This window comes from Polaromonas sp. (assembly GCF_013817205.1).
In the GTDB taxonomy this organism is placed as follows: Bacteria; Pseudomonadota; Gammaproteobacteria; order Burkholderiales; family Burkholderiaceae_C; genus Polaromonas.
In genome coordinates this window covers 1-53,670 of the sequence record NZ_JACDDD010000008.1, presented here as the reverse complement: position 1 = coordinate 53,670, position 53,670 = coordinate 1, and the positions used below count along the sequence as shown (strand labels likewise).

General features: G+C 63.8%; 55 protein-coding genes, 1 tRNA gene and 2 pseudogenes (1 of these 58 only partly in view). 27 read left to right on the top strand and 31 right to left on the bottom strand.

Annotation, left to right across the window (positions count from 1 at the left end):
* The 3 genes and pseudogenes from H0W47_RS03475 to H0W47_RS03465 form a co-directional block, all read right to left on the bottom strand.
* Positions 1 to 72 (bottom strand): annotated as a pseudogene (locus tag H0W47_RS03475) (transcriptional regulator) (its annotated part extends 81 nt beyond the left edge of the window); the annotation flags it as partial.
* A 202-nt stretch (positions 73 to 274) separates the two neighbouring features.
* Positions 275 to 658: a hypothetical protein gene (locus H0W47_RS03470; protein ID WP_296920780.1), complete on the bottom strand. Its 384-nt coding sequence runs from the start codon at positions 656 to 658 to the stop codon at positions 275 to 277.
* A 336-nt stretch (positions 659 to 994) separates the two neighbouring features.
* A complete protein-coding gene (locus H0W47_RS03465; RefSeq protein ID WP_296920778.1) occupies positions 995 to 1,828 on the bottom strand; it encodes a helix-turn-helix transcriptional regulator in 834 nt (277 codons plus the stop codon).
* A 157-nt stretch (positions 1,829 to 1,985) separates the two neighbouring features.
* Between H0W47_RS03465 and H0W47_RS03460 the strand changes: the two genes are divergently transcribed.
* The 4 genes from H0W47_RS03460 (at position 1,986) to H0W47_RS03445 (ending at position 7,782) form a co-directional block, all read left to right on the top strand.
* Positions 1,986 to 2,402 carry a hypothetical protein gene (locus tag H0W47_RS03460; RefSeq protein WP_296920775.1) on the top strand — a complete coding sequence of 139 codons (417 nt, stop codon included), beginning with the start codon at positions 1,986 to 1,988 and terminating at the stop codon, positions 2,400 to 2,402.
* A gap of 99 nt (positions 2,403 to 2,501) precedes the next feature.
* On the top strand, positions 2,502 to 3,584 hold the full coding sequence (serC, locus tag H0W47_RS03455; protein WP_296920772.1) for a 3-phosphoserine/phosphohydroxythreonine transaminase: 1,083 nt from the start codon (positions 2,502 to 2,504) through the stop codon (positions 3,582 to 3,584).
* Positions 3,577 to 4,782, top strand: coding sequence for a phosphoglycerate dehydrogenase (locus H0W47_RS03450; RefSeq protein ID WP_296920769.1), 1,206 nt, complete (start codon positions 3,577 to 3,579; stop codon positions 4,780 to 4,782). Before serC ends, H0W47_RS03450 begins: the two co-directional genes overlap by 8 nt.
* Positions 4,783 to 4,902: 120 nt before the next feature.
* Complete coding sequence (locus H0W47_RS03445) at positions 4,903 to 7,782, top strand: aconitate hydratase (protein ID WP_296920767.1); 2,880 nt, start codon at positions 4,903 to 4,905, stop codon at positions 7,780 to 7,782.
* Between the two features lie 7 nt (positions 7,783 to 7,789).
* On the opposite strand, the gene H0W47_RS03440 is transcribed toward H0W47_RS03445, so the two are convergent.
* Positions 7,790 to 8,695, bottom strand: coding sequence for a LysR family transcriptional regulator (locus tag H0W47_RS03440; protein ID WP_296920763.1), 906 nt, complete (start codon positions 8,693 to 8,695; stop codon positions 7,790 to 7,792).
* Positions 8,696 to 8,826: 131 nt separating this feature from the next.
* Here H0W47_RS03440 and H0W47_RS03435 point away from each other — a divergent pair, with 131 nt between their 5' ends.
* A complete protein-coding gene (locus tag H0W47_RS03435; RefSeq protein ID WP_296920761.1) occupies positions 8,827 to 9,744 on the top strand; it encodes a BLUF domain-containing protein in 918 nt (305 codons plus the stop codon).
* 127 nt (positions 9,745 to 9,871) lie between these two features.
* Positions 9,872 to 11,053: an FAD-dependent monooxygenase gene (locus H0W47_RS03430; RefSeq protein WP_296920758.1), complete on the top strand. Its 1,182-nt coding sequence runs from the start codon at positions 9,872 to 9,874 to the stop codon at positions 11,051 to 11,053.
* A gap of 149 nt (positions 11,054 to 11,202) precedes the next feature.
* Here H0W47_RS03430 and H0W47_RS03425 read toward each other — a convergent pair whose 3' ends face one another.
* The 3 genes from H0W47_RS03425 to H0W47_RS03415 form a co-directional block, all read right to left on the bottom strand.
* Complete coding sequence (locus H0W47_RS03425; protein ID WP_296920755.1) at positions 11,203 to 11,946, bottom strand: alpha/beta hydrolase; 744 nt, start codon at positions 11,944 to 11,946, stop codon at positions 11,203 to 11,205.
* Positions 11,943 to 13,013 carry a M14 family zinc carboxypeptidase gene (locus H0W47_RS03420; RefSeq protein WP_296920752.1) on the bottom strand — a complete coding sequence of 357 codons (1,071 nt, stop codon included), beginning with the start codon at positions 13,011 to 13,013 and terminating at the stop codon, positions 11,943 to 11,945. The genes H0W47_RS03425 and H0W47_RS03420 overlap by 4 nt, the downstream gene beginning before the upstream one ends.
* Before the next feature lie 123 nt (positions 13,014 to 13,136).
* Positions 13,137 to 13,433, bottom strand: coding sequence for a 2Fe-2S iron-sulfur cluster-binding protein (locus H0W47_RS03415; protein WP_296920749.1), 297 nt, complete (start codon positions 13,431 to 13,433; stop codon positions 13,137 to 13,139).
* 100 nt (positions 13,434 to 13,533) lie between these two features.
* On the opposite strand from H0W47_RS03415, the gene H0W47_RS03410 reads away from it, so the two are divergent.
* Positions 13,534 to 14,052: a GNAT family N-acetyltransferase gene (locus tag H0W47_RS03410; RefSeq protein ID WP_296920746.1), complete on the top strand. Its 519-nt coding sequence runs from the start codon at positions 13,534 to 13,536 to the stop codon at positions 14,050 to 14,052.
* 12 nt (positions 14,053 to 14,064) lie between these two features.
* Here H0W47_RS03410 and H0W47_RS03405 read toward each other — a convergent pair whose 3' ends face one another.
* Positions 14,065 to 14,223, bottom strand: a complete 159-nt coding sequence (locus H0W47_RS03405) for a hypothetical protein (RefSeq protein WP_296920743.1) — start codon at positions 14,221 to 14,223, stop codon at positions 14,065 to 14,067.
* A gap of 202 nt (positions 14,224 to 14,425) precedes the next feature.
* Here H0W47_RS03405 and H0W47_RS03400 point away from each other — a divergent pair, with 202 nt between their 5' ends.
* Together H0W47_RS03400 and H0W47_RS03395 are read left to right on the top strand one after the other, a co-directional pair.
* The gene (locus tag H0W47_RS03400; RefSeq protein ID WP_296920742.1) at positions 14,426 to 14,977 is read left to right on the top strand and encodes a methylated-DNA--[protein]-cysteine S-methyltransferase; all 552 of its coding nucleotides are present in this window, start codon (positions 14,426 to 14,428) and stop codon (positions 14,975 to 14,977) included.
* 142 nt (positions 14,978 to 15,119) lie between these two features.
* Positions 15,120 to 15,482: a hypothetical protein gene (locus H0W47_RS03395; RefSeq protein WP_296920738.1), complete on the top strand. Its 363-nt coding sequence runs from the start codon at positions 15,120 to 15,122 to the stop codon at positions 15,480 to 15,482.
* Here H0W47_RS03395 and H0W47_RS03390 read toward each other — a convergent pair.
* Positions 15,476 to 16,615 carry a metallophosphoesterase gene (locus tag H0W47_RS03390; protein WP_296920735.1) on the bottom strand — a complete coding sequence of 380 codons (1,140 nt, stop codon included), beginning with the start codon at positions 16,613 to 16,615 and terminating at the stop codon, positions 15,476 to 15,478. The two genes, H0W47_RS03395 and H0W47_RS03390, sit on opposite strands and share 7 nt — an antisense overlap.
* 86 nt (positions 16,616 to 16,701) lie before the next feature.
* Positions 16,702 to 17,118: a DUF2177 family protein gene (locus H0W47_RS03385; RefSeq protein ID WP_296920732.1), complete on the bottom strand. Its 417-nt coding sequence runs from the start codon at positions 17,116 to 17,118 to the stop codon at positions 16,702 to 16,704.
* Between the two features lie 85 nt (positions 17,119 to 17,203).
* Between H0W47_RS03385 and H0W47_RS03380 the strand changes: the two genes are divergently transcribed.
* Entirely contained in the window at positions 17,204 to 18,115 is a 912-nt protein-coding gene (locus tag H0W47_RS03380; protein WP_296920728.1) for a DUF808 domain-containing protein, read from the top strand.
* A 38-nt stretch (positions 18,116 to 18,153) separates the two neighbouring features.
* The gene (locus tag H0W47_RS03375) at positions 18,154 to 18,663 is read left to right on the top strand and encodes a DUF1993 family protein (protein WP_296920725.1); all 510 of its coding nucleotides are present in this window, start codon (positions 18,154 to 18,156) and stop codon (positions 18,661 to 18,663) included.
* On the opposite strand, the gene H0W47_RS03370 is transcribed toward H0W47_RS03375, so the two are convergent.
* Entirely contained in the window at positions 18,657 to 18,869 is a 213-nt protein-coding gene (locus H0W47_RS03370; protein WP_296920721.1) for a hypothetical protein, read from the bottom strand. The genes H0W47_RS03375 and H0W47_RS03370 overlap by 7 nt on opposite strands.
* A 177-nt stretch (positions 18,870 to 19,046) precedes the next feature.
* Between H0W47_RS03370 and H0W47_RS03365 the strand changes: the two genes are divergently transcribed.
* The gene (locus H0W47_RS03365; protein ID WP_296920718.1) at positions 19,047 to 20,033 is read left to right on the top strand and encodes a tRNA-dihydrouridine synthase; all 987 of its coding nucleotides are present in this window, start codon (positions 19,047 to 19,049) and stop codon (positions 20,031 to 20,033) included.
* A gap of 170 nt (positions 20,034 to 20,203) precedes the next feature.
* Here the strand turns inward: H0W47_RS03365 and H0W47_RS03360 are convergent, their stop codons facing one another.
* A complete protein-coding gene (locus tag H0W47_RS03360; RefSeq protein ID WP_296920714.1) occupies positions 20,204 to 21,082 on the bottom strand; it encodes an NUDIX hydrolase in 879 nt (292 codons plus the stop codon).
* Between the two features lie 117 nt (positions 21,083 to 21,199).
* On the opposite strand from H0W47_RS03360, the gene H0W47_RS03355 reads away from it, so the two are divergent.
* The 4 genes from H0W47_RS03355 (at position 21,200) to H0W47_RS03340 (ending at position 24,583) form a co-directional block, all read left to right on the top strand.
* Positions 21,200 to 22,126 (top strand): SDR family NAD(P)-dependent oxidoreductase, encoded by a 927-nt coding sequence (locus H0W47_RS03355; protein ID WP_296920712.1) that lies wholly within the window; start codon positions 21,200 to 21,202, stop codon positions 22,124 to 22,126.
* A gap of 485 nt (positions 22,127 to 22,611) precedes the next feature.
* A complete protein-coding gene (locus tag H0W47_RS03350; RefSeq protein ID WP_296920709.1) occupies positions 22,612 to 22,881 on the top strand; it encodes a hypothetical protein in 270 nt (89 codons plus the stop codon).
* 88 nt (positions 22,882 to 22,969) lie between these two features.
* The gene (locus H0W47_RS03345) at positions 22,970 to 23,704 is read left to right on the top strand and encodes a hypothetical protein (RefSeq protein ID WP_296920706.1); all 735 of its coding nucleotides are present in this window, start codon (positions 22,970 to 22,972) and stop codon (positions 23,702 to 23,704) included.
* Positions 23,705 to 23,890: 186 nt separating this feature from the next.
* Positions 23,891 to 24,583, top strand: a complete 693-nt coding sequence (locus H0W47_RS03340) for a hypothetical protein (RefSeq protein ID WP_296920703.1) — start codon at positions 23,891 to 23,893, stop codon at positions 24,581 to 24,583.
* Positions 24,584 to 24,600: 17 nt separating this feature from the next.
* On the opposite strand, the gene H0W47_RS03335 is transcribed toward H0W47_RS03340, so the two are convergent.
* Both H0W47_RS03335 and H0W47_RS03330 read right to left on the bottom strand, forming a co-directional pair.
* Positions 24,601 to 24,927, bottom strand: coding sequence for a hypothetical protein (locus tag H0W47_RS03335; protein ID WP_296920700.1), 327 nt, complete (start codon positions 24,925 to 24,927; stop codon positions 24,601 to 24,603).
* A gap of 174 nt (positions 24,928 to 25,101) precedes the next feature.
* The gene (locus H0W47_RS03330) at positions 25,102 to 25,569 is read right to left on the bottom strand and encodes a DUF4864 domain-containing protein (protein ID WP_296920697.1); all 468 of its coding nucleotides are present in this window, start codon (positions 25,567 to 25,569) and stop codon (positions 25,102 to 25,104) included.
* A 261-nt stretch (positions 25,570 to 25,830) separates the two neighbouring features.
* Between H0W47_RS03330 and H0W47_RS03325 the strand changes: the two genes are divergently transcribed.
* Both H0W47_RS03325 and H0W47_RS03320 read left to right on the top strand, forming a co-directional pair.
* Entirely contained in the window at positions 25,831 to 26,235 is a 405-nt protein-coding gene (locus H0W47_RS03325; protein ID WP_296920694.1) for a TspO/MBR family protein, read from the top strand.
* Positions 26,236 to 26,244: 9 nt separating this feature from the next.
* The gene (locus tag H0W47_RS03320; RefSeq protein WP_296920692.1) at positions 26,245 to 26,997 is read left to right on the top strand and encodes a GDSL-type esterase/lipase family protein; all 753 of its coding nucleotides are present in this window, start codon (positions 26,245 to 26,247) and stop codon (positions 26,995 to 26,997) included.
* Positions 26,998 to 27,011: 14 nt separating this feature from the next.
* On the opposite strand, the gene H0W47_RS03315 is transcribed toward H0W47_RS03320, so the two are convergent.
* Entirely contained in the window at positions 27,012 to 27,704 is a 693-nt protein-coding gene (locus tag H0W47_RS03315; RefSeq protein WP_296920689.1) for a hypothetical protein, read from the bottom strand.
* A 155-nt stretch (positions 27,705 to 27,859) separates the two neighbouring features.
* On the opposite strand from H0W47_RS03315, the gene H0W47_RS03310 reads away from it, so the two are divergent.
* The 3 genes from H0W47_RS03310 to ylqF all read left to right on the top strand — a co-directional run bounded on the left by H0W47_RS03310 (position 27,860) and on the right by ylqF (position 31,400).
* Positions 27,860 to 28,522: a dienelactone hydrolase family protein gene (locus tag H0W47_RS03310; protein WP_296920686.1), complete on the top strand. Its 663-nt coding sequence runs from the start codon at positions 27,860 to 27,862 to the stop codon at positions 28,520 to 28,522.
* 256 nt (positions 28,523 to 28,778) lie between these two features.
* A complete protein-coding gene (gene gshA, locus H0W47_RS03305; RefSeq protein ID WP_296920683.1) occupies positions 28,779 to 30,362 on the top strand; it encodes a glutamate--cysteine ligase in 1,584 nt (527 codons plus the stop codon).
* Positions 30,363 to 30,446: 84 nt separating this feature from the next.
* On the top strand, positions 30,447 to 31,400 hold the full coding sequence (gene ylqF / locus H0W47_RS03300; RefSeq protein ID WP_296920679.1) for a ribosome biogenesis GTPase YlqF: 954 nt from the start codon (positions 30,447 to 30,449) through the stop codon (positions 31,398 to 31,400).
* Between the two features lie 71 nt (positions 31,401 to 31,471).
* On the opposite strand, the gene H0W47_RS03295 is transcribed toward ylqF, so the two are convergent.
* Both H0W47_RS03295 and H0W47_RS03290 read right to left on the bottom strand, forming a co-directional pair.
* Positions 31,472 to 31,840 carry a response regulator transcription factor gene (locus H0W47_RS03295; RefSeq protein WP_296920676.1) on the bottom strand — a complete coding sequence of 123 codons (369 nt, stop codon included), beginning with the start codon at positions 31,838 to 31,840 and terminating at the stop codon, positions 31,472 to 31,474.
* A 255-nt stretch (positions 31,841 to 32,095) separates the two neighbouring features.
* Positions 32,096 to 32,353 (bottom strand): hypothetical protein, encoded by a 258-nt coding sequence (locus H0W47_RS03290; protein WP_296920673.1) that lies wholly within the window; start codon positions 32,351 to 32,353, stop codon positions 32,096 to 32,098.
* Positions 32,354 to 32,534: 181 nt separating this feature from the next.
* On the opposite strand from H0W47_RS03290, the gene H0W47_RS03285 reads away from it, so the two are divergent.
* Together H0W47_RS03285 and H0W47_RS03280 are read left to right on the top strand one after the other, a co-directional pair.
* Positions 32,535 to 34,874: a xanthine dehydrogenase family protein molybdopterin-binding subunit gene (locus tag H0W47_RS03285; RefSeq protein WP_296920669.1), complete on the top strand. Its 2,340-nt coding sequence runs from the start codon at positions 32,535 to 32,537 to the stop codon at positions 34,872 to 34,874.
* A 165-nt stretch (positions 34,875 to 35,039) separates the two neighbouring features.
* On the top strand, positions 35,040 to 36,110 hold the full coding sequence (locus H0W47_RS03280; RefSeq protein WP_296920665.1) for a flavodoxin family protein: 1,071 nt from the start codon (positions 35,040 to 35,042) through the stop codon (positions 36,108 to 36,110).
* Positions 36,111 to 36,112: 2 nt separating this feature from the next.
* Here the strand turns inward: H0W47_RS03280 and H0W47_RS03275 are convergent, their stop codons facing one another.
* The 5 genes from H0W47_RS03275 to H0W47_RS03255 all read right to left on the bottom strand — a co-directional run bounded on the left by H0W47_RS03275 (position 36,113) and on the right by H0W47_RS03255 (position 40,673).
* Entirely contained in the window at positions 36,113 to 36,577 is a 465-nt protein-coding gene (locus H0W47_RS03275; RefSeq protein WP_296920662.1) for a TerB family tellurite resistance protein, read from the bottom strand.
* A 64-nt stretch (positions 36,578 to 36,641) separates the two neighbouring features.
* Positions 36,642 to 37,976: a DUF1501 domain-containing protein gene (locus H0W47_RS03270; protein WP_296920659.1), complete on the bottom strand. Its 1,335-nt coding sequence runs from the start codon at positions 37,974 to 37,976 to the stop codon at positions 36,642 to 36,644.
* 18 nt (positions 37,977 to 37,994) lie between these two features.
* Complete coding sequence (locus H0W47_RS03265; RefSeq protein ID WP_296920656.1) at positions 37,995 to 39,413, bottom strand: DUF1800 domain-containing protein; 1,419 nt, start codon at positions 39,411 to 39,413, stop codon at positions 37,995 to 37,997.
* 230 nt (positions 39,414 to 39,643) lie between these two features.
* Positions 39,644 to 39,719, bottom strand: a tRNA-Ala gene (locus tag H0W47_RS03260).
* Between the two features lie 69 nt (positions 39,720 to 39,788).
* Complete coding sequence (locus H0W47_RS03255; protein ID WP_296920653.1) at positions 39,789 to 40,673, bottom strand: LysR family transcriptional regulator; 885 nt, start codon at positions 40,671 to 40,673, stop codon at positions 39,789 to 39,791.
* Between the two features lie 95 nt (positions 40,674 to 40,768).
* Here H0W47_RS03255 and H0W47_RS03250 point away from each other — a divergent pair, with 95 nt between their 5' ends.
* From H0W47_RS03250 to H0W47_RS03240, 3 genes are all read left to right on the top strand, one after another.
* Positions 40,769 to 41,098, top strand: coding sequence for an HPF/RaiA family ribosome-associated protein (locus tag H0W47_RS03250; protein ID WP_296920650.1), 330 nt, complete (start codon positions 40,769 to 40,771; stop codon positions 41,096 to 41,098).
* 40 nt (positions 41,099 to 41,138) lie between these two features.
* Positions 41,139 to 41,414 carry a zf-TFIIB domain-containing protein gene (locus H0W47_RS03245; RefSeq protein WP_296920647.1) on the top strand — a complete coding sequence of 92 codons (276 nt, stop codon included), beginning with the start codon at positions 41,139 to 41,141 and terminating at the stop codon, positions 41,412 to 41,414.
* Between the two features lie 201 nt (positions 41,415 to 41,615).
* Positions 41,616 to 42,590, top strand: a complete 975-nt coding sequence (locus tag H0W47_RS03240) for a TerC family protein (RefSeq protein ID WP_296920645.1) — start codon at positions 41,616 to 41,618, stop codon at positions 42,588 to 42,590.
* Positions 42,591 to 42,747: 157 nt separating this feature from the next.
* On the opposite strand, the gene H0W47_RS03235 is transcribed toward H0W47_RS03240, so the two are convergent.
* From H0W47_RS03235 to H0W47_RS03205, 7 genes are all read right to left on the bottom strand, one after another.
* Positions 42,748 to 44,097, bottom strand: coding sequence for a TolC family outer membrane protein (locus H0W47_RS03235; protein ID WP_296920642.1), 1,350 nt, complete (start codon positions 44,095 to 44,097; stop codon positions 42,748 to 42,750).
* Positions 44,098 to 44,140: 43 nt separating this feature from the next.
* The gene (locus H0W47_RS03230) at positions 44,141 to 44,497 is read right to left on the bottom strand and encodes a rhodanese-like domain-containing protein (protein ID WP_296920640.1); all 357 of its coding nucleotides are present in this window, start codon (positions 44,495 to 44,497) and stop codon (positions 44,141 to 44,143) included.
* 19 nt (positions 44,498 to 44,516) lie between these two features.
* Positions 44,517 to 45,200, bottom strand: a complete 684-nt coding sequence (locus H0W47_RS03225; RefSeq protein WP_296920637.1) for a protein-L-isoaspartate O-methyltransferase — start codon at positions 45,198 to 45,200, stop codon at positions 44,517 to 44,519.
* A gap of 50 nt (positions 45,201 to 45,250) precedes the next feature.
* Entirely contained in the window at positions 45,251 to 48,481 is a 3,231-nt protein-coding gene (locus H0W47_RS03220; RefSeq protein ID WP_296920634.1) for an efflux RND transporter permease subunit, read from the bottom strand.
* Positions 48,482 to 48,486: 5 nt separating this feature from the next.
* Entirely contained in the window at positions 48,487 to 49,677 is a 1,191-nt protein-coding gene (locus tag H0W47_RS03215; protein WP_296920631.1) for an efflux RND transporter periplasmic adaptor subunit, read from the bottom strand.
* On the bottom strand, positions 49,674 to 50,369 hold the full coding sequence (locus tag H0W47_RS03210) for a TetR/AcrR family transcriptional regulator (RefSeq protein WP_296920629.1): 696 nt from the start codon (positions 50,367 to 50,369) through the stop codon (positions 49,674 to 49,676). Before H0W47_RS03210 ends, H0W47_RS03215 begins: the two co-directional genes overlap by 4 nt.
* A 103-nt stretch (positions 50,370 to 50,472) precedes the next feature.
* On the bottom strand, positions 50,473 to 51,243 hold the full coding sequence (locus tag H0W47_RS03205) for a YdcF family protein (RefSeq protein WP_296920626.1): 771 nt from the start codon (positions 51,241 to 51,243) through the stop codon (positions 50,473 to 50,475).
* A gap of 171 nt (positions 51,244 to 51,414) precedes the next feature.
* Between H0W47_RS03205 and msrA the strand changes: the two genes are divergently transcribed.
* Positions 51,415 to 51,984 carry a peptide-methionine (S)-S-oxide reductase MsrA gene (gene msrA / locus H0W47_RS03200; protein ID WP_296920625.1) on the top strand — a complete coding sequence of 190 codons (570 nt, stop codon included), beginning with the start codon at positions 51,415 to 51,417 and terminating at the stop codon, positions 51,982 to 51,984.
* A 7-nt stretch (positions 51,985 to 51,991) separates the two neighbouring features.
* On the opposite strand, the gene H0W47_RS03195 is transcribed toward msrA, so the two are convergent.
* Together H0W47_RS03195 and H0W47_RS03190 are read right to left on the bottom strand one after the other, a co-directional pair.
* On the bottom strand, positions 51,992 to 52,987 hold the full coding sequence (locus tag H0W47_RS03195) for a succinylglutamate desuccinylase/aspartoacylase family protein (RefSeq protein ID WP_296920622.1): 996 nt from the start codon (positions 52,985 to 52,987) through the stop codon (positions 51,992 to 51,994).
* A 569-nt stretch (positions 52,988 to 53,556) separates the two neighbouring features.
* Positions 53,557 to 53,670: pseudogene (locus tag H0W47_RS03190) on the bottom strand (IS5/IS1182 family transposase); the annotation flags it as partial.

The window sequence follows — 53,670 nt, the reverse complement described above, 5'->3', positions numbered from 1 at the left end:
TTCCAGTGTCAAGGGACGTACCCGGTTAAGCACTTCGGCCACACGGGCGCGCGAGCCGATGTAGGGCTCCAATGGGGTACCAGGCGCTTAGCGGCTCCAGTGCATCGGGGTGCTTGATCCAGAAGTCGCGCAGGGCGCCCAAGGCAATGATTCGCATGACAGAACTCCACCATGTTCCCGTTTTGGGAGCAGCGACCGATGCCTTGGACGAGCACCTTGCTGAATCAGAAAAGCCCCGCAGCGAAAATTGCGGGGCCTTTTTTATGCCGGCGGTTTACAAACCCTCAGGCAGCGGATCAATGATGCGCAGTTCGGACCCGTCGACGAACTTGATGTACCAGAAGTCCTGGGACAGAGGCAGGTTGGGCCGGACATGACTCACGTTCCAGGGCGCGATATACACCGTGCTCGCGCCACCGTCCGGCGGGGGAGCCAGGTAGTGGCGTTTGGCGGCGAGCAGACCACCGATTTCGCTGACCACGGCGCCTATGGACTCGGTCACCGCATTGACCGTCGTGCCCTGGCCCAGCATGTGAATGGTGGTCTGGCCCAACAGGTCGGGCCGCGAGGCCTCGACATACAACACAGCGGTGGAATTGATGCGCAGGTCGTCGCGCGCCGTCGGGTCGGTCGCTTTGTTGAAGGAAATGAAAGGCATCAGGGTCTCCGGTGGGCCAAGGGCTCAGACATTGAGCTCTTTGTACTCGCTCATATGCCGGAGCTGATGTCCTTGATCAGGCGCCACTGCGCCGCCTGGCCGTGACTGGCGGTAGCGGGTTGGGTGCTGTCCGTGGGATGCTCCGGTGTTGGTCGGCACTCCTTAGTCTAGCGCCTGATGACCGTTCTGGTGATCGGAGTCGCCCCCCGCTGACTGTCAGCGGGACGGACAGCCCGGTTGGGGGGAGGGGCGCATGATCCCGAATATGAAGTCATATCGGGTGCTGGCCCACGGATGGTGAGCGCAGTCTGCTATTGATTTGATAGCAAACTGGATTCAACCCTGCGCCGCCAGCTCGCGCAGGGCCTGCGCCGTCAACTCGTCTGCCGGGAAGAAGGTTTCCAGCGCCAGCTCCTGCAGGGTCACGTCCACCGGCGTGCCGAAGATGGTGGTGGTGCTGATGAAACTCAGCACACCGCCGGGCGTGCTGAAACGGAAAGGCATGACCACGCCCAGGTGTTCTCCCTCCAGATGCAGCTTGTCAGGGCCGTCGTCGCCGGGATAGGCACGCAGCTCCTCCAGCAGGGTCATCAACACCGGATCAGCGGTGGCGGCGATTTGCTGGCGCAAGCGCTCGAACAAGTGGTTGCGCCACTGCCCGAGGTTGGCGATGCGCGGCGCCAGACCTTGCGGATGCAGGCTCAGGCGCAGCACATTGACCGGCGCCTGCAGCAACGCCGGATCGGCGCCCGCCAGCAGGTGCGGCACCATGCGGTTCATCGCAACCAGGTTCCAGTGCCGGTCCAGCGCCAGCGCCGGCCAGGGTTCATGGCTTTTGAGAATCAGCTCCACCGCCTGGCGGGCAGAGGCCAGCGCCGGGTGGTCCAGCGGCCGTTCGCGGTACATGGGCGCGTAGCCGGCGGCGACCAGCAGCGTGTTGCGCTCGCGCAGGGGAATGTCCAGGCGGTCGGACAGGCGAAGCACCATCTCGCGGCTGGGCACCGAACGACCAGTTTCCACAAAGCTCAGGTGGCGCGTCGAGATATCCGCCTCGCCGGCCAGATCGAGTTGGCTCAGGCGCCGATGCTGGCGCCAGTGGCGCAGGTGGTCGCCAAAGGCTTGCGGCGCAGGGTGGGGCTGGCGTGTTGGGGGGTGAAGGCTTGCATTCATGGCGCCATCCTAAGCCTAGACGGGCGCGGCGCCATTACCTGCGGGGTTATCGCCTTGCTGCCGCCGCACGGGAATCATTGCTCCACGGGCTGCGGCGATGGATAGCTGCCGCGGTTTACCCGCATCACTTGCTGTCCCATTTTTCCAGGAGTCTGTTATGAGTTCACTGTCTTCCCTCGCCGCTTCCCCCCTGTTTTTGCGCCGTGTGTTGTGGCTGGACGCCGCCACCGGCGTGGCCACCGGCCTGCTGCAGGTCGTTCTGGCGGCTTACCTGGCTCCCCTGCTGGGTCTGCCCGAACAGCTGCTGCTGCTGTCCGGCTGGGCACTGTTCGGCTACGTGGCATTGATCGCCTTTATCGCGACCCGGCCCTTTATTGCGCCGGGTGTGGTCTGGCTGCTGATCGTGGCCAACGGCGTCTGGGTGCTGGGCTGCCTGGCGCTGCTGTTCGGCGGGCTGGTCACACCGACCCTGCTGGGCCAGGGTTTTATTGCGATCCAGGCCGTGGCTGTGGGCCTGCTGATGGAGCTGCAGTGGTTCGGCGTGCGCAGGGCGCCGGCGCAGCCTGCCTGGTGAGCGGCCGCCCGGGCTGGGCGGGGGGACTTCTTGTATGCTGTGCGTTTGACGGTCCGCCCCCGGTGTGCCGCACGGTTTTCCCCTCAAGAAGGTTTCCCCATGACACGTGTTTTCAATTTCAGCGCCGGTCCGGCGACCCTTCCCGAACCGGTGCTGCGCCAAGCTGCGGCCGAGATGCTCGACTGGAAAGGCTCCGGCATGTCAGTGATGGAAATGAGCCACCGTGGCAAGGAGTTCATTGCCATCCACGCCGAGGCCGAGGCCGACCTGCGTGAACTGCTGACGATTCCGGCCAACTACAAGGTGCTGTTTTTGCAGGGCGGCGGACTCGGGCAGAACGCCTTTATTCCCATGAACCTGCTGCGAGGCCATGCCGGCGCCGACTTCGTCAACACCGGCGAGTGGATGAAAAAAACCATCAAGGAAGCGAAGAACTACTGCAAGGTCAATGTCGCTGCCAGCTCCGAAGCCGACGGTTTCACCAGCGTGCCGAAGTTCGAGACCTGGAAGCTGGACCCCAACGCCGCCTATGTGCACATCTGCTCGAACGAAACCATTGGTGGTGTCGAATACCACTGGACGCCCGACACCGGTGCGGTGCCGCTGGTGGCCGACATGTCGTCGAACATCCTGTCGCGCCCCATCGACGTCAGCCGCTACGGCCTGATTTATGCCGGTGCCCAGAAAAACATCGGCCCCTCGGGCCTGACCCTGGTGATCGTGCGCGAAGACCTGATTGGCCAGCCCATCCTGCACACGCCTTTTGTCTTCGACTACAAGCAGCAGGCCGACAACGACTCGATGTACAACACGCCGCCGACGTATGCGATCTACATCGCCGGTTTGGTGTTCAAGCACATCAAGGCGCTGGGTGGGCTCAAGGCCATGGAGGCACACAACCGCGCCAAGGCGGCGCTGCTGTACGACTACCTCGACGCCACCTCGTTCTACAGCAACCCGATTGCGCGCGAAGACCGTTCGCTGATGAACGTGCCTTTCAAGCTGAAAGACGAGTCGCTTGACGAGGCGTTTTTGAAGGGAGCGCAGGCGCGCGGCATGTTGCAGCTCAAGGGTCATCGTTCCGTGGGCGGCATGCGCGCCTCCATCTACAACGCCATGCCGGTCGAAGGTGTGCAGGCCCTGGTGGCCTACATGAAGGAGTTCGAGGCCAGCCATGGCTGAGCCGGGCCAGCCGGTGCGGCGCTACGAGATTCTGGTGCTCAACCAGATATCGGCCAACGGCCTGAATCGCCTGCCTGCAGAGCGCTACAGCACCGGCAAGGACATCGCCGCGCCCGACGCCGTGCTGGTGCGCTCGGCGGACATGCGTGCGCTGACCCTCCCGGACAGTGTCCAGGCAATTGCCCGCGCCGGCGCCGGCACCAACAACATACCGGTGGCGGCCATGAGCGCGCGGGGTGTGCCGGTGTTCAACGCGCCGGGCGCCAATGCCAATGCGGTCAAGGAACTGGTGCTCACCGGCATGCTGCTGGCCGCGCGCAACATCGCACCGGCGCTGCGTTTTGTTGGCGGCCTGGATCCCGCCATGGCCGACATGGACAAGGCGGTCGAAGACGGCAAGAAAAATTTTGCCGGTTTCGAGCTGGCCGGCCATACGCTGGGCATTGTGGGTCTGGGCAAGGTCGGCTGCCTGGTGGCTGATGCCGCCATCAAGCTGGGCATGCAGGTGCTGGGCTACGATCCGGACATCACGGTAGATGCCGCCTGGAGCCTGCCTGCACAGGTGAAGAAGGCCGCCAGCGTCGCGGACGTGCTAAAAAACGCCGACTTTGTGACCTTGCACGTCCCCTTGGTGGCAGCCACGCGCGACTTGGTGAATGCCGACAACCTCAAGCTGATGCGCCCGGGCGCGGTGCTGCTTAATTTTTCACGCGAGGGTGTGGTCAACGAGGCCGCTGTGCTGGCCGCGCTCGACGCCAAAAAACTCGCCTTTTATATCTGCGACTTTCCGTCTGCAGCGATCAACTGCCACTCCGGCGTGGTGGCACTGCCGCATCTGGGTGCTTCTACCCGCGAAGCCGAGGAAAACTGCGCCATCATGGTGGCAGATCAACTGCGCGACTACCTGGAACACGGGAACGTGGTTAACGCGGTCAACTTCCCGGCGGTCAGCATGGCACGCGAATCAGCCTACCGGGTGGCGATTGCCAATGCCAATGTGCCCAACATGCTGGGGCAGATTTCCACCGCCATGGCGCAGGCCGGGCTGAATATCCACAACATGGTCAACAAATCGCGCGGCGACATGGCCTACACGCTGGTGGATGTGGAAAGCCCGGTTGGCGACGCGGTGCTGGATCACTTGCGGGCGATTGAGGGCGTGCTGGCGGTGCGTTACCTGCCGGACGCTGCGCCGTAAGCGAGCTTGCGCTGCGAAGTCCCTGAGGCGCACACAGGGAGTTTGGCGCCCGCAGCGGGGGCCGTCATGGTACGGCAGTACGATGGAGCCAGTGTCAAAAACCAAGAAATGGAGTTCACCATGGCCCACGCATTCGCCAGCACCCTGAAAACCTTCAAGACCGCCTCCGGCAAGACCGGCAAGTTCCACTCGCTGCCAGCCTTGGCGAAACAGTTTCCCAAGGTCTCACGCCTGCCTGTGTCCATGCGTATCGTGCTGGAGTCTGTGCTTCGCAACTGCGACGGCAAGAAGGTCAGCGCCGAACATGTGCGCCAACTCGCCAACTGGTTCCCCAACGCCGACCGCACGGAGGAAATCCCATTTGTGGTCTCACGCGTGGTGCTTCAGGATTTCACCGGCGTGCCGCTGCTGGCCGACTTGGCGGCCATGCGCTCGGTGGCCATCAAGCTGGGCAAGAACCCGAAACGCATCGAGCCGCTGGTACCGGTGGACCTGGTGGTGGATCACTCCATCATGGTCGACTATTACGGCAAGAAGAATTCGCTGGACCTGAACATGAAGTTGGAGTTCCAGCGCAACCGCGAACGCTACGAGTTCATGAAGTGGGGCATGCAGGCGTTCGACACCTTCGGCGTGGTGCCACCGGGCTTCGGCATCGTGCACCAGGTCAACCTGGAGTATCTGGCCCGCGGCGTGCACAAGCGCAGTGACGGCGTGTATTACCCCGACACCCTGGTCGGCACCGACAGCCACACCACCATGATCAATGGCATCGGCGTGGTCGGCTGGGGCGTGGGCGGCATCGAGGCCGAGGCCGCGATGCTGGGTCAGCCGGTTTACATGTTGACACCCGATGTGGTCGGCTTCGAGCTGACCGGGCGGCTGCGCGAGGGCGTGACCGCCACCGATCTCGTGCTGCGCGTGACCGAGCAGTTGCGCAAGGAAAAAGTCGTCGGCAAGTTTGTCGAGTTTTTCGGCGAAGGCACACGTACGCTCGCTTTGCCGGACCGCGCGACCATCGCCAACATGGCACCCGAATATGGCGCGACCATGGGATTCTTCCCGGTCGATGAAAAAACCATTGACTACTTCACCGGCACCGGCCGCACCAAAGCAGAAATAGAAGCGTTCGAAGCTTACTTCCGCGCCCAGGGCTTGTTCGGTGTGCCGCTGCCCGGCGAGATCGACTTTTCGCAGGTGGTGAAGTTGGACCTCGGCGATGTAACCCCCAGCCTGGCCGGCCCCAAGCGGCCGCAGGACCGCATTGAACTGGGGAATGTCGCCAGCCAGTTTGCCTCACTGTTCAGCAAGCCCAATTCCGAGAACGGCTTCAACCAGCCCGCCGCCATGCTGGCCACGCGTCACCTGCTGCACCAGACATCACAGGAAGACAATCCCGCCGAGCCGGACACCGCGCCCGGCGCGCCGCCGACACCGGCTGGTGCCCCTCGCATGGTGGTCGAGATGGAAGGCAACCGCCCCACCTTGGCCGCAGCCAAGTCCGAAGGCGGCGCCAAGGCGGCCCAGGCGGTCAATACGGGCGGTGTCAGTATCGGCAACGGCGACGTGTTGATTGCCGCCATTACCAGCTGCACCAACACATCCAACCCCAGCGTTTTGCTGGCGGCCGGACTGCTGGCCAAAAAGGCAGTGGAAGCCGGCCTCAAGGTCCAGCCGCACATCAAGACCTCGCTGGCGCCGGGATCGCGCATCGTCACCGAATACCTGACCACCACGGGCCTGCTGCCCTACCTGGAAAAACTCGGCTTTGCGCTGGCCGGTTACGGCTGCACCACTTGCATCGGCAATGCCGGCGACCTGACGCCCGAAATCAACGAGGCCATCAACAAGAGCGACCTGGTGTGTGCGGCCGTGTTGTCGGGCAACCGCAACTTCGAGGCACGCATCCACCCCAACCTGAAAGCCAACTTTCTGGCCAGCCCGCCGCTGGTGGTGGCCTACGCGATTGCCGGCACCGTGATGCGCGACCTGATGACCGAGCCGGTCGGCAAGGGCAAGGGCGGCAAGGACGTTTACCTTGGCGATATCTGGCCGACCAGCGACGAGATCTACCAGCTCATGAAGTTTGCGATGAACGGCAAGGCCTTCCGCGCCAACTACGCCAAGGTCAAGAGCGAACCCGGCAAGCTCTGGGAAAACATCAAGGGTGTCAAGGGCAACAGCTACACCTGGCCCACCAGCACCTACATTGCCGAGCCGCCCTTCTTTGAGGGCTTTGCTATGGACCCGGCAGCGGACGGTCACAGTGATGTGGTGTCGGTCAAGGGTGCGCGCATCATGGCGCTGTTCGGCGACTCCATCACCACCGACCACATCTCGCCCGCCGGCTCCATCAAGGGCAGTTCACCGGCCGGGGAGTGGCTGCTGGCACACGGTGTGCAGAAGGCCGACTTCAACAGCTACGGCGCGCGCCGCGGCAACCACGAGGTGATGATGCGCGGCACCTTTGCCAATGTGCGGATCAAAAACCTGATGATCCCGGCCGGTCCGGACGGCTCGCGGGAAGAAGGTGGCGTTACCTTGTTCCAGCCGGGTGGGGGGAAGATGTTTATTTACGACGCGGCCATGAAATACCTGGCGCAGGGCCAACCGACAGTGATTTTTGCCGGCGAAGAGTACGGCACCGGCTCCTCCCGCGACTGGGCCGCCAAGGGCACGCAACTGCTGGGCATCAAGGCCGTGGTGGCGCGCAGCTTCGAGCGCATCCACCGCAGCAACCTGGTCGGCATGGGTGTGCTGCCGCTGCAGTTCATGCCCGGCGACTCGTGGCAAACACTGGGTTTGACAGGCAAGGAAGTGATCGACGTGTTGCCCGATCCGGACCTCAAACCGCAAAGCGAGGCCACGCTGGCGATCACCCGTGCCGATGGATCGCACCAAAAGGTGCAGGTGATTTTGCGCATCGATACACCCATCGAGGTGGACTACTACCGGCACGGCGGCATTCTGCCTTTTGTACTGCGCCAGTTGCTCGCCTGAAGCCAGGTCAGCCTGGCGCGCCGGCCAGCGCCGCCAGCCTGGCAATCGCGTATTCGGCAATGGGTGAATGGGTGCGGCCTTGCAGGGACACCACGCCCAGTTCCGCATAGGTGGGCGGCAGATCTACCAGCGGCAGCGCACACATCTTCCCGTCACGGATTTCACTGGACAAAAGATTGTCACTGCCCAGCATGATGATGTCTGTGGCTTGTGCAATGTGCTTCATCAAATGCACGTCGTCGCATTCAAGGGCAACTGGCAGCCTTGCGTCGGATGGCAAGCCCATCAACTGCAACAGGTAGGCACAAATTTCATCGGGGAGGCGCCCGCTGGCAAGGCCGAAGGGCGCCATGTCCGACACGCGAATAGCACGCTGCCTCAGCAGGGGATGGTCGCTTCGCACATAAAACCCTCCCGTTGGTCTGCCGATAAGCTGTATCGCATAAGTGCCGTCGCGTGGAACATCGCGAGTGTCACCGACAAAAAAATCATGCTCTTCCGTACGCACATGGTTCAGCAGGTGGCGTGAGTTGTTGACCAGGACGCGCGCGCTGACTGCCGGGTATTTCTGCCGCATTTCGCACAGAAGAAGTGGGACCACCGTCGCCGCGGGAAAAGGGCCGCAGCCGAAGGAGATGTTGCCGATCACCTTTTCGCGGTGCAAGGACACGTCGCGCTCAAGCTGTTGGCTTTCGCGCAGCAAGCGTCTGGCCCGCGCCACCACAAAGGCCCCCGACGGTGTGCAGCGGACCTCTGCTGGGCCCCGGTCAAACAGCTTGAGGCCAAATTCGGTCTCGGCCGCCTGAATGCTGCGGCTGAAGGCGGGCTGGCTCAAATGAACCCGCTCAGCGGCGCGATGGAAGTTGGCCTCTTCAGCCAGAGCAATGAGGTGTGAAAGGCGGCGAATATTCATGGCAATGCAATTATTGCATCGACTTTATTTAAACAATGCATTGGACGGATTTTGTTTAAATATGAACAATTCAGTAATGAATATTTAGCGACCGTCCCGCTTCCGTGGCCGGGACCACCCGAGGAAAACGAATGACCGGCCAAAAATTCCCCTGCCCGCCTGTTGACGGGCGTCTGGACAACGGAGTTCTGAGGGTCGTGTGCGCCAGCGTGTCGCAGGTGCGCGGCTCGGTCATGGAGGAACTGCTTTCCCTGCGCGGGGAGGTGGGCGCCTTTAATGCCACGCAAGGCATTCGCAGCGCGTTCTTGCATGCTTCTGGCTGGCTGTTTCAGTGGCATGAGGGCCCGGTTGCCGGCGTCGAAAAAGCCCTGCGGATTGCGCAGGCCGACCCGCGGCACGGACGCCTGAGGGAGCTGCACCGTAGCGTCGGTCCGGCAACGCTGACCGAGCCGTTGCAGATCGTCACCACGCACAGTGTCGACAAACCGACTGACGTGGCGCGTCGGTTGTATCGACTCAAACAAAGTCAGTCGCTGGAAGCATCCGCGTCGCCCGACGAACTGTGGATGCAACTGGTCGCTCCCGTGGGCCTGACTGCCTCGTTGGGCGAATCCGCCCTGGTGCGGCGCAATGTGGTGGCGGTTACCTCGGGAAATTCCGCGGCCGTGGATTTGGTGCGCTCCATTGGCCAGCAGGCCGGCGTGCCGGTGACCTACCAGCGCTTTGCCACAGGAGACCCCAAGTCTGCCGACGTCGGCGCGGTCTATGTCGATCTGCCGGGCCTGTTCAGCGTGACGCGGGTTCATGCCTTGTCGCGGCGCAGCCTGCCACACCCGGCCGTGCGCCTGATGCTGCGCGACCTTCAGTGTTTGCTGTTGCTGCTGGGTGACCGTGTGGATTCAAACAGCGCGCTTGTCGAGGACGTCAGCCTGTTGCTCCAGCACCTTGCAGTGCGTCCGTCGCTGCTGCCACCCCTGACACGAGCCGTGCGGCCCTTGCCTGCCTGCACACGCTCAGTGGCGACATTGCCGAAATCGATGTCCGGCTAGTGATGCAGACCGGCCCAGGCGGCTTTTTGGGCAACCTTCTTGGCGCCAGAGAAGGCGTGGCAAACGCGGTCGATTTGCTGCTCGCCTGAAGAGGGCACCCCCGGACGGGCTTGGGCACAATTGGGGCATGACAAAACAGGCGCTGATCGCAGGTGGGGGTATCGGTGGGTTGGCCGCTGCGCTTGCGGTAGCACGCGCCGGTTGGATTGTCCGCCTGTACGAACGTGCGCCGGTGTTCAGCGAAGTTGGCGCCGGCATCCAGCTCGGGCCGAACGTGGTCAAGGTGCTGCACGGTTGGGGGCTGGCCGATGCATTGGCGGCGGTGGCGGCCTTTCCTGACCGGCTTGAAGTGCGCAGCGCCGTGACCGGCGAAACTCTCGGCGCCCTGCGGCTCGGCGATGTGATCGCGCAGCGTTATGGTGCGCCGTATGCCACGGTGCACCGGGCCGACCTGCACGGCCTGCTGCTGGCAGCTGTGCGGGAAGCGGGCGTTGGTCTCAAACTCAATCACACACTGAGCCGGTTCACCCAGAACCCGGAGGCTGTGACCGTGCAAAGCGGTGACGACCCGCCGCTGGAAGGTGAAGTGCTGGTCGGTGCGGACGGTTTATGGAGCCCGGTTCGCCAGTGGTTGCTGGGCGACGGGCCGCCGCGCGCGACTGGCCACGTGGCCTATCGCGCCCTGGTGCCGCAGGCAGACTTGCCCGAAGCCCTGCGCTCGACCCAGGTGACGGCCTGGCTTGGTCCGAAACTGCATGTGGTGCAGTACCCGGTGTGCGGCGGCAAGTCGCTCAATGTGGTCGGCATCGTCGAAGGGCGCGACGGAGATGATCTCGACAATTGGGACCAGGGCACTGATGGCGCCGGTCTGCACGCTGCATTGGCCGGCAGCTGCACGCCGCTGCAAGACCTGGTGCGCGCCATTCCCGCCTGGCGGCTTTGGACGCTGTGCGACCGCCCACCCATGCAGGGGACCTATCAGCACGCGCTGGGCCGCGTCGCGCTGCTCGGTGATGCGGCGCACCCCATGCGCCCTTACCTGGCCCAGGGCGCGGGCATGGCCATTGAAGACGCCGCCGAGCTGGGCCGCGTTCTGACGCAGGCGCTGGACCCCGCACTGAGCGTGCCGACCATGCTGCAGCGTTACGCGCTGAACCGCTGGCAGCGCAACGCGCGGGTGCAGGCGCGCGCGATTCGCAACGGCGAAATTTTCCATGCAGATGGCGTGCTGCGGTGGGGACGGGATGTGTCGATGAAGCTGCTGGGGGAGCGGTTGCTGGATGTGCCGTGGTTGTATGCCGGTGCTTGATGGCGACCGCGTTGCAGAACGCCGGCAGATGCTTTGACGGCCGTCGCTTGCCGTCCGCATGCCCCCGCGTTGCCTTGAGCGTTTGAGAATAAAAACCGCCTAAAGCCCTTGTGTGGCAAGCACCAATAGCTATCAAAATGAGAGCAAGCTCAGTTTCCAGCGAGCCATTGCTCGATTTGTTGGCAGACCCAGCCAGCGTCATCATGCGGCAAGTCGTGGCCGGCCCAGGGATGGATGCGGTGCGCTGCCCGCCATTCGCGTGCCAGAGCCGCCGAGCAGCGCGGGTGCACCAGGCTGTCGCCTGCCGAGGACAGCAGCAACACCGGGCAAGCCGGGGCCGTGGGTGCGGCGGAAAACCGCGCCGCTGCCCACAGCTGGCACCAGGCGTTGCCGGCGCTCACAGGGGCGCTGCGGCGGATCTGCTGCCAGACCGCGAGGTCCTGGCTCAGCGTATCGGTATGGCGGCAGGTCAGGCGGTGGATGATGCTTTCCGCAGCCGCCGCATCGTCCCAGCAGGCAGCCAGCCGCAGCAGCGGCAGCCAGTTGCGGGGCCGCAGGCGGTCAGTGGCCGGGCTGAAGGGCCGCACGCTGGTATTGACCAGAACCAATGCGCTTACTTCGCCCGGGAACTGTTGGGCCCAATCGGCCGCGACCATGCCGCCCAGCGACATTGCCAGCAGGCGGTACGGCGGTGCGACGCCCTGTAGCCGCAACTGCTCGCGGGCGAACAGGGCCATCGCACGCACCGAGGGCGGTGAACGCTGGCCGCAGAAGGCGCCGTTGCCCGGCAAATCCAGCGTGATGACCGCATCGCCGGTGGCGGCCAGTTGCTGCGGCAGGCCGCCCCAGTGCCGCGTCTCGCGTGTCAGCCCGCGCAGCAACACCCAGCTCATGGCGCGCGCCTCGGCCGCCAGTGGGCGCTGGCCTGCTGATACAGGAGGGCCCGCTGCTCCGGCCGCGGCAACCAGCCCGGCGCGGCGTGGGCCGCCCGCGTGAGGAAGTCCAGCAGCTCGACATGCCGGCGCAACACACGTTTGATGCGGTGCGCCTTGATCGGGTTGAAGATGCCGTGCCGCGAAAACAGCTGGCGCGGATTCTTGCGTATCCACAGCCAGGAGCCGAGCTCCAGTGTCATCGGCAAAAACACGTGGCTGGGCGGCGCCTGGTCATAGGCATGGTCCCAGAGGTCGCCGTGCAACAAATACTGGTTGCTCTGCGGCTCGAAGCTGTAGTCATGGTGCGGCATGGATTGTTCCAGCATGGCCTTGAGCGTGAACATCTCGGGCAGGTGCGCCATCAGCCGGCGCGTGCGCGCATAGGGAAACCACAGGCTGTCGTCGAAGCCGTAGCCCGAGTGGCAGTCCAGCGCCAGGCTGAAGGGCCGGCTCGCCAGCTGCTCGCGCACCACTTGCAGCAGGGCCGTGCTTTCGGCTTCCATGGGAGCGCCGGGCCGCCCGCAGTACCAGGGCAGCAGCGGGCTCCAGCTCTGCCCGCCGGCCAGGAAGGGCACCCGGCCTTCGGCGCGCTGCGGCGCGTTGCGCATCAGGTCGACACCGCGCGGGTTGGCGCGGGTGTGCGCCCACATGCCGCCGGGGTTGACGATGGGCATGAAAAGCAACCGGACTTTTTGCAGTTGCTGCTGCAGCAATGAGTCCCACTCGAGGCGAAAAAGCAGAGCGCGCATGTAGTTCAGGATCAGCTGCGAGCCTATCCGCTCCAGCCCGTGGATGCCACCGAAAAAACCGATCGCCGGAGCGCGCGGGTCGGCCGAGCCGATGGCGGCGGTGAAGATGTCGAACGAGGGGCCGGCGGTGTGGGCCTCGGCCACGGTCTGCACCTTGAAACGCGTGCCGCTGTCGCGCAGCAGGGCCTTGAAGTCCTCATGTTCGGCAAAAGTGACGGCAGGGTCGGGCGTGCGGGCAAAACGGTGGGCGGGGCCATGGGAGCGCAAAACATCCATCTCTCCATCCTGACAGACGTGTGTGACAAATCGTTGAAGAGCGCCACGGGATGTCCGAATGCTATCAAAACAGGAGCTAATTGCGCTTTCCAGACAAGGGCTAGAGGCCGATTTGATCTGAAATCACGGAGCTGGCGGCAACAGCACCAGGTCCGACGCCGGGTAGGCCACGCAGGGCAGGATGTAGCCTTCGGCCTTTTCCTCCGCGCTCATGCCCGGCCATTCGATGCGGTAACTCACCTGTCCACTGGCGAGCCGGCAGATGCAGGTCCGGCAGGTGCCATTGCGGCAGGAACTGTCGAGCAACATGCCCGCCTGTAATGCCGACAGCAGCAGAGGTTTGTCGGCCGGGGCGTCGAAGGGCTGGCCTTGGGGCAACAGGCGGGCGCGGTACACCGGGTCGGGGGAGGGCTGGGCCATGCGCGCAGTTTACGCAAGGCTGGCCTTGCCCACCGTGCGTTATTCAATTGCTGCGACAATCCTGACCTCCCAAGCAACGAGTTCCCCAGAGCCTCTTTTCATGTCCAGCTACCAAGTCCGCCCCGCTACCGTACGCGATGCCAAAGTCATCGCCGAAATCAACGCAGCCGCCTCGCGCGCCGCCTACCAGGGACTGGTGCCCGACGACCAGCTCGGCACCCTGTCCATCGACAAGCGCCAGCAGTTCTGGCGTGATGCCATCGAGTACATGGAACCCCAGGTACAGGTGGCCACCGAGGGCGACAAGGTGATCGGTTTTGTCGGTTTCGACCGCTCACGTGACGCCGGCACACCCTCGACCTGCGGCGAGATCTGGGCCATTTATGTGCAACCGTCACACTGGAACAAGGGCGTCGGTCTGGCCCTGTGGGATGCCGCCAATGACGGCCTCAAGGAAGAAGGCTGCACCAAAGTTACCGTGTGGGTGCCGGTGCGCAACGAGCGCGCCTTGCGCTTTCACGAGCACGTCGGGTTTAAGCGTGAAATGAGCTCGCTCAAGACCGTGCTGGTCGGTACCGTCAAACTCGAGGAGTTGCGCCTCAAACGCGACGTCGGCTGAACCCGCGCAGACTCAGGACGGCACGTCCAGTACGCGTTCCTCGTCCGGAATCACCGACATGTCTTCGTCCGGGGACAGCGGCAGATCGTCGGTGTCTTCTCCGAGGCCGGTTTCCTCCGTGTTGACTTCGCGCGGGGGTCCAGCAGGGGTGCGTGCAGCAAAAGAGTTCATGGTCATGCTCCGGTTGGGTCCCCATATTGCGCGCTAGCCCGCCCCACAGCCCTAGGAAAACCATGCCAGTTGCTGTCGGTGCCCACTGACAGTTTTTTGCACGGCCATTTATGGCTCCAGCCCCCGTCGCGCAAGGACAATTTGCTATGAATTACGTAGCGAAACCCAGCTCGTAGCGGCTTGGTTTAGGATGGCGCTCACGATGCTTGTCGCCACCCCGACCCGTTTTTTTGCGCTGTTCGACACGGCTGTCGGTTGCTGCGGCATCGCCTGGGGCGACGCAGGCATCTGCGGCGTGCAACTTCCGGAGGCGGACGCCGCGCAGACACGCGCGCGCATGCTCCGGCGCTTCCCGCGGGCTGCGCAAGCCCGGCCCGATGAGGCGCTGCTGGCAGCGATTCGCCACATCTGCGCCATGCTGCGTGGCGAGCCGCACGAGGTCGATGGGCTGGATCTCGACATGCGCGGGGTGCCAGCTTTCCACCAGCGGGTCTACGCCGTGGCGCGCGCCATTGCGCCAGGTCAGACCCTGACCTATGGCGAGGTCGCGGCCCGGCTGGGTGAGCCGGGCGCCGCGCGGGCAGTCGGACAGGCGTTGGGACGCAATCCGTTTGCGCCTGTGGTGCCCTGCCATCGCGTGCTGGCCGCTGGCGCCAAGCCCGGCGGCTTTTCAGCCAGCGGTGGCATACGCACCAAGCTGCGCCTGCTGATCATCGAAGGCGCGAAGCTCGGCACCCCCGGGCTGTTCGACTGACTGCCTTGTCCTACAGACGCGCCATCCGCTTGCGCACAGCGCCGGGCGGCGGCATGTTCCACAGTGGGTGGTGCGTTCGTTCATCGGCTTTCAGCCGTGCAGGCGGGCATCCCGGCATTCACCATTTTTCAAGGAATTCATCATGGACGACAAAACCTACGCATCTTCGGGCGCCAGCCTCGCATCTTCTGCCGACAACGCCGTCCAGCGCGGCGTCAGCCAGGCCGGCAGCTCGCTGCATGAGACCATCGACAAGGTCGCCGAGCCGGCGCGCAGCACGGTGGATCGCGCCGCCACCGTTGCCCACAACACCGTGGACAAACTTGCCAGCGGCGCCAGCAGCGTGGCCGGCAAGGTCAGCGACCAAGCCCAACGCTTCACCGATGTACCCCTGCAGGCGGTGGACTATTCCAAGGCCTACATCAAGGACCATCCGCTCCAGGCCGTGGGTGCGGCACTGGTGGTCGGCTGGATCTTCGGCCGCCTGACGGCCAACCGTCACTGAGCACTTCCGGCGGCGGGTACCAGCCGCAGGTAGGTAATCTCGGAGGGCGCGCCGAAGCGTTTGGGCGGCCCCCAGTACCCTGTCCCGCGGCTGGTGTAAACCCACAACTTTTCGAGCCGGTGCAGGCCGGCCGTGAACGGCTGCTGGAAACGCACAAATAAATTCCACGGCCAGAACTGGCCGCCATGGGTGTGGCCCGAGAGCTGCAGATGGAAGCCGGCCTTGTGCGCTTCCACGGCACTGCGCGGCTGGTGCGCCAGCAGCAGCTTCACCGGCGCATCGGCAGGGGCACCGGCGAGCGCCGCGTGCGGATCACTTCGGTGGCTTCGGTCAAAGTGTGCAGCGCTCCAGTCGGCCACGCCGGCCAGCACCAGGCCGTGCCTGAGCACCACATGTTCATTCATGAGTACCCGCACACCTAAGCGATTCAACTCGTCTATCCACGCGTGGGCCCCTGAGTAATATTCGTGATTGCCAGTCACGAAATAGGTGCCGTGGGCTGAGCGCAGACCCGACAGCGGCGCCACATGTGGCGCCAGGTCCGCCACCGTTCCGTCCACCAGATCGCCGGTCACAGCCACCATGTCGGCTTCCAGGCGGTTCACCGCATCCACGATGGCCTGCAGGTAGCCGCGTTTGATGGTCGCCCCGACATGAACATCGCTGATCTGCGCGATCGAAAAGCCGTGCAGCTCCGCAGGCAGGCCCGTGATGGGTACATCGACGCGAACTACCGCCGCAGTGCGCCTGGCGTTGAAGAAACCCGCCAGCGTGACCAGCAAACCCAGCAGCGCGACTGCGGCGGCCGAATCCGCGCTGACCACCTCCATGGCAAACGCGTCGGGCGCCAGAGTCAGCACGCCCCAGGCCAGTAGCAGGCCGGCGTCGCGAATCAGGCTCAAGACAAACAGCGAGGAAAACAGGCCCATGAACAACATGCCGGCCCAGGCCATGCCATCGGCCAGCAGCGGCGACCTGAAGCGCCGCGCCGTCAGGCCCAGCGGCATCATGACTGTGGACGCCAGCAGGGTCAGGCCGAGCAAGCCTTGGGCGACCGGCCAGGCCGACAGGTCAAGAAGTAGGCGCAGCGCCAAATAGGCGTGCAGCAACAGGGAAAAGAGGTACAGCGGCATGGAGTGAGTCCAGAATCGCGCGGATGGCGCTCCATCGATGTGGTCGCAAAATGGCCGAATGCAAGCTCTGACGCGCCGCTTGCCCGTCAGCTTGGCCTGGATCCCCAGCTGCGGGCGGCCGCATAACCGGCCAGTGCGCTGCCGCAGGACAACGCTGCACCCCAGACGATGTCGACCACCGTCAGTTGCCAAGGCCAGTCCGTGAGCGTGGCCAAGTTGCTGAGGTCATAGGTGCCGTAGGCCAGCAGACCAAAAAACGCGCCCAGCGCTGCGGCGCGCGCTGCGCTTCGCCGCTCCAGCGCCGGGCCGATGGCAAACACCACCAGGCCCATGGGGTAGAGCAGGTAGAACGCCGCCGCCGGCAAGAGCAGCGGCTGCTCGCGCATCAGCGGGCCTAGCCAGGCCCGGTAGGCGTCGGTCATCAACACACCCAGCCAGACCATGTCAGCCAGCAGGAAGAAGGCCAGCGCGCCGGCGTAGGCCAGCAGTGACGATTTGATCATCGGCCGATTGTGTACCGGCATGCCGCCGCCTGCAAAGACCCCCGGCTGCTGCGACAATGGCGGGCCACCCACTACGGAACTTTTCATGGCCAGCAGCCTGTTTGCCCTGCTAGACGATATTGCCACCGTGCTCGACGATGTGGCGCTGCTGACCAAGGTTGCAGCCAAGAAGAGCGCCGGTGTTCTCGGGGACGACCTTGCGCTCAATGCGCAGCAGGTTGCTGGCGTCAAGGCCGAGCGCGAGTTGCCGGTGGTCTGGGCGGTGGCCAAAGGCTCGATGCTGAACAAGGCCATTCTGGTGCCGGCGGCACTGGCGATCAGTGCATTCGTGCCCTGGGCCGTCACCCCCCTCCTGATGATTGGCGGGGCTTTTCTCTGTTACGAAGGTTTCGAAAAACTCGCGCACAAGTTCCTGCACAGCAAGGAAGAAGACGCTGCGCATGAAAAAGTGCTGCTGGAAGCGTTGGCTGACCCCACGGTGGATCTCGTCGCGGTTGAAAAGGACAAGATCAAGGGGGCGGTACGCACTGATTTCATCCTGTCTGCCGAGATCATCGCCATCACCCTGGGCACGGTTCAGGACAGCGCTTTCATCACCCAGCTCAGCGTACTCAGCGGCATTGCCATCCTGATGACGGTCGGTGTGTACGGGCTGGTCGCCGGCATCGTCAAGCTCGACGACGGCGGTCTGTATCTGAGCAAAAAAACCGGCCTGTTACGCGGCCTGGGCCTGGCCATCCTGGCCACTGCGCCCTGGCTCATGAAGGGCCTGTCGGTGGCCGGCACCGCGGCGATGTTTCTGGTCGGCGGCGGCATTCTCACGCATGGCGTCCCGGCCCTGCACCACGCCATTGAAGCGCTGACTGCACGCGCCGGCAGCGTGCTGGGTGCGGTCACACCCTTGCTGGCCGACGCTGTGGTTGGCCTCGTTGCCGGGGCGCTGGTGCTGACGGCGGTGACGCTGGTTAAAAAGCTGCTTGCGAAGCGCACCGACTGACGGCTTCATTTCTTTTCATTCAACTCCCTGGACTACCCATGACTATGTCGATGTATCAAGTTTCCGTGCCCGTGTTCAAACAGATGCTGGGCGCGCTCAGTGCCGTTCTGGCGAAGGCCGAGGCCCATGCCGAGGCGAAAAAGATTGCGCCTGAGGCGCTGCTGCAAGCCCGCCTGTATCCCGACATGTTCCCCCTGCTGCGTCAGGTGCAGATCGCCTGTGACTTCGCCAAGGGTGTGTCGGCGCGTCTCGCAGGCGTGGAGGTCCCCGGTTTCGAGGACACTGAAACGGGTTTTGCGGACCTTAAAGCGCGCGTTGAAAAAACGCTGGCCTTTGTCGAGGGCCTGCAGGCCTCGCAGATCGACGGCAGCGAGGAGCGCCGCATCGTGACGCAGGCAGGCACGCCCAAGGAGAAGATCTTTAGCGGCCAGTCTTACCTGCTCAATTACGGCCTGCCGCATTTCTTTTTTCACACCACCACGGCTTATGCCATCCTGCGCCATAACGGCGTGGAGGTGGGAAAGAAAGATTACATCGGTACCTACTGATCTGGCTTGCCGGTACCCCAAGTCTTGCCGGGGGCCAGGCGTGAGGGCCGCGGCCAGGGGGCCGAGGTCTCGTCAAGGTGATTTTGTGAGCCATGGGCGAATGGCCAACCCTTGCGCTGCGACACCGGCTGCCCGCCCTGGTCGGGTGAGCCCTCGGGACCGGGACGTCGGGTATCAGCAATACGGGGCGCGGGTTGCCGTGACATGGCGTCTCCTTCAATCAAACAACCAATTTATGCGCCGCTACCGCGCGCCACTGTAAGACGTCCCTGCCATCTCTGTAGGACGGGAAGGCCAATCCCGCCTGCTATCAAAAGTGAAGCTTGCCACGCAGGGATGGCAAGGGTCGGGACGTCTTTTTATTGTCAAGGTAGCATTGCCGCATGACCATCCTGCTGGCGCCCATGGAAGGGCTTCTAGACTTCGTTTTGCGTGACATCCTGACGCGGGCCGGCGGTGTGGACCGCTGCGTCTCGGAGTTCATCCGCATCACCGACCAGTTGCTGCCCGAGCGGGTCTTCCTGCGCATCGTGCCCGAGCTGCTCAGCGGCGGGCGCACGCTGGCCGGCGTGCCGGTGCGTGCGCAACTGCTGGGCTCTGACCCGGTCTGCATGGCGGAAAACGCCGCGCGGCTGGCCGCACTCGGCCCGTCCGGTATCGACCTGAACTTCGGCTGCCCCGCCAACATCGTGAACCGCCACGGCGGCGGCGCTGCCCTGCTGAAAGAGCCGGAGACGATTGCCGCCATCGTGGCGGCGGTGCGGCGCGCCGTGCCGGCGCACATGCCGGTGTCGGCCAAGATGCGGCTGGGCTACCACGACGATGCGCTGGCGATCGCCAACGCGCAGGCGATTGCCGGCAGCGGCGCTGATGAGCTGGTGGTGCATGCGCGCACCAAGGCCCAGGCTTACCGGCCACCGGCCTATTGGGAACGCATCGCCGATATCCGCGCGGCCGTCGCCATACCAGTGGTGGCCAACGGCGAGATCTGGACGGTGGACGACGCGCGCCGCTGCCGCGAGGCCTCGGGCTGTGACATGCTGATGATTGGCCGCGGGGCAGTGGCCGATCCGGGGCTGGGGCGGGCGATCAAGCGATCCATGGGCGTGGCCGTCGGTCCCGCGCTCGGCTGGACGGAACTGGTGCCGCTGCTGGCTGAATTCTGGCAACTGGTCTGCAGCCGGCTCGATGCCCGATCACGGCCCGGCCGGCTCAAACAGTGGCTCAATTTTCTGCGCCGGCGTTTCCCGGAAGCGGAGACCGCCTACCAGTCGCTCAAGTCCATCAACGATCCGGCGCTGATAGACCGCTGGCTGGCCGGTGTGCTGCAGGCGCAGGCAGCCGGCGAGGAACTGCTGCAGCCGGCCTGAGCGCGCTTAGGAAGCGCTGAACAAGCCCCCTGCGGCGCGCGATCAGCCGGTCTCGGGCGATCTGCTGCGTTGAATTTCTTGCCAATAGCCAGCTATTGCCTGCGAAATCCACCTTGCATCCCATCCCGATCCGACTGCCGCGCCTCCGCAAGGACTTATTCAGCGCTTCCTTAGGAAAACAGTCCTTCAAAACCGCCAAGCGGCTCGAAACGCTTGTTTCGATAGAACAGCCGGGTCGGGCCGGGCAGGGCCGCTTCACGCACCGTGTGCCGCTGATCGCCGGGGTAACAAATCATGCGTTCGCCGTCGTCGTCAAAAGACTCCGGCTGGATCACCGGTGGACGCCGTGCACGCGCTGCCGCCAGCACGCTGGCCACCGCACTGTGCCGCGCCAGGTGCACCAGGCTCATGATCTGCGGCGGTGCCAGCTCAATCTGCCCGGACCAGTACTGCAGCAGCGCCTCGCGCGGGCTGAGCCAGATGCTTTCGGTGGTTTCAAAGTCGTCGTGGCGCGCCACCTGGCCGCCCGGCACCGCCGCGACAAAAAACCGCGTGTCAAAACGCTTGTTCATGACCGAGGGCTGCACCGGCGTGATCCAGCGAGACCAGGGCTGGATGGCCTGCGTCTGCAGGCGCAGTGTGAGTTGAGCCAGCATCGCGTTGAAGCCGAGGCCATCGCGCAGCAGCGCAGCGGCGTGCGCGGCCGGTTGCGCAACCACGTCGCCTTGCGCAAACAGCACGCCCGACTCCTCAAAGGCTTCGCGCAGCGCCGCCACATACAAGGCGCTGGCAGTGGCCTCGCTGATGTCGGACTCGCCCAGACCAGCGTGCAGCGCTGAAGGCGCCTGGTCCCCGTGGGCCAGCATGTCGAGTTCGGCGTCGGCGGCATCGACCTTTCCTCCGGGAAAGACATAGGCCCCGCCCAGCACATCGGACAAGCCGTGACGCTTCATCAGAAATACCTCCAGACCGGCCGGCGCATCGCGCAGCAGCACCACGGTGGCGGCAGGGCGCGGGGGGGTGGAGATGGTCTCGAGGTTCAGTTCCATGCGGGTGTCGTCTTTTATCCGGGTCGCACCGTCCATTACAGTACAGGCTCTTTGCTCCGCCGAGACTAACAGCCTTGCGGCGCGAGCCAGATCACCAACACGACAGGGGACAGCAGAATGGGTATGGATTTCACAGGCCGCGTGGCCATGGTTACAGGCGCCGGCGGTGGCTTGGGCAAACAGCACGCGCTGGCGCTGGCAGCGCGCGGCGCGAAGGTGGTGGTCAACGACCTGGGCGGCGCGACCGATGGCACAGGCGGCTCGGTCAGCGCGGCCGAAGCCGTGGCGGGCGAGATTCGCGCGGCCGGCGGCGAGGCGATTGCCAACGGCGCGTCGGTGACCGACTTCGCGGCCGTGCAGGCCATGGTCAGGCAGGCCATCGATGCCTGGGGCCGCGTCGATATTCTGGTCAACAACGCCGGCATCCTGCGCGACAAGAGTTTTACCAAGATGGACCTCGCCGACTTCGCGCTGGTGATGAACGTACACCTGATGGGTGCTGTGCATTGTTGCAAGGCGGTGTGGGACATCATGGCCGCGCAGAAATACGGCCGCATCGTGATGACGACTTCTTCCTCGGGTCTGTACGGCAACTTCGGCCAGTCCAACTATGGCGCGGCCAAGATGGCGCTGGTCGGGCTGATGCAGACGCTTTCCATCGAAGGAGCCAAAAACGATATCCGCGTCAACTGCCTGGCGCCGACTGCGGCAACGCGCATGACCGAAGGCTTGATGCCTGAAGAAGTGCTGCGCGCGCTGCGGCCCGAGGCGGTGGTGCCGGCCATGCTGGTGCTGGCCGCGCAGGATGCACCGACGCGTGCCATTCTGTGCGCTGGCGCCGGCACTTTTGAAGCGGCCAACATCACACTGACGCGCGGACTGTGGCTGGGCAGTGGTGAGCAGGTGCCTGAAGCGCTGGAGGCGCGGCTGGACGAAGTGCGCGAGCGCAGCGGCGAGACGGTGCCGCAAAGCGGCGCAGCACAGGGGAGCAACGAAGTCAGCCTGGCGATGGCTCAGGCAGCAACGACTTCTGCTGCAGTCTGACGGGCCTGATTCAATCAGGCAAAAAAATGCAGCCGGGTTCGCTGGACAATGTTTCGACGCTTCACCCTGGGGTGGAGGCCTCCTACCTGTCGTTGTAGCGCGAAACCCGGCTGGCACACACACAGTCTGCGCGGCCCCGCGGTGAACCACATGCAGTCCGCGATGCCTGCGTGATGTAGGCCAAGTCCGGCGTGCACCGCGCCGCAGCTTCCCCGTGTCAAATAGGGAGCGGCATAAGCTCTTGTTGACTGTGGTGTGCAGCCAAAAAAACAGAAAACAAAAAGCCCCCAGGTCTGGCTCCAGACATACGCCGCTGCGCGGCGGCGTAACGAATTGCAAGCACAAGCGCCAGGGCGGACCTGTCCTACAGGCGTACGCGGACGAGACCGACCCGACACCCCTGCATGCTGTTTAGATTGAATTCAGTCGATCACTGATCGGCGTTTTTCAACTACCGCCCTTCGGGGTTTAAACAGGAGCTATCCATGAAACTCAATCAATCTCTGACTGCCGCCGTCACTGCCGCCGCCCTGGTAGCAGGTGCTGGTTTTGCTTATGCGCAAACCGCTGTGACCAACACCCCCGGCGAGACGAACGCTCAAGGCACGACCACCATGCAGGCGCAGCCTTCTACCGGCAGCACCATGCAGGCCCAGCCATCGACCAGCACTGGCAGCACTGGCAGCACCACCATGGACAACAGCGCGACGACGTCCGTGGACACCACGCTGCAGCCACGCGCTGACCGCAACTAAGACAGCGGCGCGTGTCGAATAGGTCGCGGGGAAGCCGGGTGATTCATCCGTCTTCCCTGCTCCTTTTTTACCTTTGATTTTATGAACCATGTTATCCGCAGAACCTTCGCAACTTGATGCCGTCCTCAAAGGCCTGGGCATGGGCTGCGCTGCGATTGCGCTGATCCTGCCGGGACAGGTCACGTCGCGCCAGGCACAGCAGCCAGCGGCTGCACCCGTGGCAGTACTTGCAACGTCGCTGGACTATTTGCCGCGAACGGCGGACTTTGCGCACGAGCAGGCATCGGATCAGGCCCGCGAGATGGCCGACTGGGTCATGGACAGCCGCGATCACCGTGGCATGCCGTTTGTCATCGTCGACAAACCGTATGTGAGGGTGTTTGTTTTCAAGCCCGACGGCACGCTCGATGGCGCAAGCGTCGCGCTGATGGGCTCTGCAACAGGTGACGATTCGGTGGAAGGCATCGGCGAGCGTGAAATGTCTGCCATCGCCCCGCACGAACGCACCACGCCTGCCGGGCGGTTTGTGTCGCAGCCCGGCATCAACGCCTTCGGCGAGGACATCATCTGGGTGGACTATGAGGCAGCGGTGTCGATGCACCGCGTGCGTGCCAAGGAGCCAAGTGAGCGCAGGCTGGAGCGCCTGGCCTCCGCAACCACGGACGACAACCGGATTTCTTTCGGGTGTATCAACCTGCCGGTGGCTTTCTATGAGGATGTGGTCAAGCCCGCACTCGGTTCTCGCCGCGGGGTGATTTATATCCTGCCAGAAACCCGCCCCGCGCAGGCGGTGTTTCAGGGCTTCAGGCCAAGCCGCAGCTGAGCCCCATGCGGGTGTGGGATACAGCCTACAGAGCAGTAGGCCCGTGGGTATTCCCCGATCCGGCATCAAATAGCAACGCAGCCCATATAGTGATTGCAAAGAATGCTATCAAAACAGGAGTGATCTGACATTCGTGAGCCGAGGGGCTTGTCAGAACCTGCGCCTCGCCGGTAGGATGTGTCCTACATGTTCAACCAGCGGCGCGAGCGGATAATTTTTTCGGGAAGGACCTGGTGCGCTGCGGCTGTCCTGGCCGGGCTGATGCTGGCGATCCGGCCTGCGCAGGCACTGGAGAGCACCTCCGCTGTTGCGCCGGCGCCGCTTGCGGACTTCGGGGCCGAGCCCGCTTCCACCGATGCCCGTTATGCCGCAGCCTCGGTCATGACCTCGGCCGACAACAAGGGCCTACCCTTTGTGATTGTCGACAAGAAAAACGCGAAGATCTTTGTGTTCGATGCCGCAGGTCGCCTGCGCGGGGCATCTGCGGCTCTGCTGGGTCTGGCCACCGGCGACCGCTCGGCCCCGGGGATCGGCCGACGGCCCGTGGCTGACATCCCGCTTGCAGAACGCACCACACCGGCCGGACGTTTCCCGTCCCAGCCCGGCCGCAATCTGCAGGGGGAAGAGGTCATCTGGGTGAATTACAGCGAAGGTCTAGCGATCCACCGACTGCGCCCCGGCAACAACCAGGAGCAACGGCGCGAGCGCCTGGCATCCAGCACGCCGCAGGACAACCGGATTTCACTCGGTTGCGTGGTGGTACCGGTGGCGTTTTACGAGAAAGTCGTCAGCCCGCTGCTCGGAAAAAGTCGCAGCGTGGTGTATGTGCTGCCTGAAGACTCAGGCGTTCAGGCGCTGTTCGACGCGCTCTCGCTCTAAGACTTGGATGAAGGGCGTCAGTTGCGGGCTTGCCGGTAAGGACGGGTCCGCCCCGCTCCCCGGTCAGCTACATTGACGATATTGCCACCTGCGGAATCGCGAATGTTGCTGCGGGTCAGGTTGACCGCCGGGCAGTCGGTATCGGTGATGGAAAACACCATGTGCCCGTTGTTGAACACGGCCGGCATGGTCTGGTGCAACTGGTAGCTCATGTCCACCGGCGCCTTCCGGGCGTGGTAAATCACCTTGTTGGCGGGGTTGTAGACGGTGAAACAGGCCAGCGCTTGGCCGCTGAAGGCGGTGGTGAGCAGGGCGCCAATGGCGACTTTCAGGGCGATTTTCATGCGCAGGCCTTTCGGAAAAGTCCATGATAGCCCTGAGCGGGCCGCGGGCACGCAGGCGGGCACCCGCAGACACTGTCAGCAAAAACGCCCAGATAACGCAGATTTGTGAATGAAATTGGTCGTCAGCCCACGTCCAACGGGCGTCAATAGCTATCAAAAAAGGAGCAAAAGGGCTCAGGCCATGCGGCCCTTGTTGGCCACCACCAAGCAGCCGCTGATCAGCCATCCCCTGCCGCTGCGCTGCAGCGAATAGACCGCCAGCCAGGCCTCACCAGCGGCATCCAGCATCTGCACGCGCTGCAACACCTGGCCGTCCTTGTTTTCCGGTTTGAGGAAGGCCACCGAAGAAGGACGGTACACCACCGGGTAGGCCGCACGAACCATGGCCATGAACCCGGCGGCAGTTCCCAGGGCCTCGCGCACATTCGGCGCAGCGTAGGAGAAAGCCAGGTTGGCGTCGTCGGCCGCAAAGGCGGCGAGTTGCCCCTGCACGGTGCTGCGTACGGCCAGTTCATCGGCAGGGCTCAGGGGCGCGGCATGGGCGACCGGCCACAAGGCCAGCGCAAACAGCACCCAGGCCAGTTGGCGACAGAGCTGAAGGAGGCGCCCGGAGGCGGCAGTCAGGACGGGCTGGTGGCTCATGGCAATCTCCGTGGCGGCGTGCGGCGATTGTCCTCGCCTGGGGCCTGAAAGTAAAAAAAAGCGGGGCCGATGCAGGGTATTGCTCCGGCCACACCCGTCTTACGCAAGCCGGCCCTGCCTGGATGCATGCGGCGGGAAGTTGCGGCCACGTCCTACCCCGGTATCAGTGCAAGGGGTGGGCGCCGGCCGGCGGACGCCTGGAGAATTCAGCCATACCCCGGGCGACCCGGGGCGATAACTCTTTCACTGACCCGAACCGCCATGGACAGCAACAGCAGCGCCGCGTGGTACGCGCAACTCGCCAAACCATTTTTTGCCCCGACGGCTTCGGTGTTCGGCCCGGTGTGGACGGTGCTCTACATCGTCATTGCGATCAGCTTCGGCTACGTGCTGCTGCAGTACCTCAAGCGCCGCCTGCCCTTTGACGTGCTGCTGCCCTTCGCGCTGAACCTGGTGTTCAACGCGCTCTACACACCGATCCAGTTTGGTCTTAAAAACAACTGGCTGGCCAGCCTCGACATCCTGCTGGTGCTGGCCACCCTGGTCTGGGCCATGACTGCGATCTGGCGGCGCAAGCGCTGGGTGGCGTTGGTCAACCTGCCTTATCTGGCGTGGGTTGGCTTTGCCACCGTCCTGCAGCTAAACATCACCTGGCTGAATCGTTAAAGGCCTCGCATGAAAATCCGCCGACCCTCCTTGCTGGGCGCCGTCTCGCTGCTTGCCGCCCTGGCGGTGGTAACCACCTCAGGCTGCGCCGCCTGGCGCATCAAGCAGGCAGCCGAGCTGGCACGGCAAAGTGAAGCTTTCCAGGCCTCGCCGCCGAACGCTGGCGCGAGCCTGCTGGTGGTGGGTGACAGCACGGCGGTGGGCACCGGTGCCTCGTCCCCGGCGACCAGCCTGGCCGGGCTGATTGCGCAGCAGCATCCGCGTCTGAAAATTGTCAACCGTGCGGCTGACGGTGCGAAATACCAGGACATCGTGCGCCAGCTTGAAGGCGCAGCCGGCGAGCGCTTCGACGCCATTCTGGTGCTGGGGGGTGGCAACGATGTGATCCGGCTTACCCGGTATGCGTCGCTGGAAGAAAACATCGCGCGTGTCGGCTCGCTGGCGCGCACACAAGCCAGGCTGGTGGTGTTTTTGCCATCGGGCAATGTGGGCAGCGCTCCCTTTTTCGTTCCGCCCTGGTCCTGGTTGATGACGCAGCGTTCGCGTGTGCTGCACAGCCTGGTGCGGCAAGTTGCGGCCGACAATGGGGCGCTGTACGTGAACCTGTTCAAGGAAAAGCAGGACGACCCGTTTGCACAGCGCCCTGACGAGCTCAATGCCCGGGACGGGCTGCATCCCAGCGATGCCGGTTACCGGCTGTGGTTTGCCGAACTGGGCGGCCAGGCCGACTTGGACCGGCGGCTGGCTGCGTTGCAGCGCTAAGGCGCGCCAGGAGATCAGGAACGCTGCGAAGTCTCGGTGTTCTGGAAGTCCACCGGGGCAGTGTCAGGGGAGCCCTGCTCCCGGATATTGGCATCGCGGATGGCGAACATGCGCTCCAGATCACGCAACACTTCCGCCTCTTCCTCGCTGACGGGTGCATCGGCGATGGGCGCATCGGCGACGGGCGCGGCAACGGCCTCGCGCGGTGCAGGTACAGGTATGTCCGGCGCCAGCAGATCCAGCCAGATCGACGCATCCGGCATGTCCTGGTAAGGGCAGCTGTCGCCCACATCGAGTTCCCAGGAGACGCCATGCAGCCACACCGAGGCCTGCGGCTCAAACTCGGTGATGGCTGCCAGCAACTGCTGCTGGAAAGCGTGGGCATAGGTCAGCAGCAGCATGTCCCAGTGGCGCATCACCAGAATCAGGTACAGGCCTTGCCCGCGGCTGCGGCTGTTGACCATGAGGATGCGGCAATCCACCCAGCCCGGGGGGATGCCATGTTTGCGCAGGCCGTCGCGCATCATCATCTGGACCAACTGGCGACGCGTGGCGTTGTCAGAGTTGTCGTCGAGAGTGAGGGGGTTGTCGCGCCGGTCGGTGGGCTCGCTGCGAACGCCCGGGGGCGCAGGCGCCGATTCCAGTTCCGGTGTGTCGGCGCTTTCAGTGGCCTTGCGGCCCAGTAGCCTGTTGATCACTTGTCTCATGTTGTTGGGATCCCATGGCGGCAGCGCTGACTGCAGGCTGCCTCGCGTGTGTTATGCATTCCTGGGTGGATGGTCGTGCAAGTGGGATGTCAAGTCAAGCCGGCGCCCGCCACGCAGGCACAATCCGGCAAAGCCACTTTTTACTTGCCGCTGCCATGTCTCTTGCCGTCACTGAAGTTGAAACCGCCGCCCACCCGACCGCCACCGTGCTGCTGATGCATGGCCTGGGCGCCGACGGGGCTGACTTTGTCCCCATCGCCGAACAGCTCGAACTTTCAGCCGTCGGCCCGGTGCGTTTCCTGTTTCCGAACGCCCCGGTGATGCCGGTCACCATCAACGGCGGCTACCAGATGCCGGCCTGGTACGACATCCTGGGCGCCGACCTGACGCAGCGCGAGGACGAGGCCGGACTGCGCAAGACCCAGGCCAGCATCAACGCGCTGATCGCCGCTGAAACGGCGCGTGGCATTCCGGCCAGCCGCATCGTCATCGCCGGTTTTTCGCAGGGCTGCGCCATGGCCCTGATGACCGGCCTGCGTTACCCCGAACGGTTGGCCGGCATCATCGGCCTGTCCGGCTATTTGCCACTTGCCGACAAGCTGGCGGCCGAACGCAGCGCTGCCAATCAAGGCCTGCCGGTATTCCTGGGCCATGGCCGGCGCGACGGCGTGGTGCCGCTGGCTGCCGCGACTGCAACGCGCGATGCGCTGGCGGCGCTGGCTTACCCGGTGGACTGGCACGAGTACGCGATGGAGCATTCGGTCTGCATGGAAGAGATTGCAGACATGAACAGCTGGCTGCTGCGCGTGCTGGCGTAGGGGCTTTCCAGGGGCTGGCCACCGCGCGCCCGGCTTGAAAATCTGGCGCCGGCCTGTTTTCAGGCATTAAAACTGGCTCTAGCCCCCTTCGGATAAGCGCTGGTAGCTATTAAAAGAATAGCAAACCTGGATCTGCCGGTAATCTGCTGCAGATCGGCTGCGCTACCGGTTCCGGACGCCGCGCCGTGCCGCCTGCAGACAAGCCCGGCCTGTGATACCTTGCACGCCACGAAAGAAAGATACAGAGGGACGACTTATGAACAGCTTGCATGCGCGCCAGGGCGCGCTGTTGGGCGACCGCCTCCAGGCGCTGAGCCCGGCGCGACTGAAAGGCATGCGCCGCGGGCTCGAAAAGGAAAGCCTGCGCGCGCAGCCAAGCGGAGCACTGGCGCTGACGCCGCATCCCGCCGCACTCGGCTCGGCGCTGACCCACCCCAGCATCACCACCGACTTCAGCGAGTCGCAGGTTGAGCTGGTGACTGCCGCCCATGCCGGCCTGGCAGACGGTGCCGAAGCCACGCTGGACGAACTCACGCAGATCCACCAGTTCACCTACCGCGCCATGAAAGAGGTCGGCGACGAGATGCTCTGGGTCTCCAGCATGCCCTGCGGTCTGCCGACCGACGAAACCATTCCCATTGGCCGCTACGGCTCGTCCAATGTCGGGCGCGCCAAAAGTGTTTACCGTATGGGCCTGGGCCACCGTTACGGCCGGCGCATGCAGACGATCTCGGGCATTCATTACAACTGGTCGCTGCCTGGCGTTTCCAGTGAGGAGTATTTCGGCCTGATCCGCAATTTCCGCCGCCATGCGTTTTTGCTGCTTTACCTGTTCGGCGCCTCGCCAGCCGTCTGCTCGAGCTTTGTCGCCGGGCGTCAGCACGAACTGCAGCCGCTGGGCAGTGGCACCATGTACATGCCGCACGGCACCTCGCTGCGCATGGGACGCCTGGGCTACCAGAGCGACGCCCAGGCCTCGCTCAAGGTCAGCTACAACAGCCTTGACGGTTATGGTGCCTCGCTGCAGGACGCGTTGACCCGGCCCTACCCGGCGTATGAGGCGGTCGGCATCCAGAACCCCGGCGGCGACTACAACCAGCTTGCTACCAGCTTGCTGCAGATCGAAAACGAGTTCTACGGCACGATCCGGCCGAAACGCGTGATTTTCCCGGGCGAGCGCCCACTGCACGCCTTGCGCGAACGTGGCGTCGAATATGTCGAGGTCCGGCTGATGGACCTGGACCCGTTTGTGCCGGTCGGCATTGCGGCCGACACCATGCGTTTTCTCGACATCTTTTTGCTGCACTGCCTGCTGACTGACAGCCCGCCCGACACGCCGCAGGAAATCGCCGCGCTGGCACGCAACCAGCACCGCGTGGCGGCACGCGGGCGTGAGCCCGGCCTGCAGCTTGAGCGTGGCGGCCAGGAAGTCACGCTGACCGAGTGGGGCGCCGAGCTGATGGCGCAATGCGCGCCCGTCGCTGCGGCGCTCGATGCGGCGCAGGGCGGCAGTGCTTACGCGGACGCCTTGCGCGCGTCGGGCGTTGCACTGCGCCAGCCCGACACGCTGCCCTCGGCCCGCGTGCTGGACGCCATGGCGAAAAATCACGACAGTTCGTTTGTAGCTTTCGCCCGTGCGCAGTCGCTGTCTACCCGGCAGGCCCTGCTGGACCTGCCGTTTCCCGCCGACCGGCAGGTCCGTTTTGAAGCCTTGACACGCCAGTCGCTGAGCGAGCAGAAAAAAATCGAGGCGGCCGACTCCATGCCGTTTGAAATCTACCGCCAGCAATACGTCTCGGCCGAACGCCTGGGCATACACAGCCTGGCGCACGCGGCTTAGGTCCGCAGGCCGGTCAGCGACAATCGGGGGGTAAGCCGGCGGACCACCCGCGCACCCCGCACCCCACCCAGAAAGAAGATCCCGATGGCCATCCAGTGGTTTCCCGGTCACATGCACCTGACCAAAAAAGCCATCAGCGAGCGCATCAAGGAAATTGATGTGGTGATCGAGCTGCTGGACGCGCGCCTGCCCGGCTCCAGCGCCAACCCGATGCTGGCCGAGCTCACCGGCGGCAAGCCCGCGCTCAAGGTGCTCAACAAGCAGGACCTGGCCGACCCCACGCGCACGCCGGCCTGGCTGGACTACTACAACAGCCAGCCCGCCACCCGCGCCATCGAGCTGGACGCCAGCGCCACCACACCGGCCCGCCGGCTGATCGATGCCTGCCACGCGCTGGCGCCGACGCGCGGCAGCATGGTCAAGCCGATGCGGGTGTTGATCTGCGGAATACCCAACGTCGGCAAATCGACGCTGATCAACACCCTGACCGGCAAACGCGCCGCCAAGACCGGCGACGAGGCCGGCATCACCAAGCTGGAGCAGCGGATTGTGCTGGCCGACGGTTTCTACCTCTGGGACACGCCGGGCATGTTGTGGCCGCGCATTATCGTGGCCAAAAGCGGCTACAACCTGGCAGCCAGCGGCGCCATCGGCCGCAATGCCTTCAACGAGGAAGAGGTCGCGCTGGAACTGCTCGATTACCTGATCAGCCATTACCCGGCCGCGCTGCAAACGCGTTACAAGGTCGAGCTGGCGCCGGGTATCACCGACGAGCAAGCGCTCGAAGCGATAGGCCGCAAGCGCGGCGCCGTGTTGGGCAAGGGGCGCATCAACCTGCAGAAGGCCGCAGAGATCGTGATCCATGAGTTCCGCGCGGCGACGCTGGGGCGCATCACGCTGGAAACACCCGAAGAGTTTGCACATTGGCTCGCCGCCGGCCAGTTGCTAGATGCCGAACGGCAAGTCAAAAAAGACCGGATAGAGACCGACCGCCTGGTCCGTTTCAAGAAGATTCCGCGCCCGCCGCGCGAAGGATGAGGCTCAAACGGTCCTGGGCCAGCGCGATCCGCAAAAAGGCGGCATCGCGGTAATGATGAGTCAACAAGGGCTCAGTGGCGCCCAGAGCAGTAGTCAATGAACTGGTCGAGCTCGGTGGACTTGTCGAAGATGGCGTCCGCGCCGCAGGCCAGGCAGCGGTTGCGGATGTCGTCCGTGGCGTAGTTGGACAGAACCACCACCTTCTGCACGGGCGCGCGTTGCCGGCACTTCCTGAGCACACCCAAGCCGTTGCCTTTCTCCAGAAAGAGGTCGACAACCAGCAGATCCCAATCGGCAGGGTGACTCGCGAGCCAGTCACAGGCGGCCGCCTCAGTGGACGCGTGACCGACGGTGCGAATGCCCGCCAATTCTGTCAAGGTCTCTACCAGGTTGTTACGGATCAGCTCGTTGTCTTCAACAATATAGGCGGTTCCTGCCATACGGTGGTGAAGTTGTGGAGAGAGAGCGGATCCGCAGGATGGATCGCCTGAGAGGTTCGGCGGGTTCACTGTGCCAGTCTCCCGCGCGCTCAAGCCTGGCGCCGCAAGCGATTGCACTGCACACCTGTAGGACGGCGTCCCACATGTCGCGAACCAGAAGAATACCGGTGCGCCTGCTCCGGTTGCTGATCAAACCGGCCATCAGCCCATGACTGGCAAGGACCACCAGCTACCATTTTGATAGCTGTAGGAGGTTTACTGCGGTCCGGCCGGCCCGTGGCTGCGTGTGAATTTGCGGCGCAGCCAGAGGCCGCCGAAAGCCAGGCCGAGCGCCAGGGCAAACCAGCCGACCAATGATGCACCAGCGACGATGCCCTGCATGCCGGGCGATTTGATGAAGTAGGGAGACACCAGCACGGCCAGTCCGATCAGGATGCAGAGGCCGCTCTTGATGAGCAGCTCGTTATTGGCCTTGTTGCTGTGGCGGCGAATGGGGGGAGAAGGTAGGGGCATGGCCCCATTGTCGGTGATTGCGTCGCTCCGACGGCATGCCGGGTCATGCGGGCCGGATCGTCCCGGGCATTGACCACCTGCACCGACGGCGGTATGCCTTTATAGTGGCAGGCAGGTTTGCGGCGCGGGCCAGGCTACCTGTTTAACCCGCAACGCTGCGACCTCCACCCAAGGGGCATTTTTGACCACACTTTCCCACGCAGCCGCTGACCAGCCCGCACGTTTTGGCAGCGGCCAGGCGGTTCGACGCCTTGAAGATGACGCCTTGCTGGCCGGGACCGGCCAGTTCACTGACGACGTGACGCTGGCGGAACAGACCCGTCTGTTTTTTGTACGCTCACCTTATCCCCATGCACGTATTGCCTCGGTGGACAGTTCGGCGGCGCTGGCCATGCCCGGCGTTTTGGCCATCGTCACCGGGGCGGACCTGGTGGCGGCAGGTGTCGAGCCGATTCCCGGCATAGGCGGCTTCAGGCGAGCCGACGGCACCCCCTGCGCCACACCGCCGCGCCGGGCGCTGGCCCATGAGCGGGTGCGCTTTGTCGGCGAGGCGGTCGCTGCGGTGGTGGCCCTGAGCCTGCGTCAGGCCCGCGATGCGGCCGAGGCGGTGATGGTGGACTATGACGAGCTACCCATGGTGGTCGATATCAGCGACGCCATGGCAGCGGGCGCGCCGGCGCTGTGCCCGGAGGCGCCAGACAACATCGCGGCCGAAACGCGTTACGGTGATGCTGCAGCCACTGCGGCTGCATTTGCGGCGGCGCGCCACATCGTCAGGCTCGACATCGTCAACCAGCGGCTGGCGGCTCTGAGCCTGGAGCCGCGCTCGGTGCTGGCCGGTTTCGATATTCCCTCGGAGCGCCTGACCATCCGCATGAGCACGCAGATGCCTTCGGGGGTGCGCAACTCGGTGTGTGACGCGCTGGGTATTCCGAAGGAGTCGGTGCGTGTCATCGTTGGCGACGTGGGTGGCGGCTTCGGCATGAAAACCGGCGTGTACCCCGAGGACGTGACCGTTGCCTTTTGCGCACGAACACTCCAGCGCAACGTGAAGTGGGTGGCCGATCGCAGCGAGGAGTTCATCTCCGCCACGCATGGCCGCGACCTGCAAAGCCATGCCGAACTGGCACTCGACGAGAGCGGCAGGATCCTGGCCCTGCGGCTGGCCTCGCTGGCCAATGTGGGCGCCTACCCCACCGGCGCCGGGGCGGCCATCCAGCTGCTGATTGGCCCCTGGGTGCAGACCAGCGTTTACGACATTCAGACCATTGACTTTCATTTCCGGGCGGTGATGACCAACACCGCACCGACCAGCGCCTACCGAGGTGCCGGCCGGCCCGAAGCCATCTTCATCATGGAGCGGCTGATGGACGAAGCCGCGCGCCAGACGGGCATGGACCGTATAGCGCTGCGCCGCCGCAACTTCATCTCGCCCGCGCAGATGCCCTACACCAACCCCATGGGGCAGGTGTATGACTGCGGAAAGTTCGAAGCCGTGATGGACCAGGCGCTGGCACTGGCCGACTGGGCAGGATTTGAGGCGCGTGCCGCAGCGTCCAGAACGCGCGGGCTGCTGCGCGGCCTCGGTATCTCCACCTTTCTGGAATGGACCGGCGGCAATGCGCTGGAAGAACGTGTGACCCTGTCTGTGCGGGCAGACGACGGCGTAATCGAGGTCTTTTCGGCCGTCAACGCCATGGGCCAGGGCATTCTGACCTCGCTGACGCAGCTGGTGGTGGACGCCTTCGGTGTGTCGCCAGAAAAAGTCCGCATCGTGCTGGGCGACACCGACCGTGGCGACGGTTTCGGCAGCGCCGGCTCGCGCTCGCTGTTTACCGGTGGCTCGGCCGTGCGTGTGGGTGCGGAGCGCACGATAGCCAAGGCACGGCAACTTGCGGCCAGGGAGTTCGAAGCCGCCGAACAGGACATCACTTACGAGGGTGGCAAGTTCACGGTGGCCGGCACCGACCTCGCCATTGACATTTTTGCGCTCGCAGCGCGCCAGGAAGGCGAGCGCATCTTCATGGAGTCGACCACCGCAGCCTCTGGCCCCTCCTGGCCCAACGGCTGCCACATCAGCGAGGTCGAGATCGACCCGCAAACCGGCCATGTCGCGGTGGTGGCCTATGCCTCGGTCAACGACGTGGGCCGCGTCGTGAATCCGATGATTGTGCGTGGCCAGCTCGACGGTGGCGCGGTACAGGGCATCGGCCAGGCGCTGCACGAACACCTGATTTACGACCGTGAGACCGGCCAGCCGGTGACCGGCAGCCTGATGGATTACACCGCGCCGCGCGCGGCGGATACACCGCCGTTCCGGACCGAGATGGATCAGTCCACGCCTTGCCTGACCAACACGCTGGGTGTCAAGGGTGTGGGCGAACTCGGCACGATTGGCGCCGGCCCCAGCGTGGTCAATGCGGTGGCTGATGCTCTGGCGCGAGCCGGCTTGGCTGCGCAGGCACCGCGCCTGCAGATGCCCTTGACCCCGTCACGCGTGTGGCAGGCGCTGCAGCCTTGATCTTTAATAATAAAGTTGATTAGCCCAGGCCCGTCATGGGTTAGCAACTGTAAAGTTAGTCGCTTTCAAGGCGCTGAAGAAAGCGGTTGAGTTGTCGTCCGAAAGATGCGTAGGACGGCGCGCAAACCTGCTCGTTGCGCCTGGCGGTCTGCCTAAACTGGCCTGATGACTGATATCCGAAAAGGCCAGGCGCCGGCCGTTTTGTCGCGCAGCACTTTCCACGAGCGCTTCATGCAGTCCTTCATGGACCCAGCCTTCCAGGCCGAGGAAGTCGCTATCTCGCGGGTCGAGCAGATCGCCTGGGAGGCCTACAAGGAGGGCCGTAAGGCGCCGGTCACACGCAAGGCGGGGCGAGCATATGCCGACCCCAACTACGACCTGTCGGTCGAGTGGCTGGAAACCAAAAAACGCATCGACAAGGCCGCAGCCGCCTGGAAGAAGCCCCTAACCCCATCGCGCGTGTTGCTGATCTGCGGCTCGTCTCGCAACGACGGCACCTGCCCCGGTGAAATCTCCAAGACCTTCCGCATGGTCGAGTGGGCGCAGAAGGTATTGAAAAAGGAAAAAATGGAGGTCGACGTGCTGGACCTGAGCCTCCTCACATCAAGCTATCACCTGAACATACACCCTTGCAAAGGATGTGTGTCCACCGCAATGCCGCTGTGCCACTGGCCCTGCAGTTGTTATCCCAACCATTCAATGGGCCAGACCAGCGACTGGATGAACGAGATTTATGAACGCTGGACCGCTGCGCACGCCGTTATCCTCATGACGCCGGTGTACTGGTACCAGTCGCCCGGTCCGCTCAAGCAGATGATCGACCGGCTGGTCTGCGCCGACGGCGGCAACCCCGACCCGACCACCACCCACGGCAAAAACCCGGCCGAGGCCAAGGCGCTCGAACTCAAGGGCTGGCACTATCCGAAACATCTCGCGGGCCGGGTCTACGGCCTGGTGGTGCATGGGGACGTGGCCGGCATCGAAGGGGTGCGGCGTGGCTTGTCAGACTGGCTGGACTGGATGGGCCTGATAGATGCCGGCAGCCAGGCGAGACTGGATCGCTACCTTGGCTACTACGAACCGTACGCGACAAGCCACCAGACGCTGGACGCAGACAAGGCCATGCAGGCCGAGGTGCGCAACGTGGCGCTCGCTGTGGCCCACGCCGTGAAGGAGTTGCGCGCCGGCAAACTGTCGCAGCCCGACAAGGGCCTGGCGCGGCCGCGCCCCAAATAGGCTCAGATTGCGGCGGCGTTTTCTTTGGCCCGCATCTTGGCGCCAATGTACTCGCCATGCGTGACATGCAGCAGGCCGGCGACCTTGCTGATCAGGTGGTTTTCATGCGCGCCGAGGTGCGCGTCGGCATAGGCCACCTCCCACATGTTTTTGATGATGTGAATCTTCTGCGCGTGCGTGAAGTGATCGTTGAGGCTGGAGGTGAAGCGGTGGTAGTCGTAAGCCGTTTTCGCGGTTTCCGCAGCCAGCTCCATCAGCCGCGCCAGCTCATCGTCGGCCAGCGCGAATTTGCCACGCAGGGTGGCGATGACGGCATTCTGCTCCTCGGCCTGGATGCCAGTGTCGGCGCGCATGACCTCGACCAGCAGCACCGCCGTTGCCAGTTGCAGCGCGTGTTGCTGCTCTTCGGCCGAGGGCGGCGCAGGTGCCGAAAAAGAGTCGAACAGGTCCTTGAGGTTTCTCAGCATGCAGATCCTTGAGTTAAAAAGCTCGCTGATGGAGCTGCCCGACCAGTGCTTTGTTCCGCCAGTTTCAAGCTTTTCGCAGCAGGTTGTCGAGGCGCGTGTCCCAGCGTGCACCCGGCAGCACCGCGGCCAGCGCCGAGTCGGGCAGGGCGAAGCTGCCACGCAGAACCTGCGCCAGCACCGCTCGGTACTCGTGATGCGCCGGCAGGTCGCGCCCGTCGTTCAGATTACCGGGCGCCAGACCGGTCCACTCGCCATGCCAGCGTCCGCCATTGATGCGATTGCCGATCAGCCACATCGCGTTGCCGAAGCCGTGGTCGGTGCCGCGGCTGCCGTTTTCACCAGCGGTGCGGCCGAACTCGCTCATCACCGCGATCACATCGCCAGGCTCTGAAAAATCCTGGCGTAGCTGCGTGATGCCCGTGGCCAGATTGCCAAGCCGGCCGGCAAGCTGACCGGTGGCGTGGCCCTGGTTGGCGTGCGTGTCCCAACCACCGGCCGACAGAAAACCGATGCGCAGCTTGCGGTCATTGCGCATGAGCGTGCCGAGATGTTGCGCATCGAGTTGCAGGCCCACCGGGTCGGCTGCGCCGTTGCTGGCCGCCAGCATCTGTGCGTTCTGCGCTTGCATGCCAGGCACGGCGCCATCGACCTTTGCTGCGGTATCTGGCATCGCCGCCATGCGCCGGCTGTCGGCGGCCATCTTCTCGGTGCTGAGCTCCTGCGCGCTCTGCATGCGGCTGCCCGCGCCCATGCGGAAGGCCTCGCCAAGTTTGTCATTGCCGGCGTAGAGGTCCAGCAGGGCCTGCCGCGTTTTGTCGTTGGCCAGCACACCGGTGCGCTGTGCCGCCTGGCCGCGCGGGATCAGTTTCACCGTGGCATCGCCCGCCAGAATGGCTGGGTTGGCTTCGCCCACACCGAGTGCGGCGGCGTCCTGGCCGCTCGTGCCCGCCAGCTTGTTGAGCCAGCCCGGTGCGGCGCTGGTCTTGCCGCTTTGCGCAATTTCCATCTGGTACTGCGCGTCGAAGTGTGAACGGTTGGGCGCCGGCAGGCCGGCTGCCGGCACAAAACCCAGCACGCCTTGCTGCCACAGCGGCAACAGCGGCGACAGCGCCGGGTGCAGCGCAAAACTGTTGTCGAGCCTGATTGCGGTCAGCGCGCTGCCATCTGGCGCGGCAATCGCGATATTGGGCCGCAGCCTGTAGTAGTCCGCATCGGCATAGGGCACCAAAGCCGACAGGCCGTCGTAGGCGCCGCGCAAAAACACCACGACCAGACGGCCAGCGCCGGGGCGGGCGCCGGCAGGCGCGGCTTGTGCCCAGACCTGCGGAGCGTGTGCAGCAGCCAGCAGGCTGCCAGCGCCAAGAAGGAGATGCCGGCGAGAAAAAGCGGTCTTGTTCATAGTGAGTCCTCGCGCGGTCTATTTGCGCATGAAGTCGGGGCTGGCCAGGGTGAGCCCGGTGCGTGTTGCCGGTGCTTCGCGTGCGATGCGCTCACGGCTGGCCGGGCTCAAAAACGGCTGCAGGTACAGCGGCTCGGCCATGCGTCCGCCCAGCGCCATCGCGTAGTCAGCTCGCCGCGTCAGTGCCTCGGGCGCCAGCCAGGTCGCGGCGTCGGTCTTGTAGCCGTCGGGCGTCTGCCAGCCGTGCAGGGGCTGGCCGGCCTGCGCCAGAAAACCCAGTGTGAGCTGGATGTCGCGCCGATCTTTAACGCCGCCGCCGGCCACCAGCGCCGAGCAGGCAAAGTCCAGCGGCGTCTTGAACAGCGCGTTGCCTTCGCGCCAGAATTCAGGCGACTCGACCATGCTGCGCATGACGGCGCGGATATCGCCTTGCGTGCGCGTGAAGGTTGCGGCCAGACGGTCGGTCAGGGCCTTGGGCGGCTTGTCGGCCACAAATGTTTCGGCCAGGCGCTGCGCGATGCGTTGGGCGGTAGCCGGGTGGCGCGTCAGCATGCGGATGGCTTCCTCGCCTTCGCGCTGGCCGTCCGACGTGAAACGCCGGCCCAGCAGAACTTTGTCACCCTTGTCGTGCAGGCGTTCGGCGAAACGGAAGGCCTCGCCCTGCGGCAGGGCAAGCGTCCAGCCGGTCAGGATGCGCGCCAGTTCGCGCACGTCGTTCTGGGAATAGCCGGCGTTGACACCCAGGGTGTGCAGCTCCATCAATTCGCGCGCATAGTTTTCATTGATGCCACGCGCGGTGCTCTGCGCCTGGTCCAGGTAAAGCAGCATGGCCGGATGCTGCGCGCTGGCCAGCAACATGTCTTCGAAGCGGCCCAAGGCGTTGGCGCGTATCACATTGACCGCATAGTGACCGACGAAGGGACGCACCGCGCCCTTTCCGACAAACACATTGAGGTGGTTGAACCAGAACTCGGTCATGCGCGCCAGCAAAGGCTGCTCCAGCGCCGGGTCGCTGCAGGCCATCAGCCGCCAGGCGGCCGCGTTTTGCTGCATCTCGCGGCTGAAGTTCTCTGTGTTTTGGGCCGTGCCCGCCGGCGGCGTGCCAGTTGCATCGGCACCCATCATGCGGCGTTCCTGACGCTCGGCGTAAAAGTTCGCAGCCAAGCGGTCGGCCGGCTGGTTGAACGCCGCCAGCTCCGCCGGGATGACCGGTGCCCGCTGGCTGGCTTCAGATGCCGCGTCGATCTGCTGCAGCGCCCAGGCCCTGGCATCGGACTGCGCGGCCGCTGCGGTCGCGGCGCTCGGTCCGTAACCCAGGCGCGATGTGGCTCGCCAGGCGGCGTTGAGCTCTGCTGTGCTGGCTTGTGCGCAAGCGGAGCCACCGACGAGCAGCAGGCAGGTCAAAAAAGCGGTGGCGGTGCGGGGGTATGAATCCATCAGGCTCTCCAGCTGCCAATGGTCACATGCCGAAGACCCATTGGGTGGCCCGGGTTCGCAGCTTTACAGAGCTTTACGGAGGGAGCGAAGACCGGCAGGGCGCTGCAGAATCCGGGGTTTTATGCATCAAAAGTGCCCCTGGCCCCCGTCAGTAAAGGGGAAATTGCTCCTGAAAGCATAGCATTGAGAGCTCCTGCCATGCGGCATCGAACTGTCGGTGTGCGCGCAGGTGGTGGAGAGGAGGAGGATCGAACTCCCGACCTCCGCATTGCGAACGCGGCGCTCTCCCAGCTGAGCTACCCCCCCAATGTCGCCGATGGTACGGCGCCGCCGCTGACCAGCCCCCCCGGGCTTTCCCGGTCCCAGTCAGGAAATTTACCGCGCGGCGGGAAGCAGCTTTTGCACCAGCGGGTGCAGCAGCTTTTTATGCGCTGCAATCGCATAGAAATGCTGCTCTACGCCTTCGCAAGGCCCGACACGCCGCACCTGGTAGCGGGCAAGCATTTCCTCCTGCACCAGCTCCGCGGCAGGGAACACACCCATGCCGGCCGCGCCAAAGGTCTTGAGCAAAGCGCTATCCTCAAATTCGCCGACCAGGTGGGGGGTGATGCCCAGCCGGTCAAACCACTGGTTGATCGGCAGGCGCACTGCGCTGTGGGGGGTGGGCAGCAGGACCGGCACATGGGCGAGTGATTGCGGAAAGCCCTTGCCCGCGGCCGCGTGGTGCGACGCAGGCGCATACCAGGCCAGCGGCGACGAGGCGAGCGGGTGACTGTAGAGCCTGACGTTGGGATTGGGCGGCGCCGGACGGTCGGCAAAAATCACATCAAGCCGGTGTAATGCCAGATCACCGAGCAGGCGTTCAAACTCGTCGTCATGGCAGACCAGCTTCAGCCGGGGCTGGCGCATGACGGGCTCCATCAGGCGCCGCACAGCGAGCTTGGGCAGGCCGTCGGAGATGCCGACCGCCAGCCGGACAGCGGGCGCGCTGCCCGCATCGCGCACCAGCGCGGGCAGCTGTTCGCCAAGCTGGAAGATCTGTTCGGCCTGCTGCAAGGCCGCCATACCGGCCTCGGTCAAGGCCAGCCCGCGACCGTCGGGCTTGAGCAGGGCGTAGCCGAGCGCGCGTTCCAGTTCGCGCACCTGCGTGCTTACGGTCTGTACAGCCATGCCCAGGCGAGCAGCAGCCCGGGTCATGCCGCCCTCTTTGGCGACGACCCAGAAGTAATACAGGTGGTGGTAGCTGAAGTCCTTGCTCATTGTTCTGTTTTTTAGAAGTATATTTTCGTTATTATCTGCTTTTAAAGAAGTGTGGCGGGCGTTATGGTCGAGGCTTCCAAGCGAAGGAGATCGACATGTCCGTTATTTTTGAGTCCCGCCAGCCCTGGCTGGAGCAGCTTCGTGGATTGGCACTGCGCCGGACCCGTCAGGCCACACGCCCTCTCGACTGGCTGGCGCCACGCGCCCGGGTGAGGGTCTCGCATGTGCAAGGCGCAATGAGCGGCATCGACAAGCGTTGCGAGGTCCAGCTGACTGCCGAGGGTGCCGGAACCGTCGTCGTCACATCGATCACCCGTGACTGGGGCTCAGCGCTGCAGAGTGCCTTGTCGCGCGCCGTCCGTGCGCTGCTGCGCAAGCTGCAGCCCGTACCACACCGCCGTTCCGCCATCGCCCACCGGTGCTGAGTTGCGGCGCCGCCCTGTTCTTTTTTACGGAGTACTCTTGATGAAATGTCCCCATTGCCCCGATGCAACCCTGCTGATGTCCGAACGGCAGGGCGTCGAGATTGACTACTGCCCCCAGTGCCGGGGTGTCTGGCTGGATCGGGGTGAGCTCGACAAGCTGATCGCCCTGTCTGCGGCGCCACCGGTGCCCGCACCGCCACCGGTTCAGCACGCGCCGCAGAGCAGGCAACCCGACTTCGTGGATTCCGACTACCGGCATCGCCAGCGTGGCTACCCGCGCAAGCAGAAGTCCTGGCTCGGCGAGATCTTCGACTGAGAGTCATCCCCTCCCAAAAAAGGAGGGATCCAATAAGCAGTTGTCTGCGAGAGGGTCGAACGCACCCGCCGTCATTGCTGCCGGACCACCGGCATGCTTGCTGGCTGCCCTCTGACAGCAACTTGCCACCCATGAAAACAATCTCTTCAACCATGCTTCCACGAATACGACTTTCAAGTGCACCACCTCCAGGATGTACTGATGAGCAATATTGAATCTTTCGCGACCGGCCCGATGTGGGCCGGCTTCATCGCCTTTGTGATTGTCATGCTTGCCCTGGACTTGTTTGTCCTGGGTGGCAACAAGGCCCACCGCGTATCAGTCAAGGAGGCGGGGAGCTGGGTTGTGGCCTGGATGCTGCTGGCCACGACATTCGGCGCCTTGTTGTGGTGGTACCTGGACGGCACGGCTGGACGTGAGGTCGCCAACCGCAAGGCCCTGGAGTTCTTCACCGGCTATCTGATCGAGCAGACCCTGTCCGTGGACAACATGTTTGTGTTCGTGATGATCTTCACCTACTTCGCTGTACCGCCCGAGTTGCAGCGCCGCGTGTTGTTGTATGGCGTGATAGGCGCAATCGTCATGCGCGCCGGGATGATCATGGCCGGCGTCTGGCTGGTGTCGGAGTTTGCCTGGGTGCTTTACGTGTTCGGCCTGTTCCTGGTGGTGACCGGAATCAAAATGTTGGTCATGGCTGATCAAAAGCCGGATCTGGAGAAGAACCCGCTGTTGCGCTGGCTGCGTGGCCATATGCGCATCACCCCGGGATTTCATGGCGAGGCGTTCTTTGTGCGGATCAATGGCCTGCGTTATGCAACGCCCATGTTCCTGGTCCTGATGATGATCGAGGCCAGCGACCTGGTGTTTGCCGTGGACAGCATCCCGGCCATTTTTGCGGTGACCACCGACCCGTTCATCGTGTTCACCTCCAATATTTTCGCAATCATGGGACTGAGGGCGCTGTACTTTTTGCTGGCCGGCATGGCTGAGCGTTTTCATCTGCTCAAGTACGGCCTGGCGCTGGTGCTGGTCTTTATCGGAGGCAAGATGTTGGCGATGCCCTGGTTTCATATGCCCGTGCAGTGGTCGCTGCTCATCGTAGGCTCCATCATTCTTGTTTCCATTGTCCTCAGCTTGAAGATGACCGCTCGCCAACCCTCCCGAGGTGATTCATGACCGACGATTCGACACAACATGCCGTTCCCGACCCCGCCGGCGGCGCGCGATGGCTGGTGGCGGTCGATGGTTCGGCTTGCTCTTTGCGCGCCGTCGCGATGGTCCTCGGGCTCGGCGATACTGGAAAAGGGCGCTGGGGTTGGAGCGTGTCGTCTGCTTACTGGGCCAGCAGCGTATTGATCAGCAGCAGGTCTTCTGGCGTCAAGGTGCCGTTGGCCTGCCGCAGGCGCAGGCCGCCCAGTAGCACGTTGTAGCGGGCGACAGCCAGATCGCGCTTGGTCTGGAACAACTGGCTCTGGGCGTTGAGTACATCAATGTTGATGCGCACGCCGACCTGATAGCCCAGTTTGTTGGCGTCGAGTGCACTCTGGCTGGAGGCCTCGGCGGCTTCCAGTGCCTTGACCTGGCCCTGGCCTGACAACACGCCGAAGTAGGCGGTGCGGGTGCTGAGTGCGACGCCGCGTCTGGCGGCATCCAGGTCAGAGCGCGCTTTTTCTTCCAGAGACAAGGTTTCCCGAATGCGGTTCTGCGTGGCAAAACCGGCAAACAGCGGCAGGTTCAGCGCCACGCCAACCGTGGTGGTGTTGGCGCGTGAGTTGAGCGTGTTCAGCGAACTGGCGGTGCCTTGCGGGTTGCGCTGCGCACCATAGCTGGCGGTCAGATCGACGGTGGGTTTGTGGCCGGCTTGCGCCTTGTTGATCTCAAGCTTCGCCACTTCGAGGTTGGCTTCTGCCTGCCGGATGGTGGGGTGCACAGCATCGGATTGCTGCACCCAGGTGTTCACGTCGGCCGGCACCAGTGGCGGCAGATTCGTCGGGGCGACCAGTGGCCGGGGCTGCGCATCGGGCCGACCGACGAGCTGGTCCAGCGCGATCTTCTTGACGCGCAGGTCGTTGTCGGCGGCGATCTCCTGCGCAATCACCAGGTCGTACCTGGCTTGGGCCTCGCGCGAGTCGGTGACGGTGGAGGTGCCAACTTCAAAATTGCGTTTGGCCGAAGCGAGCTGTTCGGCGACGGCTGCTTTTTGGGCCCGGACAAAGGCCAGGGTGTCCTGCGCGGCCAGCACATCGAAGTAAAGCTGGCTGGTGCGCACGATCAGATCCTGCTCGGCCGCCTCAAGCTGGGCTTTGGACAGCGCCACCTGTTGCTTGCCCTGCTCGTAGGTCGCCCAGTTGGCGGGCCGGTACAGCGGCTGCGAGGCGTTCAGGGTCGCGCTTTGCTGGGGAAAGCTCCGGTCCACCACAGGGTTGCTGTTTTCAAAGTTGACCCGAGACACGCCCATGGACAGTCCCGCCTGCGGCAGGATGCCGGCCTTGGCCTGCTCGGCGCGGTAGAGGTTGGCATCGTAGAGCGAACGGGCCGACTGGTAGGTCGCGTCATAGTCGCGTGCGGAGCGGTACAACTCCACCAGGTTCTGGGCCTGCACCGCAGGCGCCAGCGCCGCCAGCACTGCGCCAAGTGCAAGAGCGAGAGGCAGCAGGGCCGGTTTGTTCGGTAGCGGTGTCATGGGTGTCCTGATGAGATGGAGGTCGGGCGTGTGAAGCAACAGTTCAATAATGGGGGACGGCAGCGTCGCGCTGCCGGGACCAGGCATCGATGCCGCCCTGCAGATTGACGACGGCAGTGAAGCCGTTTTGCGCGAGGAAATTCGCCACCTGCAAGCTGCGCATGCCGTGGTGACACAGGCAGGCGATGGGCTGGTCGGCGCCCAGCTTCCCCTTCAATTGTTCAACCCGGGTCGGTACGTCGCGCATGGGAATGCAGAGCAGCGTGAAACCGTCCTCGCAGACCGAGGCGGTTTGTATCTCCCAAGGCTCGCGCACGTCCAGCACCACCGGTGCAGGCGTGCCCGCGCCCGGGCTGTCGCGCCAGGCGTTGAAGTCGGCAGGGGTGAGCTGGGCAATCATGGAGCGGTTATCCGGCAAATCAGAAGTTGAACTTCGAGGGCTCGCGGAAATTAAGCAGGCGTGGCGCCACTGTGTCCCAGGCTTGGGTGGTCCGAAAGGCAGACTCACCGACGCGGGTGACCAGCGTGGCGCGCATCATGGGTTCCACGCCGACGATGGCGCTGAGGCGGCCACCGGTCTTGAGCATGGCCAGCAAGGCTGGCGGAACTTCGGCCACCGAGCCGCTCAGCACGATGACGTCGAAGGGCCCGCTGAGCGTGTCGTTGCTGGAGACCGCCTGTCCGAGATGTGTCGCGCCGTCGCCGGTGCGTACCTCGGCGTTGTAGACGCCGGCCTTTTTGAGGTTATCGCGCGCGAGCTGGGCCAGGTCGGCGTCGATTTCAAGCGTGATCAGTTGCTGCGCGCGATGTGCCAGCAGGGCCGCCATGTAGCCGGATCCGGCGCCTATCTCAAGGACCTTTTCATGTTTTTGCACCGCCAGGTCTTGCAGAATCCGAGCCTCGACCTTGGGGGCCAGCATGCACTGGCCTGGTTGGGAGCTCAGCGGGATTTCCATGTCGGCAAAGGCCAGCGCCCGTTTGGCGGGCGGCACGAAGTCTTCACGTTTGACCACGGCCAGCAAGGAAAGGACCTGACTGTCCAGCACTTCCCAGGGGCGGATTTGCTGCTCGATCATGTTGAAGCGGGCTTGTTCGTAGTTCATGGGGGTGCCTGTGAAATAGCAGTGGAGTAAGTACGGGTAAACCTGTAATTTTAGCGGGGGGGCACTGCAGCAGCAGGCTGGGCGGGGCGCGCGGCGAAACGCCGTTTGAACCACTGGGCCAGGTCATCGAGGTAGCAGTAAGTCACTGGCACCACAACCAGCGTCAGCAGCGAGGAGGTGATCACGCCACCGATCACGGCCTGGCCCATGGGCGCGCGCTGCTCGGAACCTTCGGTCAACGCAAAAGCCAGCGGCACCATGCCGAAGATCATGGCCAGAGTGGTCATCAGGATGGGGCGCAGCCGCACGCGGGCGGCCGTCAGCAGGGCTTCGCTGCGTTCCATGCCCGGGATGCGGCGGCCGTCCGTGTCGGTCCGGTCTTCCCTCATGCGGATCGCAAAGTCCACCAGCAGGATCGCGTTTTTGGTGACCAGGCCCATCAGCATCACCACGCCGATGATGGAAAACATCGACAAGGTCGAGCGGAACAGCAGCAGCGCCAACACCACGCCGATCAGCGTCAGCGGCAGTGAGGTCATCAGCGCAAGCGGCTGCAGGAAACTCTTGAACTGGCTGGCCAGGATCATGTAAATGAACAGAATGGCCAGCACCAGCGCCGAGATCGCATAACCGAAGGATTCGGCCATGTTTTTGGTCGAGCCGCCAAACTGATAGCGGTAGCCCGGCGGAAAGCTGATGCCGTCCAGCGCTTTGCGAATGTCGCCGGACACTTCGCCGGCAGAGCGGTTGTAGACGTTGGCATTGATCGCCACTTCACGCGTCAAGTCGCGCCGGTTGATCTGGTTGGGACCAGTTGCTTCCCGGATGGTGGCCAGCTGGCCCAGGCGCACGGTGCGTGCCGAGCCGTCGGCATTGCTGCCGATGGCACTGCTCAGAAAGGGCAGGCGCTCCAGGTCTTGCGGCGCGTTGCGCGCATCGGGCGAGAGCCGCACGTTCACGTCATAGGTCTGGTCGTCGGGCGCGCGCCAGTTGCCCACCGTTTGCCCTGCCACCAAGGTGCGCAACGGGCCGGCGATCTGCGACACGCTCAGCCCCAGGTCAGAGGCCGCATCGCGCTTGACATTGATTTCGATGGTCGGCTTGTCGGGTTTGAGGCTGGAGTCCAGGTCCACCAGACCGGGGATGGCGATGATGCGTTCCGTCGCCAGCCGGGTCAGCCGTTCCAGCTCCTTGAGGTCGGGGCCTTGCAGTGAAAATTCCACCTGCTTGTTGCCGCCGACGGAGTCGAGCAGGCCGACGTGGGTAACGGTGATGCCGGCCACCTGCTTGAGCCGCTCGCGCAGTACGCCTGACAGCTCATCCACACTGCGACTGCGCGCCTTGCGGTCCACCAGCCGTATGTAGATGCTGGCGTACATCTTGCCCTGGGCATTGCCGGTGTTGATGGTAGACAGGGTGTATTTCACTTCCGGAAACTCGCGCACGATGGATTCCACCTGGGCGGCCTTGGCTTCGGTGGCTTCGAGCGAAGAGCCGACCGGCGTGTAAAAGTTCAGCGAAGTCTCCGAGAAGTCGGCCTTGGGCACAAACTCCGTGCCCAGCAGAGGCACCATGAAGATGCTGGTGACGAAGATGACCATTGCCAGCGCCAGTGTTGCCAGCTTGTGCAGCAGCGACCAGCGCAGGATGCGCTGGTAGGTCTCGGCCAGCGAATCGGTGGCGCGTTCAAACCAGGCCGTCACCCGGCCTATGGTCTTGTCATAAAAACTCACCGGCGCGTGGTGTTTGCCATGCGCCTCTATGCTGGGGTCGTGCCAGATGCTCGACAGCATGGGGTCCAGCGTGAAGCTGACAAACATCGAGATCAGCACCGCCGCCACGATGGTGATGCCGAATTCATGGAAGAACTTGCCGATGATGCCGCCCATGAAACCGATGGGCAGAAACACCGCAACGATGGAGAAGGTGGTAGCCAGCACCGCCAGCCCGATCTCTTGCGTGCCGTCCAGCGAGGCCTGAAAGGGTTGCTTGCCCATCTGCACGTGGCGCACGATGTTCTCGCGCACCACAATCGCATCGTCGATCAGCAGGCCCACACACAGGCTCAGCGCCATCAGCGTGATCATGTTGATGGTGAAGCCGAAGATGTTCATGAACAAAAACGTGCCGATGATGGATATCGGCAGGGTCAGGCCGGTGATGACCGTCGAGCGCCAGGAGTTCAGGAACAAAAACACGATCAGCACCGTCAGCAACGCGCCTTCGATCAGCGTGCGGCGCACGTTCTCGACAGCGACGCGAATCGGGCGCGAACCATCGGAGATCAGTTCCAGCCGCGTGCCTGCAGGCAGCTGCGCCTGCATGTCCTTGATGGCCTGGTTCAGGCCGTCCACCACCGCGATGGTGTTTTCGCCTTGGGCTTTTTGCACGGTCAGCAGCAGCGTGCGCTGGCCGTTGTACAGCGCCAGGCTTTCGACCTCCTGCGAGCCGTCGCGCACGGTGGCGACCTGGCTGACCGTGATGGCCGTGGCGGCGCCGCTGCCCGAGGCCTTGCGCGCCACGATGATGTTGCCAAAGTCCTCGGGCCGCTTCATGCGGGCGTCGATCTTGACGACACGCTCCTGCGCCATCGAGCGGATGGCACCGACCGGCAGATCCTGGTTTTCACTGCGCACTGCATTGGCGACCTGGTCGGCGGTGATGCCCAATGCTTCCATGGCCTGGGGCTTGAGGTAGATGTTGATTTCGCGCTTGCTGCCACCCACCAGACTGACGGCGCCGACGCCGCGCACGTTTTCCAGCCGCTTTTTAAGCACCTGATCAGCCCAGTTGGTCAGTTCCACTGCAGTCGGGACGGCCGTTGTGGCGCTTGTGCCCGCTGCAGCCGGCAGCACGGCTACCGACCAGATGGAACGACTGGCGGGGTCAAAACGCAGCACGCGCGGTTCCTTGACTTCGCTGCGCAGCAGCGGGCGCAGCGAGGCGATTTTTTCGCGTACGTCCTCAGCCGCCTTGCGCCCGTCAATATGCAGCTGGAACTCGATGATGACCACCGACATGCCTTCATAGCTGCGCGAAGTCAGTGCGTTGATGCCGGCGATCGAATTGACGCCTTCCTCGATCTTTTTGGTGACCTCACTCTCGACGATTTCGGGCGAAGCGCCGGGGTATTCGGTGGTCACGACAACCACCGGAAGGTCGATGTTGGGGAACTGGTCCACCTGCAAACGCTGATAGGAAAACAGGCCCAGCACCACGATGCCGAGCATGACCATGGTGGCAAATACCGGGTTTTGCAGGCTGACGCGCGTGAACCACATGGGCGTTAAAGAGCTTTTGGCGACGAGGCTGACGGTGTTGCCGGCGCGGCCCAGGCCGGTGCCTGGGTGAACTTCACCGCCGTGCCTTCGCGCAGGCTGCCGACAGCACCCCGCAGCACCACCGCGTTTTCAACCAGGCCCTTGATGGCGACCATGGGTTCACCGCCGGAAACGTCGCTGCCGCGCACGCCAGGCTCGACCGGCTTGTGGACGATCTGATTGTTTTCCACCACCTGCACATAGGGCGCGGGTTTGTCCGTGCGCACCGCGCTGACCGGCACCGTCAGCACAGCGGCGCGCGCCGTGCCCAATGTGCCCTGCGCGAACAAGCCCTGGCGCAAGCCCGACGTTCCGGCGCTGTTGTCGATGGACAGGTAGACCAGCACACTGCGGCTGCCGGCCTGCGCGCTGGGGTTGATGCGGGCCACGGTGGCGGTGACGGTTTGCGTTGTGCCCTCGATTTGCAGCGTGGCGGTCTGGCCCGGCCGCACTGACACCGCGTCGGCTGCGCTCAGGCTGGCTTCAAGTTCAAGACGGCTCAAGTCAACAATTTCCAGCACCCGGGCGTCCACGCCGACCCGCTCACCGGGCTGCGCCAGCCGCTGCGCGACCTGACCTGACAGGGGCGCGCGCAACACCGTGTCGTCCAGCGATTTTTTTGCCACAGCAACGGCAGCCAGCGCGGCGTTGTGGTTGGCCTTGCCGGCGTTGAGACTGGCCTGCGAGGCGTCGAGCGCGGTTTTGGAGATGAAGCCCTGGTTCACCAGCGCCTGGTTGTTGTCGAACTGGCGCTGCACGATGTCGATCTGCGCCCGGGCTGCATCGGCCTGCTGCTCGGCCTGCATCACGCGCGCCTGGTACTCGCTGGCCTCCACCCGCGCGACCACCTGGCCGGCCTTGACGGTGTCGCCTTCGCGCGCGGTCAGGCCCTGCAGCTCGCCCGCCACACGTGCCTTGACATAGGCCGAGTTGATGGCTTTGAGCGGGCCCGATAGCGCCAGTCCCTGGCTGATCTCGCGGGTTTTCGCCTGCACCACATCGCTGGCGGCCAGCTCCACGGCGGTCTGGGCCCTGGCGGTGCTGGTGGCCGTCAGTGACTGCTGTTGCGCCCGGCGCGCTGACAGGGCGCCGAAAACCGCCGCTGCCAGCAGCAATACGACGAGGCCGGTGAGCGACCACTTCATCCAGGGCTTCATGCCTTGCCTTTCGCAGGTTTGCCGGCGGCGGGCTGAACCGACAGGCCATAGAGAATGGTTTCCACCTGGGCGGCGAGATACTTTGCAGCATTGCCGGGCAGTGTGGGGTCGCCGCAGGTGCCGGCTGAATGTTTGCTGAGCACCAGAAAAACCATGGGCGCGATCACGCTGTAGATGGCGTAGTCCAGGTCCAGGGGGCGAAACTCGCCGCGGTCGATGCCGCGCTGCATGATGCGGCGAATCAGCGTTTGGCCGGGTTGAATCACTTCCTGCTGGTAGAAGGCGTTGATCTCCGGGAAGTTGCCGGCCTCGCTCATCATGAGCTTGGTGATGCCCGAGGCGCGGGTGGCGCCAACGCGCTCCCACCAGGTGTTCATGCAGTAGCTCAGCATCTCGGCGGCGGTGCCTTCAAAAGTCTCGAACTCTTCGTTCCATTCCTTGAAGCGGCCCGAGATGTTTTCCCGCACCACGGCCTTGAAGAGTTCTTCCTTGCTCTGGAAGTAGAGAAACAGCGTGCCCTTGGAGACGCCGGCGCGGGCGGCCACTTCCTCGGCGCGTGTCGCGGTAAAGCCCTTTTCGACAAACAGGTCGAGCGCCGCGTCCAGCAGTTCGCCGGGACGCGCCTCTTTGCGCCGCTCGCGTTTGGCCGACAAGGTCGCGGTTTTGTCGTGGATGAATTTGGAGATGGACATGAATTACTGACTAGCTGGTTAGCAATGTAGCTAGTTGCCGTTTGTCCGTCAAGCCGACGCTATGAGGCTGGGGCCTTGTGCATGCCAGGTGGGCGGGTAAAGCTCAGGTAAAGCGCTGCACCAGCAACCCCAGCCACTCCTTGATCACGACGCGCGAGGCATCCAGCCCGTTGGCCGAGGGCAACCATTCCAGCACGCCATTGCGGCTGGGCAGGATGAAACCCGTTGGCGCCGGCGTGACGGTGAAGCCGGCGCGTTCGAAGGCCGTGACAGATCGCCCCATGTGCCAGGCATGGGTGACCAGGGCAATCCGCTGAATGTTGTCCTTTTGCATCAGGGGTCTGAGAAGCTGCGCGTTTTCTGCGGTGTCGCGTGACTGGCTGTCGATCCAGCGCAGGCTCATACCGTAATCCTGCAGCGCGGCCCGGCGGGCCACTTCGCCTTCGGGCAGGGTTTGGGCCTCTGCTGCGCCCCAACCCAGGCCACCGGCAAAAGCCACAGGCAAGCCGGTTTGCCGTGCCAGCCAGGCACCGTAACGAAGGCGTGCTGCCGCAGGGGGCGTTGCCTGGGCCTCGCCGTATTCCGGCGCCAGCGGGTGCACGCCGCCGCCCAGCACCACAATCGCCTGCACCGGGCTGGCCTTGAGCGCGGTGACGGTCAGTGGCGCGTATTGCGGCAGCAGGTTTAGCGCCAGCCACACCGCCACCGCATGGCAACTGAGCAGCCACAGCCCCGCAGTCGCCACGAAAGCCAGCAGCAGGCCGGCCGCCCTTCTGCGCGCCGCCAGCAGCAAGCCAAAGCCGAGCAGCAGCAAAAGCGAAGCCGGCGGCAGGACCAGGGCGGTCAGCACGGGTTTCAGTTCACCGAGGGTCATCATTCAAATGCTCTCAAATTAATAGCTGACTACGCCCAACTGGCGGGGGCTGGAGGCCGTTTTGATCATCAAACCGGGCCGCGCTTGGCAAAACAGGGGTTTTCTTGGGCATCGACGCTCCGGGCTCATTTTCCAGGATGATGGCGACTTATTGACATGAAAAGGACGAGCATGGAACAGAACACACCCAACGCCGGGCACGGCGCGGGACCGCAGACCATCACCCTGGGGGGCGGCTGCTTCTGGTGTACCGAGGCGGTGTTTGTGCAGGTGCGCGGCATCGTCGACGTGGAGTCGGGTTACAGCAATGGTCACGTCAACCAGCCCAGCTACGAGCAGGTCTGCACCGGCACCACCGGCCACAACGAGGTCGTCAAGCTGGTCTATGACCCTGAGCAGATCAGCCTGCGCGCGATTCTTGAAATCTTCTTCGTCATTCACGATCCGACCACCCTGAACCGCCAGGGCAACGACAGCGGCACGCAATACCGCAGCGGCATTTATTACTCGACACCTGAGCAAAAACAGGTGGCCGAGGACATGGTCAGCGAGTTGAACCAGCAAAAGCTGTTTGGCAAACCGGTCGTCACCGAGGTGCTGCCGGTGGCCAACTACTCGCCGGCCGAGGACTACCACCAGGACTTCTTCGAGAAAAACCCGGACCAGGGTTATTGCATGGCGGTCGCCGGGCCCAAGGTCGCGAAGTTTCGCAAGACGTTTTCGGAGTACGCGAAGGGCTGAGCGGCGTTCAGGTCCGTCGCCGCGCCATGTAGAACCACTCTTGCCCCGGCTCCGCGCGCGGGTTGGGAAACACCACAAATCCGTCATGCGGCGCCTTGACTTCGACGCCGCTGTGACGCGTGCCGATGAGCTCGCCGGCTGTCACGGCATCAAAGCTGCGCCACTCGCGCGCAAAACGATCGTCTGCGTGTTCGCGATCAGTCACATCGACCAGGCGCAGGATCTCGCGCTCTGTGGATGTCGCTTCCAGCGAAAGCGGCACCATGTTCAGCAAGGCGAGCGTCTGCAAAATCGCGCGACGCGCCACCTCCACCGCCAGCGGGTCATCATGCTGCCCGCATTCGAGCGTCACGCCATAACCGCCGCGTGAGCGCATGTACTCGGTAGTACCGACGCCATAGTTCGGGTTGGTGACCAGCGTTTGTGCACGCGCCGATCCTGCGGCGGATGGCGCTGCTGCACGGCGCGACACACCGCGCGCATAGGTGTCCAGCCAGCCCTCGACAATGCGCGGCGCGCCAGTGCACAGCGCGAGCTGCATTTCGGCTTCCGCCTGGCTGAACGGTTCCAGCGTGCCACTGTTGTTCTGCGGGCCGATCATCACAAACGGTGCGCCGCCGGTGTGGAAGGAATGCAGGTCGAGCAACACATCGTGCGCATCGAGCAGCGGGCACAGCACATTGGCAATCCGGTCCTCGAAGTCCTGCGGAATCGCACTTGGCGCCATGTTGCGATTCAGGTTGCGGTCGCCGGTGCGCTGCTTCAATTGATAAGCCAGCGGGTTGGTGACGGGCACAAAAGTCACCGTGCCGCGTTCGATGGTGAGCCGACTCTGGTTGATGTCCTCCAGCAGTTGCGTGATGGCTTTGGCACCGCAGACTTCGTTGCCGTGGACGGCGCCCAGGACCAGCAGCTTCGGGCCGGGGGCCAGGGCGTGGAAACTGTGGGTGGGGAGGTGGGTGGGGCGCCAAGTAGTTGCTGATGGTGGAGATGGGGCGTTCATGAGGGGCTTATTGTTTTAATGCCAACTTGACGTTAAGGTTGTGGCGGTCAACTTGATTCTCCCCCATCCGCGAGATGGAAGACCGAGTGTGCCCGTCATGCTCTGCAAGTCCCAAGGCCAGTTTTTGTTATGGTCTCGGCGTGTCAATCGTCGAGCATTGATGATTTGGACAATCATGAGCTTGATGATGAGGTTTATAGCGCTTGCATTCATTGCAATCTTTGCTCTCGGCGTGTGGTTCCTGGCCGGACACTACTTCGCGAAATTGTTGCCGTTCTCGAGGGGCTTTGGATTCAACTGGTGATGGGTGCTGTCTGGATCAGTCGGATCAGTGACCGCAGCGTGTGTTGCATCGCCATTTTTGGTAATTCTTTTTGAACGGCGTCGCTGGCTTGCTGCATTCTTCGTGGGTTTGCCGGTGTTCGTGGTTGTGATGGATCCAACCGACTTATCGATAGAGGGGGCGTTTTTGGCTCTCTCGTATTTCGTTTTGCTTATGTTGGGCATGTGGGTTTCGTCGCGCGTTTTGAACTCGGCCTAGCAGGTTACGCAGACGCCGTACTTAGAACCTATCCGTAAATAATATTTACGTCCAATTTGATCTTGCGTAGTGCCATGATGGATGCAGCCAAGTGGTTCAGCGCGACAAAGCTGCGGTCAAGCTTTTCGTATCGCACCAGGAG

What these genes read in the sequence shown, in the direction of transcription:
- H0W47_RS03230 (WP_296920640.1), bottom strand. Translation starts at nt 44,497, where the DNA reads ATGATTGCCCAGCTCACCCCTGCCGACTTCAACGCCTGGCGCGACAGC.
- H0W47_RS03465 (WP_296920778.1), bottom strand. Translation starts at nt 1,828, where the DNA reads ATGAATGCAAGCCTTCACCCCCCAACACGCCAGCCCCACCCTGCGCCG.
- H0W47_RS03315 (WP_296920689.1), bottom strand. Translation starts at nt 27,704, where the DNA reads ATGAGACAAGTGATCAACAGGCTACTGGGCCGCAAGGCCACTGAAAGC.
- H0W47_RS03425 (WP_296920755.1), bottom strand. Translation starts at nt 11,946, where the DNA reads ATGAGCTGGGTGTTGCTGCGCGGGCTGACACGCGAGACGCGGCACTGG.
- H0W47_RS03320 (WP_296920692.1), top strand. Translation starts at nt 26,245, where the DNA reads ATGAAAATCCGCCGACCCTCCTTGCTGGGCGCCGTCTCGCTGCTTGCC.
- H0W47_RS03470 (WP_296920780.1), bottom strand. Translation starts at nt 658, where the DNA reads ATGCCTTTCATTTCCTTCAACAAAGCGACCGACCCGACGGCGCGCGAC.
- H0W47_RS03395 (WP_296920738.1), top strand. Translation starts at nt 15,120, where the DNA reads ATGGACGACAAAACCTACGCATCTTCGGGCGCCAGCCTCGCATCTTCT.
- H0W47_RS03415 (WP_296920749.1), bottom strand. Translation starts at nt 13,433, where the DNA reads ATGGCCCAGCCCTCCCCCGACCCGGTGTACCGCGCCCGCCTGTTGCCC.
- H0W47_RS03360 (WP_296920714.1), bottom strand. Translation starts at nt 21,082, where the DNA reads ATGGAACTGAACCTCGAGACCATCTCCACCCCCCCGCGCCCTGCCGCC.
- H0W47_RS03370 (WP_296920721.1), bottom strand. Translation starts at nt 18,869, where the DNA reads ATGTCACGGCAACCCGCGCCCCGTATTGCTGATACCCGACGTCCCGGT.
- H0W47_RS03460 (WP_296920775.1), top strand. Translation starts at nt 1,986, where the DNA reads ATGAGTTCACTGTCTTCCCTCGCCGCTTCCCCCCTGTTTTTGCGCCGT.
- H0W47_RS03280 (WP_296920665.1), top strand. Translation starts at nt 35,040, where the DNA reads ATGACTGATATCCGAAAAGGCCAGGCGCCGGCCGTTTTGTCGCGCAGC.
- H0W47_RS03410 (WP_296920746.1), top strand. Translation starts at nt 13,534, where the DNA reads ATGTCCAGCTACCAAGTCCGCCCCGCTACCGTACGCGATGCCAAAGTC.
- H0W47_RS03365 (WP_296920718.1), top strand. Translation starts at nt 19,047, where the DNA reads ATGACCATCCTGCTGGCGCCCATGGAAGGGCTTCTAGACTTCGTTTTG.
- H0W47_RS03445 (WP_296920767.1), top strand. Translation starts at nt 4,903, where the DNA reads ATGGCCCACGCATTCGCCAGCACCCTGAAAACCTTCAAGACCGCCTCC.
- H0W47_RS03210 (WP_296920629.1), bottom strand. Translation starts at nt 50,369, where the DNA reads ATGTCCATCTCCAAATTCATCCACGACAAAACCGCGACCTTGTCGGCC.
- H0W47_RS03240 (WP_296920645.1), top strand. Translation starts at nt 41,616, where the DNA reads ATGAGCAATATTGAATCTTTCGCGACCGGCCCGATGTGGGCCGGCTTC.
- H0W47_RS03385 (WP_296920732.1), bottom strand. Translation starts at nt 17,118, where the DNA reads ATGATCAAATCGTCACTGCTGGCCTACGCCGGCGCGCTGGCCTTCTTC.
- H0W47_RS03420 (WP_296920752.1), bottom strand. Translation starts at nt 13,013, where the DNA reads ATGGATGTTTTGCGCTCCCATGGCCCCGCCCACCGTTTTGCCCGCACG.
- H0W47_RS03430 (WP_296920758.1), top strand. Translation starts at nt 9,872, where the DNA reads ATGACAAAACAGGCGCTGATCGCAGGTGGGGGTATCGGTGGGTTGGCC.
- H0W47_RS03255 (WP_296920653.1), bottom strand. Translation starts at nt 40,673, where the DNA reads ATGAGCAAGGACTTCAGCTACCACCACCTGTATTACTTCTGGGTCGTC.
- H0W47_RS03340 (WP_296920703.1), top strand. Translation starts at nt 23,891, where the DNA reads ATGTTCAACCAGCGGCGCGAGCGGATAATTTTTTCGGGAAGGACCTGG.
- H0W47_RS03355 (WP_296920712.1), top strand. Translation starts at nt 21,200, where the DNA reads ATGGGTATGGATTTCACAGGCCGCGTGGCCATGGTTACAGGCGCCGGC.
- msrA (WP_296920625.1), top strand. Translation starts at nt 51,415, where the DNA reads ATGGAACAGAACACACCCAACGCCGGGCACGGCGCGGGACCGCAGACC.
- H0W47_RS03295 (WP_296920676.1), bottom strand. Translation starts at nt 31,840, where the DNA reads ATGGCAGGAACCGCCTATATTGTTGAAGACAACGAGCTGATCCGTAAC.
- H0W47_RS03345 (WP_296920706.1), top strand. Translation starts at nt 22,970, where the DNA reads ATGTTATCCGCAGAACCTTCGCAACTTGATGCCGTCCTCAAAGGCCTG.
- H0W47_RS03245 (WP_296920647.1), top strand. Translation starts at nt 41,139, where the DNA reads ATGAAATGTCCCCATTGCCCCGATGCAACCCTGCTGATGTCCGAACGG.
- H0W47_RS03405 (WP_296920743.1), bottom strand. Translation starts at nt 14,223, where the DNA reads ATGAACTCTTTTGCTGCACGCACCCCTGCTGGACCCCCGCGCGAAGTC.
- H0W47_RS03310 (WP_296920686.1), top strand. Translation starts at nt 27,860, where the DNA reads ATGTCTCTTGCCGTCACTGAAGTTGAAACCGCCGCCCACCCGACCGCC.
- H0W47_RS03250 (WP_296920650.1), top strand. Translation starts at nt 40,769, where the DNA reads ATGTCCGTTATTTTTGAGTCCCGCCAGCCCTGGCTGGAGCAGCTTCGT.
- H0W47_RS03350 (WP_296920709.1), top strand. Translation starts at nt 22,612, where the DNA reads ATGAAACTCAATCAATCTCTGACTGCCGCCGTCACTGCCGCCGCCCTG.
- H0W47_RS03390 (WP_296920735.1), bottom strand. Translation starts at nt 16,615, where the DNA reads ATGCCGCTGTACCTCTTTTCCCTGTTGCTGCACGCCTATTTGGCGCTG.
- H0W47_RS03335 (WP_296920700.1), bottom strand. Translation starts at nt 24,927, where the DNA reads ATGAAAATCGCCCTGAAAGTCGCCATTGGCGCCCTGCTCACCACCGCC.
- H0W47_RS03380 (WP_296920728.1), top strand. Translation starts at nt 17,204, where the DNA reads ATGGCCAGCAGCCTGTTTGCCCTGCTAGACGATATTGCCACCGTGCTC.
- H0W47_RS03235 (WP_296920642.1), bottom strand. Translation starts at nt 44,097, where the DNA reads ATGACACCGCTACCGAACAAACCGGCCCTGCTGCCTCTCGCTCTTGCA.
- H0W47_RS03225 (WP_296920637.1), bottom strand. Translation starts at nt 45,200, where the DNA reads ATGAACTACGAACAAGCCCGCTTCAACATGATCGAGCAGCAAATCCGC.
- H0W47_RS03215 (WP_296920631.1), bottom strand. Translation starts at nt 49,677, where the DNA reads ATGAAGCCCTGGATGAAGTGGTCGCTCACCGGCCTCGTCGTATTGCTG.
- H0W47_RS03265 (WP_296920656.1), bottom strand. Translation starts at nt 39,413, where the DNA reads ATGGATTCATACCCCCGCACCGCCACCGCTTTTTTGACCTGCCTGCTG.
- serC (WP_296920772.1), top strand. Translation starts at nt 2,502, where the DNA reads ATGACACGTGTTTTCAATTTCAGCGCCGGTCCGGCGACCCTTCCCGAA.
- H0W47_RS03435 (WP_296920761.1), top strand. Translation starts at nt 8,827, where the DNA reads ATGACCGGCCAAAAATTCCCCTGCCCGCCTGTTGACGGGCGTCTGGAC.
- H0W47_RS03195 (WP_296920622.1), bottom strand. Translation starts at nt 52,987, where the DNA reads ATGAACGCCCCATCTCCACCATCAGCAACTACTTGGCGCCCCACCCAC.
- H0W47_RS03220 (WP_296920634.1), bottom strand. Translation starts at nt 48,481, where the DNA reads ATGTGGTTCACGCGCGTCAGCCTGCAAAACCCGGTATTTGCCACCATG.
- H0W47_RS03325 (WP_296920694.1), top strand. Translation starts at nt 25,831, where the DNA reads ATGGACAGCAACAGCAGCGCCGCGTGGTACGCGCAACTCGCCAAACCA.
- H0W47_RS03270 (WP_296920659.1), bottom strand. Translation starts at nt 37,976, where the DNA reads ATGAACAAGACCGCTTTTTCTCGCCGGCATCTCCTTCTTGGCGCTGGC.
- H0W47_RS03330 (WP_296920697.1), bottom strand. Translation starts at nt 25,569, where the DNA reads ATGAGCCACCAGCCCGTCCTGACTGCCGCCTCCGGGCGCCTCCTTCAG.
- H0W47_RS03400 (WP_296920742.1), top strand. Translation starts at nt 14,426, where the DNA reads ATGCTTGTCGCCACCCCGACCCGTTTTTTTGCGCTGTTCGACACGGCT.
- H0W47_RS03375 (WP_296920725.1), top strand. Translation starts at nt 18,154, where the DNA reads ATGACTATGTCGATGTATCAAGTTTCCGTGCCCGTGTTCAAACAGATG.
- H0W47_RS03290 (WP_296920673.1), bottom strand. Translation starts at nt 32,353, where the DNA reads ATGCCCCTACCTTCTCCCCCCATTCGCCGCCACAGCAACAAGGCCAAT.
- gshA (WP_296920683.1), top strand. Translation starts at nt 28,779, where the DNA reads ATGAACAGCTTGCATGCGCGCCAGGGCGCGCTGTTGGGCGACCGCCTC.
- ylqF (WP_296920679.1), top strand. Translation starts at nt 30,447, where the DNA reads ATGGCCATCCAGTGGTTTCCCGGTCACATGCACCTGACCAAAAAAGCC.
- H0W47_RS03440 (WP_296920763.1), bottom strand. Translation starts at nt 8,695, where the DNA reads ATGAATATTCGCCGCCTTTCACACCTCATTGCTCTGGCTGAAGAGGCC.
- H0W47_RS03275 (WP_296920662.1), bottom strand. Translation starts at nt 36,577, where the DNA reads ATGCTGAGAAACCTCAAGGACCTGTTCGACTCTTTTTCGGCACCTGCG.
- H0W47_RS03450 (WP_296920769.1), top strand. Translation starts at nt 3,577, where the DNA reads ATGGCTGAGCCGGGCCAGCCGGTGCGGCGCTACGAGATTCTGGTGCTC.
- H0W47_RS03205 (WP_296920626.1), bottom strand. Translation starts at nt 51,243, where the DNA reads ATGACCCTCGGTGAACTGAAACCCGTGCTGACCGCCCTGGTCCTGCCG.